The organism is Mammaliicoccus sp. P-M59, from assembly GCF_022386135.1.
Classification (GTDB): Bacteria; Bacillota; Bacilli; order Staphylococcales; family Staphylococcaceae; genus Mammaliicoccus; species Mammaliicoccus sciuri_A.
The window spans coordinates 1-57,671 of the sequence record NZ_JAJNJJ010000007.1; the positions used below are offsets into that span (position 1 = coordinate 1).

Genomic DNA, 57,671 nt, shown 5'->3' on the forward strand with positions numbered 1-57,671 from the left:
AAAGAGGTCACACCTGTTCCCATGCCGAACACAGAAGTTAAGCTCTTTAGCGCCGATGGTAGTTGGGCTTACGTTCCGCGAGAGTAGGACGTTGCCGGGCAAATATTTAATTTTATTATTCCACAGTAGCTCAGTGGTAGAGCTATCGGCTGTTAACCGATCGGTCGTAGGTTCGAGTCCTACCTGTGGAGCCATGGCCCCTTGGTCAAGCGGTTAAGACACCGCCCTTTCACGGCGGTAACACGGGTTCGAATCCCGTAGGGGTCATTATTTATGGAGAATTAGCTCAGCTGGGAGAGCATCTGCCTTACAAGCAGAGGGTCGGCGGTTCGAACCCGTCATTCTCCACCATTTAATTTAATAAGCTGGAGGGGTAGCGAAGTGGCTAAACGCGGCGGACTGTAAATCCGCTCCTTCGGGTTCGGCAGTTCGAATCTGCCCCCCTCCACCATTTTTGGGCTATAGCCAAGCGGTAAGGCAACGGACTTTGACTCCGTCACTCGCTGGTTCGAATCCAGCTAGCCCAGCCATTAAGAGCCATTAGCTCAGTTGGTAGAGCATCTGACTTTTAATCAGAGGGTCAGAGGTTCGAATCCTCTATGGCTCATAAGTAAGAGACATTAGTTAATCTAATGTCTCTTTTTTTATTGATGAAAATATGCATAAATTGATGTATATACGTATAAATATTTGGAATATATTAATATTATCCACAAACCCTTATATAGCTTGATGTAAGTGCTTACATATACTAGAATATAATAGTAATGCAAATTAAGGGGGATTTGAAATTATGAAAAAGAGCATTGAAATAATCGGTGCACCAACTGCTTTTGGTCAAAGAAAATTAGGCGTTAATTTCGGACCAGATGCTTTGAGATATGCTGGTTTGATTGAAAGAATAGAAAATATAGGTCACCATGTCATAGATAAAGGTAATGTAGAATCACCTAATATTGATATGAAAAAATATAAAAGCGAACAAGAAGGTTTAAGAAATTTAGATGAAGTGATTTCATTTTCAAATAACTTATATGAATCCGTAAATGAAACGATGAATAATGGTAACTTTCCTTTAATTCTAGGTGGAGATCATTCGTTATCAATAGGATCAATCGCTGGTATCAGTAAACATTATAATAATCTTGGTGTTATTTGGTATGATGCACATGGAGATTTAAATACATTAGATTCTTCACCGAGTGGGAATATTCATGGAATGCCATTAAGAGTCTTATTAGGTGAAGGTAATGAAGAATTAATGAATATCGGTGGATATAAAAATAAAGTAAAACCTGAAAATGTCGTTCTAATTGGTATGAGAGATTTAGATGATGGTGAAAAAGAATATATTAAAAAGTCAGGTATACGTACATATACAATGGCAGATATAGATAAACTTGGCATGAATCAAGTTATATCTGAAACGATAGACTACTTAAAGGATAAAACGGATGGTGTACATCTTTCATTGGATGTTGATGCATTAGATCCAGTCGAAACGCCGGGTACGGGCACAACAGTACCAGGAGGCGCAACATATAGAGAAAGTCATTTAGCTATGGAGTTACTCCATGAGTCAAATTTAATCGTATCTGCTGATTTAGTTGAAGTAAATCCTCTTATCGATGAATATAATAAAACGGCGCATCAAGCAATTGGATTAATGGGCTCATTCTTTGGAGAGAAATTATTATAATTGACAATCATGGATAAAATATACTTTAATAAAGAAGTCTCTTTAATAGAGGCTTTTTTTGTTTTATATATAATTAAATTAACAATATATCTCAAAAATTGTTATAATAATCACTAGGTAAATGAAACACGGAGGAGATACTATGCAGTTACCTGACATTTTTGGTGAATTAAGTGCCTTAAAAGTTATAACAGGTATACTTGATTTAATTATTGTATGGTATGTATTGTACTTAATTATAACGGTCGTTAAAGGTACAAAAGCGATACAACTATTAAAAGGTATATTTTTCATCATAATTGGTAGAACAGTAAGTAATTTTTTGAATTTGACGACTACTACGCTTTTATTTGATTTTGTATTGCAATGGGGATTTTTAGCAATCATTGTAATATTCCAACCAGAGTTTAGAAGAGCGTTGGAACAATTAGGGCGAGGAAGTCTATTTAAACGAGTAAATGTAGCGACATCAGCAGAACAAGAAAGGTTAACTGATAGTGTTGATAAAGCTGTTCAGTATATGGCCAAAAGAAGAATAGGTGCATTAATTGTATTCGAGAAAGAAACTGGTCTTCAAGACTACATAGAAACAGGGATACCTATTAATGCTGATATTTCTCAAGAATTACTCACAAATATTTTTATTCCAAATACACCATTACATGATGGTGCGATGATTATACGTGAACAAAAAATTGCTACAGCAGCAAGTTATTTGCCGTTATCTGACAGTCAAAAAATTTCTAAAAGTTTAGGAACGCGTCATAGAGCAGCTGTAGGGATTTCAGAAGTATCAGATGCATTTACAGTTGTAGTATCAGAAGAAACAGGTTCAATATCTGTAACAATTGATGGTCGATTAAGAAAAGAAATATCAAGTGAAGCCTTTAGAGAATTACTAGTTGAGCATTGGTTTGGTTCTGTTCAAAACAGAAAGGATGTGAAGTAGATGCTAGAATCTAAATGGGGTTTACGTTTTGTAGCTTTAATTTTAGCGCTACTCATGTTCTTATCTGTGAATAATGTGTTCGGTAGCTTGTTTTCAGAAAATGCTTTGAAAAGTTCAGATCATGTAATAGAAGATGTGCCGGTAGATACAATCTATAATACAAAAGAATTATATTTATCTGGCGCACCTAAAACTGTGGATGTAAAAGTTTCTGGTCCACAATCAACAATATTACAGGCTGAAAAATTATTGAATTTTAAAGTGGAATTGGATTTGAAAAACAAATCTGTAGGGCAATATAAAGAAAACTTTAAAATCAAAGGACTTAGTGATGAACTTAAAGCGACAGTTGTGCCTAAAAGCGCAAATGTAACGTTACAAGACAAAGTTTCTAAAAAATATCCAATCGAAGCTGAGATTAATCAAAATAGAATTGCTTCTGGATATGAGCTAGTTGGAGAAACTGTTAATCCATCTCAAGTAACGATTACAGGTGGACAAGAAGAACTTAATAAAATTGCTTATGTTAAAGCTACATTAGATGAAACGAAGCAATTAACAGATGATACGACTGAAAAAGCGGGTATTAGTGTACTTGATAGCAATTTAAATAAACTAGACGTACAGATTAGACCAGATACTGTTAACGTCAATATTAAAGTTGCAAGATCTAGTAAAACTGTGACATTAAATCCTGTGAAAAAAGGTAGTGTATCAAAAAATATAAATATTGATGATATTACTTTAGATAAATCCGAAGTTAAAATATATGGTTCAAGAAATGTACTTGATGGTATAGGATCAATAGATGTACCTGTCGATGTTTCTAATGTTGATGGAAATACAACTAAAAAAGTTGATCTTAGCTTGCCTGATGGTGTGGACGAAGCAGAATTCAAAGATGTTGAAGCAAAAATAGAAACTTCTAAAAACTAACGGAATTAAAGGAGAATTATAATGGGCAAATATTTTGGTACAGATGGTGTTAGAGGTGTAGCAAATTCTGAATTAACACCAGAAATCGCATTTAGATTAGGTAGATTTGGCGGCTATGTATTATCGAAGAAACATGGTAGTGAAAATCCTAAAGTATTAGTAGGTAGAGATACGCGTGTTTCTGGGGAAATGTTAGAAGCAGCTTTAATCGCAGGTCTTTCATCAATTGGTGCAGAAGTGATGAGGTTAGGTGTTATTTCAACACCAGGTGTAGCTTATTTAACGAGAGAAGTAGATGCAGATTTAGGTGTTATGATCAGTGCGTCACACAATCCAGTAGCTGACAATGGTATTAAATTCTTTGGTCCAGATGGTTTCAAATTAACAGATGATGAAGAATTAGAAATTGAAAAGTTATTAGATTCTACAGAAGACAATTTACCAAGACCTACAGGTAACCAATTAAATCATATTTCGGATTACTTTGAAGGTGCTCAAAAATATATAAGCTATATTAAATCAACTGTTGATGGAGATTTAGATGGATTGAAAATTGTCCTAGATGGTGCACATGGTGCTACTTATTCTCTTGCACCGTATTTATTCGGTGATTTAGAAGCAACGAGCGAAACAATCGGTTGTAAGCCAGATGGTTATAACATTAACTTAAATGTGGGTTCTACACACCCAGAAGAATTAGCAAAAGCTGTTATTGAACATGGTGCAGACCTTGGTTTAGCTTTTGATGGTGATGGGGATAGAATCATTGCTGTAGATGATAAAGGGCAAATTGTTGATGGTGACCAAATCATGTATGTGTTAGCTGAAGATATGGCACAAAATGGTGAATTAAAAGATAACATGGTTGTTTCAACAGTAATGAGTAATTTAGGTTTCTATAAAGCGCTAGAAGAAAAAGGTATTAAATCTAACAAAACAAAAGTTGGAGATAGATATGTTGTAGAAGAAATGCGTCGTGGTTCTTACAGCCTTGGTGGAGAACAATCAGGTCATATCGTGATGATGGATTATAATACGACTGGTGATGGTTTACTTACTGGTGCGCACCTTGCAAGTATCGTTAAAAGATCAGGTAAAAGTTTAAGTGACTTAACAAGCAATATGAAAAAATATCCACAAAAATTAGTAAACGTAAGAGTTTCTGATAAATATGGTGTTGAAGAAAACGCTAAAGTTTCTGAAATCATGACTAAAGTTGAAGTTGAAATGAATGGCGAAGGTCGTATATTAGTAAGACCATCAGGAACTGAACCACTAGTTCGTGTAATGGTTGAAGCTAAAACAGAAGAAGATGCTGAAAGATTTGTTAACAGTATTGCAGAAGTAGTAGAACAAGAAATGGGAATTGAATAATAATATTATAAATCTGAGACAACTGTTGTCTCAGATTTTTTATTTTAAAATTTAACAAGTGTAATTATATAGAAAATAATGATAATTGCACGGAATATAGTATAATAATTGCACAACATACTATTTCATTGTAGAATGAAGAGAGCTTGCATAAGGAGGATTGTGAGGTTTATCGAAATAAGGAAACTTATAGCGCCTGAACAAAGCGCATACACGATTGTAGAGGCATGTATAATCAGATACATGCTGAATGAGTGTTATGACCTTTGTTGACGAGGAGGATAGTTATCGAATTTTCGGCGGATGCTATCCCGGATGTGGCCCATTCGAAGTTCAATGTTTAAAGCATATAGGTGACTGTATGTCCAAAGACGTTGAAATAGCCATAAATTGAACAGAGTATTGAAAGCGACTAGACTAAAAATTTTAAAGTCTGACCGCTTATTTAAAATTGGAGGAATTTTGATTATGTGTGGAATAGTAGGATATATAGGTACAGCAAATGCTAAAGAATTATTACTTAGAGGTTTAGAAAAATTAGAATATAGAGGTTATGATTCAGCTGGTATTGCTGTAAGAAATGAAGAAGAAATTAAAGTATTTAAAGAAAAAGGAAGAATTGCTGAATTACGTAAAGCAGCTTCTGATGACTTTGATGGAAATATTGGTATTGGACATACACGTTGGGCAACTCACGGTGTGCCAAACTATGAGAACGCTCACCCTCATCAATCAACATCAGGTCGTTTCACATTAGTACACAACGGTGTTATTGAAAACTATGAACAACTTAAAAATGAATTTTTATCAGGTATCACTTTTAAATCAGATACTGATACTGAAGTTATTGTTGAATTAATTGAACACTTCTCAAACGAAGGGTTAACTACAGAAGATGCTTTCAATAAAGTATTATCATTATTACATGGTTCATATGCATTAGGTTTATTAGATGAACAAGATGCTGACACAATCTATGTGGCTAAAAACAAATCACCATTATTAGTTGGTATCGGTGATGGATTTAATGTAATTGCTTCAGATGCAATTGCTATGTTAGCTGTAACAGATACTTATAAAGAATTAGTCGACAATGAAATTGTTATCGTAAAACGCGATGAAGTAATCATCAAAGACCAAGAAGGTAATGTAATCGAAAGAGATAGCTATAAAGCTGAAATCGATGCTTCAGACGTTGAAAAAGGTACTTACGATCACTACATGTTAAAAGAAATTCACGAACAACCAGGTGTTATGCGTAACATTATTCAAAACTACCAAGATGAAGAGGGTAACCTTAAAATCGATAAAGAAATTATTGAAGATGTTGCACAAGCAGATAGAATTTATATCGTTGCATGTGGTACAAGTTACCATGCTGGTTTAGTAGGTAAAGAATACATTGAAAAATGGGCAGGCGTTCCTACTGAAGTACATGTAGCTTCAGAGTTCGTTTACAACATGCCTTTATTATCTGAAAAACCTTTATTCATCTTTATTTCACAATCAGGTGAAACAGCAGATAGCCGTGCAGTATTAGTAGAAGCTAAACGTTTAGGTCACAAAGCATTAACAATTACAAATGTACCAGGATCAACTTTATCTCGTGAAGCGGATCATACATTAATTTTACACGCTGGACCTGAAATCGCTGTTGCATCAACAAAAGCATACACAGCACAAATCGCAGTATTAGCAATTCTTTCTCAAGTAGTTGCGAATGCACATAACAAAAATACTGGTGTAGATATTATTCCTGAATTAGCGAAAGTAACAACTGCAATCACTGCAATTGTTGACGATGCGCCTAAAATGGAACAAATCGCTAAAGATTTCTTAGAAACAACACGTAACGCATTCTTTATTGGACGTACAATGGATTACTACGTAGGTCTTGAAGGTGCATTGAAACTTAAAGAAATTTCTTATATCCAAGCAGAAGGATTTGCTGGAGGAGAATTAAAACACGGTACAATTGCATTAATTGAAGAAGGTACACCAATCATTGCATTAGCTACACAAGAAAAAGTTAACTTATCAATTCGTGGTAACGTTAAAGAAGTTGTAGCACGTGGTGCTAATCCATGTATTATTTCTATGGAAGGTTTAGAACACGATCAAGATACGTATGTAATACCACACGTTCATGAAATGTTATCACCACTTGTATCAGTAATCACATTACAATTAATCGCTTACTACGCTGCATTACACAGAGGTTGTGACGTAGATAAACCACGTAACTTAGCTAAATCAGTTACAGTTGAATAGAATGATATTGAACACCTGAGCTACTCGCTTAGGTGTTTTTTTATGTAAATTTTGAATATATTATATACGGATAGGCGTGTATGATGGCTATAGTAACAAAAGTCGAGAGAATTGTAACTAAGGAGGTCCATAGTAACAAAAGTCTGGGAAAGTGTAACTAAGGCAGGCCATAGTAACAAAAGTCGAGAGAATTGTAACTAAGGACGCCCATAGTAACAAAAGTTTGGGGAAATGTAACTAAGGCGTTCCATAGTAACAAAAGTCCGGAGAATTGTAATTAAGGCAGCCCATATTTACAAATGACTAAGAAAATGTAACTCACGACAATACTCTTGATAATTCTTACTTTCTTTATTCAACATCTCATTATAAATTTTTGAGCTTTTACATTGAAAAATATACTATAGGGGGGTATAGTATTAATTAAAGAGAGGACGTGATTGTATGAGTGAGTATTTACATGAACATACGGTAACACCTAGAACGAAAGAGGAAAAAGATAAAGTGATCAATAGACTTAAACGTATTGAGGGTCAAGTGCGTGGTATTCAAAGTATGGTTGAGGAAGATAGATATTGTGTGGATATATTAGTACAAATTAGTGCGATACAGTCTGCTTTAAAAAATGTTGGATTTGCGGTAACGGAAAGACATATTAAACATTGTGTGACGGATGCTATTCAGAATGGTGAAGGCGAAGAAACGATTGATGAATTAATGAGTGTGCTTAAACAATTTTCTAAGTAAGGAGGTTAACGAAATGAGTGAATCTAAACATGTTACTGTTGGGGTAACGGGTATGACATGTGCAGCATGTTCCAATCGTATTGAAAAAGTGTTAAACAGAATGGATGGCGTTGATGCTCAAGTAAATTTATCGACTGAGAAAGCATCCATCACTTTCAATAATGACGCTACAAATTTATCGGATGTAACTAATAAAATTGAAAATCTCGGATACGGTGTCTTAACAGAAAAGGCTGAATTAGATGTCTATGGTATGACGTGTGCAGCATGTTCTAATCGTATCGAGAAAGTACTCAATCGACAAGAAGGCATTACACAAGCGACAGTTAATTTAACGACTGAGCAAGCTAATGTTGAATACAATCCTGAAATTATAGATGTTAAAAGTATCATTAATAAAATTAAAAATTTAGGCTATGACGCTGCTACTAAAAGTGATGTGCAAAATCAAACAACGCATAAAGAACAAGAAGTACAGAAAATGAAAACTAAACTGATTATTTCTGCTATTTTATCGTTACCGCTTTTATTAACAATGTTTGTGCATTTATTTAATATGCCTATGCCACATATCTTAATGAATCCTTGGTTTCAATTTATATTAGCAACACCTGTTCAATTTATCATTGGCTGGCAGTTCTATGTTGGCGCTTATAAGAACTTGAAAAATGGTGGCGCTAATATGGATGTATTGGTGGCATTAGGAACAAGTGCAGCATATTTTTATAGTTTATATGAAGCTATCAAAACAATTGGTAATCCATCTTATATGCCGCATTTATATTTTGAAACAAGTGCAGTGTTAATTACTTTAATCTTGTTTGGTAAATATTTAGAGAAACGCGCTAAAAGTCAAACAACGAATTCTTTATCATCTTTATTAAATTTACAAGCTAAAGAAGCAAGAGTTATTCGTGATAATAAAGAGCTCATGATACCTATTGATGAAGTCATTGTCGGAGATATTTTATACATCAAACCAGGTGAGAAGATACCGGTAGACGGTATTATTGAAAAAGGACGTACATCAATAGATGAATCTATGATTACAGGTGAATCTATTCCTGTTGAAAAAACAATAAATGAAGAAGTCATTGGTTCAACGATTAATAAGAATGGTTTAATACATGTAAAAGCAACAAAAGTAGGTAAAGATACAGCACTAGCTTCTATTGTTAAAATTGTAGAAGAAGCGCAAGGATCTAAAGCACCTATCCAAAGACTAGCAGATGTAATTTCTGGGTATTTCGTTCCGATTGTTGTTGGGATATCAATCTTAACATTTATTGTATGGATAACATTAGTGGATCCAGGTCAGTTTGAACGTGCATTAGTAGCAGCAATTGCTGTGATTGTCATTGCTTGTCCATGTGCGCTTGGATTAGCTACACCTACTTCCATTATGGTTGGTACGGGTAAAGCTGCAGAGAACGGCATATTATTTAAAGGCGGCGAACATTTAGAACGTACACACCAATTAGATACAATCGTGCTAGACAAGACTGGTACAATTACAAAAGGTAAACCTGAAGTTACGGATTATACTGGCGACCAAGAAACACTCAGTCTATTAGCAAGTGCAGAAAAAGGTTCAGAACACCCACTTGCTGAAGCAATTGTTGCATACGCTACAGAACAAGAAGTCGCATTAAATGATGTAGACGATTTTAATGCAATACCTGGATATGGTATTCAAGCAACTATACAGAATAAAGAAATATTAGTGGGTAATCGAAAATTAATGGCAAGACATGGCATTGAAACGACATCATTTGAACAAGACATGTCTAATTTAGAACAAGAAGGTAAAACAGCTATGTTAGTTGCTGTTGATCGTACATTTAAAGGTATTGTTGCAGTTGCGGATACGATTAAAGAAAGTGCACCAGAAGCGATTAAAATGCTTCAAGATGAAGGCTTAGAAGTCGTGATGCTTACTGGTGATAACGAAAGAACAGCTCAAGCTATCGCAAATCAAGTAGGTATTCAAAAAGTCATTTCTGAAGTATTACCAAATGAAAAAGCTGATAAAATTAAAGAAATTCAAAGTACTGGCAAAAAGGTTGCAATGGTTGGCGATGGTGTTAATGATGCACCAGCATTGGCAATATCAGATATTGGTATCGCAATTGGAACTGGTACTGAAGTTGCGATTGAAGCGGCAGATGTAACAATTCTTGGTGGAGAATTATTACTCATCCCTAAAGCAATTAAAATAAGTCATGCAACAATTAAAAATATTAAACAAAACTTATTCTGGGCATTCGGTTATAATACGGCAGGTATACCAATTGCAGCAATAGGTATCTTAGCGCCTTGGGTTGCAGGTGCAGCAATGGCATTAAGCTCTGTAAGTGTCGTAACAAATGCATTAAGATTAAAAAAAGTTAAATTATAAATACTCATTCACACTCATATATAAATGGGTGTGAATTTTTTTATGAATCATTTTAAGGTAAAATAAAAAGTAATGACAATGCATATAAATAAAAATTGTCATGTTCATACTTAAGTCTTACACTTATTCAGCGTTATATATTATATAATTAAGTTTCATCATTATGTTTTATTTATTATTATTGAGAGTTTTTATTTACAAAGTAATAAAATGAGAAAGATATCAACTTAAAGGAGTAAATTAATGGAGAGTTGGATTACAAGTGTAATGGAACAATTTGGCTATTTTGGTATTGCCTTATTGATATTATTGGAAAATGTTTTCCCACCCATACCATCAGAGGTTATTTTAACATTTGGAGGTTTCATGACAACGAAGTCAGATTTAACAGTCTTAGGTGTAGTCGTTGCATCTACAATAGGTTCTGTAGGCGGTGCTGTCATATTATATTGGATTGGTCGTATTCTAAATGTTGAAAGAATCGAAAGAATTATCGAGAAATGGGGTAAATATCTTAGGTTAACGAAAGAAGATGTAAGAAAAGCAGATGCTTGGTTCGATAAATATGGACCATGGACTGTATTCTTCTGTAGATTTATTCCACTTATTCGGAGTTTAATATCCGTTCCAGCTGGTATGAGCGGTATGAATCAATGGTTATTTTTAGTATTAACGACAATCGGTACATTGATATGGAATTTAGTATTAGTACTGGTAGGTGCTAAAGTAGGAGATAATTGGCATCAAATCGTTAATTATATGGATGTTTATTCTCACTTTATGTACGCAGTCATTGCAATTGGTATAATTGTATTTATCATTTGGTTTATTAGAAAGAAGAAAGTTTCATAACTTAAACAATGAAGGTGATACAATGATAACTTTATGTGAGCAGTTAAATGATAGACATTATGAATTATTAGCTTTAGCAGATGAAAATCAACATGCTGTTAATGATTATGCTACTAGAGGTCAAGTATATGTTTATCAACAAAATCATCAAGATATCGGAATTGCAGTTGGGTTATTAACGAGACCCAATACATATGAGTTAGTTAATTTAGCAGTTGATCCTCAATTTCAAAATCAAGGTATAGGGAAATTATTAATTGACCATATAATTAATGAAGCGAGAAATTTGCATTGTCATACAATAACTGTTGGAACAGGTAACTCAGGTATTGGGCAATTGAAACTTTATCAACAAGCTGGATTTAGAATGAAATCAATAGATATTGATTATTTTGTAAAGTATTACGAAGAACCTATCTTTGAAAATGGTATTCAATGCAAAGATATGGTGAGATTAGAGATGGAATTGTAATAATATAGCCTATACGGATTCAATTTTAAATTGTACCGTATAGGTTTTTTTACTTTTTGAAACAAAGTAGTATACTTTTTATAGTATATAAAGTATACTATAGTTAATTAATAAATAAGAAGAGGTGCAAGTTATGTTTCATGGTAGAGATGCAAATTTAGTAAAAGGCATTACATTAAATGTTAAAGATTTAGAAAAAATGACAGTATTTTATGACAGTATTTTAGGATTAAATATAAAAAGTAAAGATGACAAACAAACAGTATTTGAGATTGGTAACTCAGGTCATACTATTACATTAAATTTATTAGTAGATGGTAGAGAACCAAGTATGAGAGAAGCTGGATTATTCCATCTAGCAATATTATTACCAACTACTGCTGATTTAGCTGACTTTTTATTACATGCTTCAAGATTAAATGTAAGACTGGGTGCTGGGGATCATATCGTGTCAGAAGCATTGTATTTAAATGATCCAGAAGGAAATGGTATAGAAATTTATAGAGATAGAGATCCAGAAACTTGGGTATGGAATGATGGTAACGTTAATATGGATACACTTGAAGTAGACGCAGAAGCATTAGTCCAACATGCTTCAACTGAAGGTTGGAATGGTATGCCTGAAGGTGCTAAGATTGGCCACTTACATATAAAAACAAGCAACATCAATGAAAGCAAAGATTTTTATATTGATACATTAGGATTAAAAATTGTTGTAGGTAATTTCCCTAATGCATTATTCATGTCAACAAAAGATTATCATCACCATATTGCGATTAATACTTGGCAATCAAATAAAAAACGTGAAGATTTAGACAATAGTTACGGACTTGCTAATATCGATATGCAAATTCCGAACAGAGCATCTGAAGTATTGATTTCACCAGATGGATTAAGATTCGATATTAATCCAGAATAATCATCATAAAATTAAGCCTTCCTATCCTATCGTCTTTAATATAAGAGTTGTTTCATGTACAATAAGTGAATATTCTAAATTCTTATATTAAAGGGGATGTAAGTATGCTTCTTGATTTGAAACATATTAATTGGATTAGAGAAGGCAAATACATATTAAAAGATATTTCTTGGGAAATAGTAGATGGAGAACATTGGGTCTTGTACGGATTAAATGGTGCTGGTAAATCTACTATTCTCGATATTATTAACGCATATACAGCTCCATCATCTGGTGAATTTGAAATACTAGATATGAAACAAGGAAGACCAGGTTATTCTGCTGATGCTATTAGAAGGCAAATAGGTTACGTTTCGTCATCTTTATTTAAGAAAATGAGACAACAGGACAATGCTTATACAACTGTTATTAGTGGTGCTTATGCGTCAATAGGTGTTTATGAAGAACCTACTGAAGAAATTAAAGAAAAAGCGAAACATATTTGTGAAACGCTAGGTATTACACATTATATAAATAGAAGGTTTGAAACGCTATCTCAAGGAGAACAAACGCGCGTATTAATAGGTAGAGCGTTAATGTCAGAACCGAGGTTGCTTATTCTTGATGAACCAACAAATGGATTAGACTTTGTAGCGCGTGAAGATCTGTTAGAAAGAATTGAGTATATCGGTCAAGATAGTAATGGACCAACGATTATTTATGTGACACATCATTTAGAAGAAGTCTTACCAATCTTTAAAAACATACTTTTATTGAAAAATGGAGAAGTATTCCAATCAGGTGATATTCATTCGCTATTAAATAGTGATAATATGAGTAACTTATTTGGCATTGATGTGGATGTAACATTTAAAAATAATAGACCAATTTTATCTAAAAAGTAATATAAATTTTAAAAAATTGCCTTTATGTTGTGAGCATGAAATAATAGACATTGATAAATGATATGGAGGATTCAACATGACGACTCAAGCAGTTTTTTTAGATATGGACGGGACAATTTTAAATGAAGACAACAGAGTAACGAATCATACAAATGATGTTATTCAAGAAGTTAGACAAAAAGGCATTAAAGTATTTATTGCGACAGGAAGAGCATATGATGAAATTCCATATTTAGTACCTGAGAATTTTGAAGTTGATGGTATTTTATCTTCAAATGGTGCAGTAGGATATATTAATGGAGAAGAAATATTTAAACACCAACTACCTATGGAAACAGTGCGTAAACTTGTTGATTTAGCAGAACAACATCAAATTTATTACGAGTTATTTCCATACTATAAAAATCGTATCGCCTTAAAACGTGATAAAACGTTATTACTTTCTGAAATCCAAACAGATGAATTGGGAGATGTAGAACGTAATGAATGGAAATCTCGACAAGAAGCTTTAAGTGAGAAAATCAATTGGGTTGATGAAATACCAGAAGATGCTTATTCTAAGTTTTATTTCTTCAAAAAATACGAGTCAGAAATTAAAAAATGGGAAGAACTTATCGTACCTATGAAAGAAGAATTAGATATTTCAATCTCTCATTCAACAACTTGTAATTTAGAAACAATGCCAACGGGTGTTAATAAAGCAACAGCTATTCAAGCGACTTTAGACTATTTAGGTATCGCAGCGGATACTGAAACTTTTGCGATTGGTGATAGTGATAACGATAGACAAATGCTCGAATTTGTAGATAATCCAATTGTTATGAAAAATGCACCTGATCATATTAAAGCGTTAGGTAATGAAGTTACGAGACGTACAAATGTAGAAAATGGCGTAGCTGACTTCTTAAGCCAAAAGTTTTTAATTAATTAAATCAATATATGAAACCATGTCCGATATAAGGTGACATGGTTTTATTTTGTGAATAAAAAAGTTGTTGGCAATATATTTTGTGTGATTGGTTTATATACATTTGGATATAATATAATGAATGATGTTTTTAGGGGTGATGAAATGATTAAAACAGTAGTATATGACTTATATGGCACGCTTTTTGATATCGATAGTGTGAGAGAAAAATGTGAAAAGTTATTCCCGGGAAATGGGGATAGAATAGCTAAAGCATGGCGATATAAACTAATTGAGTATACGCATGTGAGACAATTAGTGGATGAATATAAACCATTTAGTAAAGTGATACGTGATTCACTAGAGTACGTACTCAGTAGAAATGATTTTGATTACTCATTGAAAGAAATTAATGAATGTATGGCAGCATATAATCAATTAACGCCATTTCCAGAAGTTATGCATACATTAAAAGAACTATCAGAAGTTGATCAAATCATATTTAGTAATGGTAATAAAGACATGATAGAACAAGTATTAGATAATTCAAATATTACAAATTACTTTAAGTTTATCTTGTCTCTTGAAGCGTTTGGGGTGTATAAACCAGATTCTAATGGATACGCTTTGCTAGAAGAAAATATTCCATATAATAAAGATGAAGTACTATTTGTATCATCAAATAAATGGGATATTGTTGGTGCACAAAAGTTTGGATTTCAAACGGCATGGGTTAATCGTAACTTTAGTGATTTTGAATATATAGAGGTTAAACCCGACTTTGAATTACAATCTTTATATAGTATTAAAGATTTATTATAAAAAAAGCGCTCAATCTTTTGAATGTAGATTGAGCGCTTAATATGTTATCAATTAGGATTACTGGTTATTTGGAGGGTAAAGTGCATTTTTATTTTTGTGATAGAAGTTCATTACACTTCCGTAAATGAAGTATGAAACAGCAAACATAAAGATAAAGTACACAATATATCCAAGTACCGCGAATATAACTTGTAATACTGCTGGCATAAATGAAACAACAACTGCAACTACGATACCAATAATAGCTAAAACAATATATGCAACAACAACATAGAGTAAGTTGCTGAATAATAATTTCCAAGCATTATTAGGACCTTTACTTGTTATATTCCAACCAATTGAGAATTTAGTGAAAGTTGGTAACGATCTTTGATCAATATGAACAAGTACTGTGTTCATAATAAATATCACTATATAATATAATGGAATAAACACTGCGAATAGAACTAAAATCATAAATAACATGATAATTACAAATGATATAGACATTGCGCCGAAAGCTTCACTTGAACCGCTTGGTTGCATAATAGCCATAGATGTTCCGAATATTGCAACGAATATTAGTTCAACAACTAATACGACAATATAAATCGCTATGTACATTGCAACACTAATCACACCTATAATAACTGTAAGTTTTAATGTTTTTACATAGTTTCCTTTTCGTAAGAACATAAATAAATCACTAAAGTTTGGCCCAATACCTAAGTCTGTATCTTTGTAGTATTTAATCATGCCATAAGCTAAAGGAATTAAAACAAAGATATATAAACCAAGTGTTAATAAAAAGCCGAGTACCATAGTGACAAAGAATATCGCTAGTCCTCCGCCAGAAGGTTCACCTGAAAAGTCTTGTGATGAAGCGAGTGAGACACCACCAATTAAGAATAATACACCCGGTATTAACATTATGAGAACCATAACGATTGATGCTAAAATAGAAAATAGAATAGTTTTTAAATGGAATCCCTGTCCATTTCTAAAGTAATCTAATTGGAACTTGAACATATGATTCACCTCTTGTCTTTTTGTATCATTAGGGTACCATAAAAAACTATGTAAATGTCATTTAATTGTCAAAAACTTTCTTGCATTTGCGAATTTTTCAAAAAAGTTATAAGCACTTTATTTGATATCGTACGTTTTAACTCATATATTTGAGGTACATTAGTTATAGGAGTGAGCTATGAAAAAGTTATTCCGCTTCATCGTTTACCTTGCAACGTGGGTCGCTATTATTACCATGGTTATGCTTTTTAAAAGCCAAGGTGGATTCGATTTATTGAATCATTATGTTGAAGACGTAAAGAAGCAGATGAAAGAAAAAGAAGTAGCGATTCGTACGGAACAAATTAAAAAGAATGATAAAACAGATGACCGTTCACTTGGTAATTACTATCAAGAAGGTCAATGTACATTTTATGTATTTGAAAAAAGATTGAAAATTGATAAAAAAATTAGTTCATCATGGGGTGACGCTAAACATTGGGATGACCGTGCAAAAGAAGAAGGCTATAAAGTGAACGGACAACCTAGTGAAGGCTCAATCTTACAAACAGATTATGGTGAACTAGGACACGTCGCAATTGTTGAAGAAGTAAAAAATGATGGTTCAATTGTTGTTTCTGATATGAACTATAAAAAGCCATATGAAGTGACTTCAAGGTTAATCACGCCAGATAGATTACACAACTATCGTTTTATACATGAAAAAATTTAAAGGAGTGTTTTATAATGAAGATTTTCGTAATAGGTGCTAATGGACAAATAGGAAGACATTTAGTTAAAGATTTAGTAGCAGAAGGCAATGAAGTTGTTGCAGGTATTAGAAAAAACAGTCAAGCAAGTTTCTTTGAAGACTTAGGTGCAACAACAGCACCACTAGATCTTGAATATGACGATATCAATGACATTTCTGAAAAAATAAAAGATGCAGATAAAGTTGTGTTTACAGCAGGTTCAGGTGGACATACCGGTGCAGACCAAACAATTATTATTGACTTAGACGGCGCAGTTAAATCTATTGAAGCAAGTAAAATAGCAGGTACGAAACATTTTGTACTCGTGTCTTCATTTGATACAAGAAGATCAGCTTTTGAAGGAGATTTAAAACCTTACACAATAGCTAAACACTATGCAGATGAACATTTAAGAAATGCTAATATACCATATACAATCGTTCACCCTGGTGCATTAACAAATGATGATGCTATAGGAACAGTTACATTAGCTGAAGAAGTAGAACGTGGTAAAATACCTCGTAAAGATGTAGCGACTGTCTTGGTTGAAGTATTAAACAATGATGAGAAAATTGGTCAAGAATTCCAAGTCGTTTCAGGAGATGTTGAAATTAAAGAAGCGGTTGATCAATTTAATCAATAATCATGAAGGAGTCTTATGATGGTTAAATTCGCAATTTTGACAGATATACATGGAAATATCGATGCATTAAACGCGGTACTTTCAGATATCGATAATCGAACGGATATAGATCACATTTATAACTTAGGTGATAATATTGGTGTTGGCCATTGTACAAACGAAGTTCTTGAAGCAGTTACAAGCAGAAAAGATATGACATACATTGCAGGTAATCATGACGAAGCGATTATGTCAGTCGTTAACAACGAACCATATCCAGAAAGTTTGAAAAGTAAGTTCTATGAACATCATCAATGGATAGTAGAATATTTAGACAGTAAATATTATACCTTTTTAAATGACCTTAAACGTGAAGTTACAAAAGAAATAGACGGTTTAAAATTTTATTTCACACATTATCGAATACTCGAAGAAAATATGGATAAGCATATTAGTGAAGATCCATTTGAACCAATTGTAGATCCTTCGTTAGAACATGTACACGGATTATTTAACGGCGTAGATGCAGATTTTGTTACATTCGGACATAATCACGTGTTACATCACTTTGATGATATAGAAACAATATATTTTAATCCAGGATCAGTAGGATTAAATAATGGTGCATACGCCGTGTATGGCATTGTAGAAGTTAAAGATGGTGCCATAAACGTAGAAAGAGTCAAAGTACCTTATGATAATCAACCATTCTTAGAAGGATTCGATGATAAAAAAGTACCAGGCAAACAATTAATTTTTGAATCATTCATATAGAAGAAAACAGCCACAACATTGACGTTGTGGCTGATTTTTTTAATGTACGTGTTCTGTTTGTTCCATGCAACAGAGTAGGGAACTGTCATGCTGATGATCTGGTGTTTCTAATTGGATTGTTGCGTGATGTATAGATTTATGAATAAGTTTATGATTGATTTCTTCTATTATACTGTCGCATTCCTCCACAGTCTTATCTTTATCTACGACTGCGTGGCAACTTAATGCTGTTAAATCACTTGTAATGGACCATATATGCAAATCATGTACTTCTATTATATCTGGGTGCGACTTGATTGTTTCTGAGATTTCATGAACATCGATATTTGATGGTGTGCCTTCCATCAATACATTTAATGCAGACTTCGTAACACCATATCCGCTTCTAATAATTAATAGTGCCACAATAACACTTGCTATCGGGTCAGCTAATTTCCAACCGAATGCAATCATAATGAGTGCTGCTACGATTGCGCCAACTGAACCTAATAAATCTCCGAGTACATGAATGAAAGCACCACGCATATTTAAGTTGTCTTTCGTATCAGACCCTTTAAACATTAACCAAGCTATGAAAATATTAACAAGTAAACCGATTGTACTTATGATTAACATGCCTGTGGAAGCGACTTCTGGTGGATCTATAAATCTAGAAATAGCTTCATAAAAGATATATATACTAATAGCAATTAACAAGACACCATTAATTAAAGCTGCTAAAATTTCAAATCTCTTGTAGCCATATGTCTTATTCTTATTGGCAACACGTTCACCAAATTTAAATGCCATTAATGCTATAAAGAGTGAAATGGCGTCACTAAGCATATGTCCAGCATCTGATAGTAAAGCTAAACTATTTGTAATATATCCACCAATCACTTCAACTATCATAAATACAGCAATGATAATAAATGAAATGAGTAGTACCTTTTTATTGTTTGTATGAACATGGTTGTGGTCATGTCCATGATGTTCATGTCCCATGAAAACACCTCCTAAATTGTTAATGTTTGGCATGCTCGATGGCTTGTTTTAATAATAAGATAACGTGATCATCATCGATTGAGTAATAAATACTTTTACCTTCACGTTCAAATTTAACAAGTCTAAGATTCTTTAAAAATCTTAATTGGTGCGATACGGAAGATTGACTGAGTGAAAGTGTTTCAGCTATACAACCTACAGAATGTCTTCCGGTACATAATAAATGTAATATCTTTACGCGAGTTGGATCGCTTAATGCTTTAAAAGTTTGTGATACAAGTAATAGTGTTTCATCATCTAAAATAGTATTTGTAGTCATATTATTCTCCTAACATATGAATATATGTTCATATGTTAATCTTATTAAAATTTATGTTATCTGTCAAATCATTATAAATTGACAAAATAGCTATAATTGTGAGATGTTCACTTAAAGTAAATTTTTTGGAGGATACTATGGTGAAAATACATGGCTTAACTGTAGATAATGAATCTAGATGCGAACATTATCAAACGCCGCTTGATATCATCGCGATTAAATTTAAATGTTGTGATAAATTCTATCCTTGTTACAAGTGCCATAATGAATGTGAAAAGCATGACATTAAGAGATGGGATCAATCTGAATTTGATGAACATGCGATCCTATGTGGCGTTTGTAAAGAAACGATGTCCATCAATGATTATATGTTAAAAGAGGTATGCCCAAATTGTGATGCTCGCTTTAATCACCGATGCAAGTATCATCATCATTTATATTTTAAAATTTAAGTTGGTTTTCTATTTTAAAGGTAATTTATTACAAAACATGTTATAATATTTTTGACTTTAAAAATTTAACATTGAAATGAATGTGAATGTTGCATAGAGAGAAAAGGAGGACATTGAATGAAGGATTTGATTAAAGGTCATATATTAAGTGGCGAATTTGATACTGCATATAGATTGATGTCCGAAGTGGATTTCTTAGAATTTGAAGAACACTTTATTTCAGCAGCTCACGAAGAAGAAAGTACGATGTTTTATACATTTATATTAGACTGTATTAAGAAGGAAGAAACGAGTGAACTTCATGACTTAGCATTCTTGTTACACGTTTATCCATATAGTGAACATGATGGCGCATTTCATTCAGCTTATTATCATGCTGAAAGATCAATGATTTTAACAGATCATAAAGAAGTTAAGAGTTTATTACAAATGCTTCTATTACATGCTATACCGGAACCTTTACTTTCTGACAAACAAGCTTTTGATATAAGTAAGCAAATACTTAAGATAGACCCTGAAAATAAAGTTGCTAGAAATATAATGAAAGAAACAGCTAAGAGAATGGACCAAGTTGTGGTAGATTTTTCACAACTATCCAAATCTCAAAATGCATAAACCTAGTCTTTTGACTAGGTTTATTTTTTATGTCATTATAGACAAGTTACAAAATAAAATTTAGGAGAAAAAAATGGAGAATCAGTTTAAAAGAAAAATAATTATGATTGTCTTTTTAGTTGGTACATTTTTCATGATTTTAAATGAAACGCTCTTAAATATTGCATTAAAAGAATTAATGTCAGTATTTGATGTAGATGCACCAACTGTCCAATGGATGGCAACTGGTTTCATGTTAGTAATGGGTGTACTAACACCATTGTCTGCAGTTGTAAATCAATGGTTTACAACGAGACGGTTATTTTTAGGGTTAGTAACAATATTTTCTATCGGGACTTTAACTGCCGGGTTAGCCGTTAACTTCCCAATGTTATTAGTAGGTAGAATGATTCAAGCAGCTGGAACGGGACTTATGATTCCAACTGTCATGAATGCAATGCTCATGCTATACAATGAGAGCGAACGCGGGAAAATTATGGGTCAATTCGGATTAGTCATTATGTTTGCACCTGCATTAGGACCAACATTATCTGGTGTTATTGTTGATTATTTAGGATGGAGATGGTTATTTTTAATCGTTATCCCATTCATGCTATTTACATTTATATTCGCATATAGATATTTACAAAATGTTGGTGAAATTACGAGACCGAAAATTGATGTCTTCTCAATCATTTTATCAACAATTGGTATTGCAACTATTATATATAGTGTTTCATCGGTAAGTACTACTGAAGGTGGCTTCTCAAGTCCTTCAATTTACATCACGCTTATCATTGGTGTTATTGCGATGATACTATTTGTCTTTAGACAACTTAAATTAGAAGAACCTTTATTAGATTTGAAAGTATTTAAATACCATAACTATACAAAGGGTGTTATTATTTTCGTTGTTGTAATTATGACAATGTTTGCTTCTGAAATTGTGATGCCTATGTACTTGCAAGGTCCAATGGGATTCAGTGCTAAAGTTGCTGGATTGATCTTATTACCAGGTGCTTTATTAAATGGTTTCTTATCACCATTTATGGGTGCCATATTTGATAAAGTTGGTCCAAGAAAGCTTGTTGTACCAGGGTTAATTGTGCTGTTATGTGTCTCAATATTTTATTCAACCATTCATCCAGGTATTTCAGTATGGATATTTGTTATTGTATATATTATTTTAATGATTAGTATTTCTGCAGTATTGATGCCGGCAAATACAAATGCATTGAACGCTTTACCAAAAGAAATGTATCCACACGGTACAGCTGTATCCAATATGTTACAGCCAATAGGTGGCGCATTAGGGATTGCGATTTTTGTAAGTATTATGAACGGTGGACAAAGAGCAGCATTAGAAGGTATTAAGAACCCTACAGTAGACCAAATCAATCATGCTATGACGCAAGGTATTCATCAGTCATACTGGTTTGGTATTGTATTACTCGCTTTAGTAATCATTGTCGGATTGACAGTTACAAGAGCGAATTATAGTCAATCAATTAAAGAAAATTCATAAATATATATGAAAAAGAGCAGGACTTTTATAGTCTTGCTCTTAATTTTTGGAATACTTTCGTGAATAGTGGGTATACATCATTATGTTGAACAAAATTATGAGGAGGAAAGTTTGTGTCAAATTTGAAAGAAGCAACAAAAATAGGGTTTGCTTATGTTGGGGTCGTTGTAGGTGCAGGGTTCTCGACAGGGCAAGAGGTAATGAAATTCTTTACCCACTATGGTTTATACGGGTATATAGGAGTTATTATATCTGGTATAATGTTGGCGTTTTTTGGTAGACAAGTAGCTAAGATTGGTACGGCACTCGATGCAGATGATCATAGCTCAACGATTAACTATTTATTTGGTAAAGCAGGTATCGTTATAGATTATGTATTAATATTTTTCTTATTTGGTATATCAGTAACGATGATAGCTGGTGCTGGATCAGCATTTAATGAAAGTTTTGGGGTGCCAACTTGGTTAGGTGCTTTAATTATGTGTATTTTTATTTATATCACGCTTTTATTAGACTTCGATAAAATAGTAAAAGCACTAGGTGTCGTCACACCATTTTTAATCATTGTCATATTAATAATAGCAGGTTACTTTTTTGTAAATGGTCAAGTAGGAATTTCTGAAATTAACGATACGGTTGAATCACCAAGTCTTTTCTGGGGAATTGTTCAAGGATTTATTTATGGTGGTTTAGCGTTCTCAGTAGGATTTAGTACATTAGTTGCCATTGGTGGCGATGCTGATAAACGTCGTATTTCAGGATTAGGTGGCATTATCGGTGGTGTGATATATTTAATATTATTAGCACTTATCAATGCTGGATTATTAGTTGAATATCCTAATATTAAAGATATTGAGATACCAACGTTAGAACTCGCTAGAACAATTTCACCTATTATTGGATTTGCATTATCAGTAATTATGCTTATGGTTATGTACAACACGATTTTAGGACTTATGTACTCATTTACAGCAAGGTTTACTGTACCATTTTCTAAAAAATACGTTGTATTACTGACGATATCTATGGTAATCGCTTATGGCTTAAGCTTTGTAGGTTTCTCATCACTGATTGATAAATTATATCCAGCTATGGGTGTAATAGGTTTAGTGATTTGTGCTGCCATTGTTGTTAAATATATTAGTCGTAAAAGTGATAACAAAAAACATATCGCATAAAATAATTGAATATGTTAAACTATCTTCTTACATGAGGAAGTGAACATATGAAAAGAAAAAAACGACGATTGTTTATTTTGATTGTAGCGATCATCGTTGTTGTAAGTGGATTTTACGGTTATAACCAATATCAGGAACATAAAGAAAGGGAAGCACAATTACAAGCTCAAAGAGCCAATCAATTATTACTAAACAATAAGAAAGTAAAATTGATACGTGATGTATCTTATGGTCATAGTGCACCAAATAGTCAAATGGATATTATTATGCCTTCAAGAATGAAAAAAGGTGAGAAACTGCCAGTCATATTTTGGACGCATGGTGGTGGTTTTATAGCGGGAGACAAAAGACATAAGAATCCATACTTAGCACAAATTGCTGAAAAAGGATATATCATCGTAAATGTAAATTATGCTTTAGCACCTGATTACCAATATCCGACACCAATACAACAATTAGATCAAGCAACTAAATATACATTAAAACATAGAAATAAATTTAATATCGACTATAAACAAATTATATATGGCGGAGATTCTGCAGGTGCACAAATTGCCAGTCAATATGTGGCTTTACAAACAAATGATAAATTGCAACAGCAAATGCGTATGAAGCCAAGTATTAAAAAAGATTATTTAAAAGCTGCCATTCTTTTTGGTGGGTTATATAATATGCAAACAGTGAGATCTACAGAATTTCCAAGAATTGATTTATTTATGACAAGTTATACTGGTACTAAAGAATGGGAAAAGAACTTTGCGAGAATTAATCAACTATCTACCGTTGATCAAGTGACAAAAGAGTATCCACCTACATTTTTAACAGTGGGAGATGCTGACCCATTCGATCCACAAAATAGAGAGTTTGATGAAGTCCTTAAAAAGCAAGGTGTTCAAACGACTACAACATTCTTTGATGGTACGCACGGCTTACGTCATCAATATCAATTCCATATGAACTTGAAAGAATCTAAGAAGAATTATAATAACGTCATGATGTTTCTAGGGGCTAATACGAAACAGTCTCCATATGAAAACAATGCGAATCAAGATTCTGAAACAGTGATTAAAAAAGATAAATAATAAAAAAGGCAAACTACGCGAAATACGTGATGAGTTTGCCTTTTTTTATAATAATTTTGCCATCATAAATTCATCGTAATATTTATCATTAAAATACAATGTTTGTTCTTTCTTTCCTTCTACTTTAAAACCGAATTTCTCGTATAATCGGTATGCTGGTTCGTTCTCCGTAACGACTGTTAACTCTAGTCTATGCAGTTGTCTTCTCACTGCCCAAGCTTCGGTTTCTTGAAGTAGTTTAAATCCAATTCCTTTATTTCTAAATGTCGGAAGTAGACCCATAGCAATTTTTGCGGCATGACGATTTCGATTTGTTTTGCCACCTTGGATCGTTACATAACCAATTAATGTATCATTTAATTCTGCAACAATGATTGTAGAGTTACTTGTCGTAATCATTTCTTCTAGAAATAAAGTTTGGTTTTGTATAGATATTTGATGTTCTCCTGGATTAAAGAGTAAATATTCGGATTGATTAATCACACTATCTAACAATTTATTAAAGTTTTCAACATCATTTATTCGAATTTCGCGTATGATTTCTTTCATAAAATGTCTCCTATTTCTATTTATAAATTACAATCAGTGGTATATTTATGGTAATTAAACAATAAGTTATAAATAGTATAACACATATGTAAAGTCCGAATATAAAGGAGTGCTTAAAATGAAAGCGAATGTACTCATTTCAGGTGGATCAGGGTATATAGGCAAGCATTTAATCAGTACGTTAAAAGATGTCGGCAATCTATATACGATTACAAAGTATAAATCAGATATGATGATAGATGATGAAGTTACATGGAGAAAATGCGATATTTTTGTACTTAAAGATATGATTGAAGCTTTAAAAGATATCGATATTGCAATTTATTATTTAGATCCAAACAAGAAATCAGCGAAGTTAACTCAAAGTACTGCACGTAATTTAAATATTATCGCGAGTCATAATATGGCAAAAGCATGTAAAGTCAATAATGTTAAAAAAATTATATACATTAAAGGTTCGCCTTTTGATATAGAAACGATGGAAATATTAAGTTCAACGGGAATTGAAGTTCAAGTGACAGAACAATCTATTAAGCGACCAGCTGTATCGATAGAATTACAGAAGTCTAAAATAGATGATGTTAGAAGTGTTGATAGAATGCCCATTCCTTATAAATGGGATTTAGAAGATGTTGTGAAATACTATTTCCAATGGTTACAAGAAACAAGTGGCACGTTAGTGAGAACAGAATTAATTGGAGATATTTATTATGTTTATTTTCAACATCGCAGTAAACCATTGTTAAAATTAAAAAGAGTGCATCCAAATATTGACGAAGATATTATACAGTTCAAAGTTATCGGCGGTTCACTTACTGTAGATTTATATGAAGATAATGGCATGTTAGAATTTAGAAAGTTAAGATTAACAAATGAATTTATGGTTCATTTATTTAATTACGTACCGAGATTACCTTGGAGTATATATTATTTATCACAAGCTCCTATTCATAATGTAACGATGAAGGGGTTTGAAGTTGATTGTAGAATTAAAGATTTTCAACTACGCAGTATAGCAGGCGAAGTTAAAAAATATACAAAGTAGAGGGATAGTATGGAATTACTAATAATTGAAGATGATGAAACTTTATTTAATGCTATGAAGCAACAACTAGAGAAATGGGATTGGTCAGTACATGGCATAAATGATTTTGGTGCCGTGTTTGAAGAATATAAAGCATTGCAACCAGACATGGTCATTATAGATATTCAGTTACCTCAATATGATGGGTTCTATTGGTGCCGTGCGATTAGAAAACAGTCTAATATACCGATTGTATTCTTATTATCAAGGGACCACCCAATGGACCAAGTTATGAGTATGGAACTAGGTGCGGATGACTTTATACAGAAACCATTTCACACAGAAGTGCTAGTTGCCAAACTTCAAGCAATATATAGAAGGGTTTATCAATATAATAAAGATGAGCCTAGAATTAAGTTATGGCATAAAGCACGCGTTGATTATGGTAAACATATAATTGAAAAGAATGATATTGAAATTTCGTTAACTAAAAATGAAATGTTTATTTTAGAAATTCTGTTGAATCATAAGAATGAAATCGTGAGTAGAGATACGATTATTACTGCTTTATGGGATGATGAACAATTTGTGAGTGACAATACATTAACTGTTAATGTCAATCGCCTAAGAAAGAAACTTACTGAAATTGGATTCAATGATTTAATTGAAACTAAAGTAGGTAAAGGCTATATTGCGCACGAGCCGGAGGGATAAAATGATCAAATCGTTTCTGAAAGAAAAATGGATTTGGATATTACTGTTTATAGTCATGCAAGCTACTATACTGCTTACGAGCTGGTTAGATATAGCCTTTTCTTTTAAAAGCGCTTTGTACTTAATCGGTATAAATTTGATTATTTTTATCGTGTTTATATGGTTGATTTACACGCGCGAAACAAGATTTTATAGCGCATTAAAAAATGATATCCCGATTAAAGAAATTGAACATAAAGAATTGAATCAATCAACATATGAAAAAATCGTTTTTGATTATATTCAACTTTATGATGAGCGTACGAGACGTACCATTCACAACCAAAATAAAGAAATACAAGCGACTAAAAATGATTTGTTGGATTGGATACATGAAGTTAAAACACCCATCACAGCAATGAAATTATTATTAGACCAAATTGAAGAACAAGATTTAAAAAAGAATTTATTATATGAGTGGAGCAGAATCGACTACTTACTGGATCAGCAACTTTATATTAGACGTTTAAGTTCTAAAAGTAATGATTTTTATTTTGGACATTATGCTTTAAAAGAGATGGTTATAAAAGAAATTCAACATGCACGTAATATTAGCATGGCTAAAGGCATAGGGTATGATATACAAATTGAAGATGAAAAAGTTTATACAGATGAGAAATGGTGTCGTACAGTCATTAGACAACTTATAAGTAATGCTCTGAAATATACGGAGAATAAAGATATTATCATTTCAACTTATGAACAGCATGGTCAAACATACTTGAAAATTCAAGATTTTGGGAGAGGTATAAAAGCGCGCGACTTACCACGTATTTTTGAAAGAGGCTTTACTTCAACGACAAATAGACGTGAGTCAACAGCCACAGGAATGGGGCTTTATTTAGTTAAAGAAATTACTGAAGGACTAAGTATTAAAGTCAATGTGAAATCTACTTATGGTGAAGGAACGACAGTATTGCTTATTTTCCCACAACCAAATGATTTAACAACGGTAGAACATTCAAGTGACAAAAATGTCACTTCAAACATGAAAATGTACGATGAATCAAAGGAAGAATTGTAAAAAAGGCTATAAGATGGAATCATAAACAAATTACAAAGGAGTTTTGAATATGAGTATATTAAAAACTGAACAACTCGTTAAAGTTTATGGTTCTAAAAAAAATCAACAAGAAGTGTTGAAACAAATAGATATGACTGTTGAAAAAGGTGAATTCATTAGTATTATGGGGCCATCTGGGTCAGGAAAGACGACACTGTTAAATGTATTAAGTTCCATTGATTATGCGACAACAGGGCAAATTGAAATTAATGGTCATCAATTACAGAACATGAACAACAGACAAATGTCTAATTTCAGAAAAAAAGAGCTAGGCTTTATATTCCAAGAATATAATTTGCTTAATACGCTTACGGTGCAAGAAAATATCATGTTACCTTTAACCATTCAAAAAATTTCTAAAAAAGAAGCGCAAGTAAGATTTGAAGAAATTAGTAAGGCGTTAGGTATTTTAGATATACAAAATAAATATCCTAGTGAAATTTCTGGTGGTCAAAAGCAAAGAACATCAGCTGCAAGAGCATTTATAGCACAACCATCTATTATATTTGCTGATGAGCCAACAGGTGCATTAGATTCTAAATCTGCTTCAGATTTACTGAATAAATTAAATCAAATGAATCAAATGACGCAATCAACAATCGTTATGGTTACACACGATTCATCAGCAGCAAGTTATTCGAACAGAGTCATATTCTTGAAAGATGGTAAGATCTACTCTGAACTTTATAAAGGAGACGATGATAGAGAGACATTTTACAAAGAAATCATCAAAACACAAAGTGTGTTAGGTGGTGTTGTAAATGAGCTTTAATCAAATTGTTATTAAGAATTTAAGACGAAACATTCGACATTATAGTATGTATGTCTTTTCAATAACGATGAGTGTCATGCTCTTTTTCGGATTTGTCACGTTAAGGTTCTCTGAAGATTTAAATAGTGTTCAATCAGGTATAAGAGTTGGCGCAGCTATTAAAGTAGGTGTAACAATACTGACGATTATCATCGTTATATTTCTACTTTATGCCAACAAACTCTTTATTAAGAGAAGATCGAGAGAAATGGGATTGTACCAATTAATCGGTATGACAAAGCGAGAAGTCTTTAAAATATTTGCTTTAGAAAACTTTGTATTATTTACATTAACAGCTGTGATTGGTTCTATTTTAGGATTTTTCTCTTCTAAAATATTATTGATGATTTTATATAAAATCATCGGCGTCCAACAAGAAGCACATTTGAATTTTAGTATAGAAGCTTTCTTTCAAACGATTGTACTTATGATTGCGATTTATATCATTATCGCTTTTCAAAATGCAATATTTATAAATAGAAAGACAATTTTAGCACTTATGCATGAATACAATGCTACAGATACTAAAATTAAGAAAATTAAACTATATGAATTGATTTTTGGTGCAATTGGCATCGTCATGATTATAAGTGGTTATTATTTATCAAGTGTCATGTTCGATAATCTTAGCGATGCAGGGATGGCAACGTTATATATAAGAATGCTTACCATTTTATTCTTAACAATAGTGGGTGCTTACTTGCTCTTTAGATGTTCAATCTCATTAATATTTAATACCATTCGTAAATATAAAAAAGGCATGCTGAGTGTAACAGACGTTGTTTCAACTTCATCTATTATGCACAAAATGAAAACAAATGCTTTATCGCTCACAATTATCGCAATAGTGTCAGCTATGTCAGTCGGCCTATTAGCATTGAGTTACGTTCAATATTACAACGCCGAAGAAACAGCAAGAAGTACATCACCAGATGATTATATTTTTGTAAATAAAGATGCAAATCAACAATTTAAAAAAGCATTAGATGCTGAGCATATTCAATATAAAGAACGTAATTACAACGTGACACGTTATATTATTGATGATAGAAAAGTGCTTGAAGGTGCTAATGAAACTAGAGGAGTAGAACCCAATTCACCGTCAACAGTAGCTAAAGCATCTGAATTTAAAGGTATAAAATTGAAAGACGATGAAGTAGCAGTTGTAGGATTCAATGATCTTCTTGATAGAGTCACTAATGTAAATGATGAAGAAAAAATGTCTTACAAAATGGGTAATCAAACACATCATCTTAAAGTGAAATCTATTAGTAAAGAAAATTATTTATCTTCAATGGTTTCTTATAATGCACCTGTTTATGTTGTGTCAGATCATACATTCGACCAAATGAAAAAACATGAAGCTAGAAATGATGACATGAATCAGCAATTTGGTGTGAACTTAACAAATGATAAAGATGTTAAGAAAGCAGAACAAATCTTTGGAAAAGTACAAAGTAAAACCGAGTCATCTATGTCATATCATGAAATTTACAATGACTCTAAAAGTAGCCTAGGTGTTATGCTGTTTATTCTTGGATTCTTAGGTATCGCATTCTTACTATCTACTGGATGTATCATTTACATTAAGCAGATTGATGAAACGGAAGATGAAACATCAAACTACAATATCTTAAGAAAGTTAGGCTATACATCTAAAGATATGTCTAAAGGTATTGCACTAAAAATTGGCTTTAACTTTGCATTACCATTAATCATTGGATTATGTCACGGATATTTCGCGGCTAAATCAGCTTGGTTCTTTATGGGACAATCATTCTATACACCAGTGCTGATCGTTATGTCACTTTATTCATTAATCTATATTCTGTTTGCCTTCTTAGCATACATCCACTCTAAACGCGTGATTCAAAGAGTGCTTTAAAAATTAAATATTTAAAATAAAGGCTAGTGCTTGTCATTAGCCTTTTTTTGTGTTATAAAATACCAATGTGAACTTTGTGTTTACGAAAAGTTTACAGACAAGATAAATTTTCAAAAATAAATTAATAAACTGTGGTCGAATTCATTTTGAAAGAGTACAATGAAAGAGTAATTACATAAATTATGATGTAAATTTTGGGAGGATTACTAATGTTTAATAAGAAGAAGGATAAGTTTGGTATTCAGTTAGAAGCTATAGCTGAGAATTTAAGTCGCGCATCAGTTGAATTTGGAGAAATGGATTTTGATTCAGATTTCGACTTAAAAGCTTATTCAGATAAAATTAAAGCCTATGAGTCTAATGGTGATGATCTTATGCACCAAATGATTACTGATTTAAATCAAACTTTCATTACACCGATTGAAAGAGAAGACATTTTAGAATTATGTGATGCATTAGATGATGTATTAGATGAAATGGAAGAAACTTCAGCAATGTTTGAAATGTACTCTATCAGTTATTCAGATGAATACATGGCAGAATTCGTGAAAAATATACAAGCAGCAATTAAAGAAATTGAAATCGCTGTAACGTTAGTAGCTGAGAAGAAATTCTCACACATTCGTGTACATTCTATCAACATTAAAGAATATGAAACGAATTGTGATGGTATTTTAAGACAATCAATTAAATATATTTTCAACAGTGAAACAGATCCAGTAACATTAATAAAAATTAAAGATATTTATGAATCTCTTGAAGATGTAGCAGATAAATGTCAATTAGTAGCAAACAAATTAGAACAAATTATTATGAAAAATAGCTAAGGAGTTTTAAAAAATGGATAGTTTACTCATTATTACCGTAGCTATTGTTGTGTGTGCGTTACTTTTTGACTTTATTAATGGTTTCCATGATACAGCCAATGCAATCGCTACAGCAGTATCTACAAAAGCACTTAAACCACGACATGCAATTATTTTAGCAGCGGTTATGAACTTTGTCGGGGCATTAATGGCAACAGGTGTAGCACAAACAATTGCTAAAGATATTGTCGATCCGTTTAAGTTAGAAAATGGTTCAGTCGTTATTTTAGCAGCATTGATTTCTGCTATAGCGTGGAATCTTATTACTTGGTATTTCGGGATTCCAAGTTCATCTTCACATGCATTAATAGGGTCAATTGCAGGTGCAGCTATTGCTTCTGCAGGATTTGGAATATTACATTACCAAGGATTTTCAAAAATTATATTAGCTTTAATTGCATCTCCAATTTTAGCTTTTATCGTTGGTTTCATAGTATATTCTATTTTCAAAGTCGTATTTAAAAATAATAATTTAACAAGAACAAATAGAAACTTTAGATTTATCCAAATTGGTACAGCAGCTTTACAAGCATTCTCACATGGTACAAACGATGCTCAAAAAGCAATGGGTATCATTACAATGGCACTTATTTCAGCTAATATGCAATCTACAACAGATATTGAATTATGGGTTAAAATAAGTTGTGCTACTGCAATGGGACTTGGAACTGCAGTAGGTGGATGGAAAATTATCAAAACAGTTGGTGGAAACATTATGAAAATCCGTCCAGCTAACGGTGTAGCAGCTGACTTATCATCAGCATTCGTTATTTTCGGTGCTACATTCATTCACTTACCAGTATCAACAACACACGTAGTATCTTCATCTATTTTAGGTGTAGGTTCATCACAACGTGTTAAAGGTGTTAAATGGACAACAGCACAAAGAATGATTATTACTTGGATTATAACTTTACCAGTATCAATTATCCTTTCTTTCATCATTTATCATATTTGTGCTTTATTCGTATAATCAATCATCAAAACATCCAACTTATTAACGTTGGATGTTTTTTTGTATGGGAAAATTGAGAAGGGGTAGGAGAAATTTAGTGATAGGTGAATTTTTTGTGGGGAGATGTTCTGAGTTAGGGACAGAATTCTGAGAAATGTCCGTAAGAAGTGTCGTTAGGGACAGAATTCTGAGAAATGTCTCTAAGAAGCGTTGTTAGGGACAGAATTCCGAGAAATGTCCGTAAGAGGTGCTGTTAGGGACAGAATTCCGAGAAATGTCTCTAAGAGGTGTCGTTAGGGACATAATTCTGAGAAATGTCCGTAATGGGTGTCGTTAGGGACAGAATTCCGAGAAATGTCCGTAAATGAGTGCCCATCTAATTACCAGAATTCAGAATAATGGAAGTTAGAGCATTCTAATTACCACAATTCGAAATAATGGAAGTTACAGCATTCTAACTACCAGAATTCAGAATAATGGAAGTTACAGCGTTCTAATTACCAGAATTCGGAATAATGGAAGTTAGAGCATTCTAATTACCAGAATTCGAAATAATGATAATTAGCGCCCAGATAATAAAAACTACCAAACACTAATTTTCTGCATAGAAAAAACCAGTTCGTCTTCTGAACTGGTTTTTTTATTAATGAATATATGAATAGTTATATACTTGAGATGCTGGGACTGTTCTGTAATCTTTAACACCTGGAGGCGTATTATAGTTCATTTCTGAAATTAATAGACTTCCGTCTGCGTTAATAGATTCTACATATGATACGTGACCATATTGTCCAGCTGTAGATTGCATAATTGAACCTACTTCAGGAGTACCGTCTACTCGGAAACCGTCAGCTTGTGCTGCGCCAGCCCAATATTTAGCATCTCCCCAGTATGTGCTGATTGAACTACCAGCTTGTGCTCTGCGATCAAATACGTAATATGTACATTGACCCCAGTCATATAAGTTTTGGTCATTGAATGATTGATTGCCACCTGTTTGAGTAGGTTGTGTGTTATTTGAAGGAGTAGTTGTAGTATCACTACCGCTTCCACCAGCAATTTTTAAAGTTTGACCAGGATAGATAATATAACCTTGTAAATTATTTGATTTCATTAGTTGGTCAACTGTAACACCGTTTTGTTGTGCGATTACTGCTAATGAGTCACCGCTTTTAACTGTGTATGTAGATCCTGAAGTTGCTGTTTCTTGAGAACCGCTTCCTCCCGTAGAACTACTTCCGTTTACAGTAATGACTTGCCCTGGGAAAATCATATTTCCTGAAATATTGTTACTTGATTTCAGTTGATTAACAGATACACCATATTGGTCTGCAATCATCCATAAAGATTCACCATTTTTTACAGTATGTTGAGTTGAAGCTTCGGCGTCGTTATGAGCTGCTATAGCTGCAACACCAGAAACAGCTGTTACTGCGAATGCAAATTTTTTCAAAGGCTTATCCTCCTTAGGTATATATAATATATAAAAACAGAATACTAAAATGAACTTTCTTCTATACACGTAATGGTAACAAAAATAATATTGTATGTACCTGATGTAATCACTTTGTAATAAAAACACAATAATTAATTTTGGATTTTTTACATTGATTGAAGTGCGCTAAAACCGTTGTGAGCGTATCTATATGGAATATGGTAATTTATGTATGTATGATGAATGTTACAAATTATAGAAGACATGACGTTTGATATATAGAGAAATAGCATGTAAAATGTTGGTATTACGTTATAAAAAGGAATGATTAAAGATGAATTATGATAACCAATATGCATCTTATCAACATACAGATACTCATGGTTCAGCCATTAGAAAAACATGGCTATACTTCTTATATTATTGGGTAATCTTTGGAGTTGGGACATATGTAGGTCAATTCGTACCACCTGCATTACATTTACCAATTACAATTGGATTGTTTGTACTCATTATGATTTCATTATTTGTAAAATCGTCTAGAAAATTTGGCGGTTTAATTTCAAATATATATGCATTCTTTATCGGTGTGATTTCATATACGGCCTTTATGTATTATTTAGGCACATTAGGTACACAAGCGTTTTATGGCAATATTGCCTTAGCAATTGGTGCATTTGCTGCTTTTGGTATACTCGGTTACTTTATGATTGATGATGCCTCAGGTTTAGGTAAATATTTATTTGTAACATTAATCGCATTAATCTTCGCAAGCTTATTAGGTATATTCATCCATAATCCTATTTTCCATACAGTGTTATCTGTAATAGGTATTGGACTGTTTCTACTTTATACTGTGTATGATTTTAACCGTATGAAACTAGGGAACTTCTCTCCTAGAGAGATGGGCTTTAATTTGTTTATTAATTTACTCAACATCATCATGCACATTTTAAGACTCGCAAGTATTTTAAAAGATTAAACATAACAAGTCTGAGGCAATCATCGTGTCTCAGACATTTTTTGATTTGTAAACTTTGCCAGATGTAATCATTATTGTATAATAAGTATGTTAAATAACTCACTTGAAAGAGAGATGGAAATATGGGACGTAAATGGAATAATATTAAGGATAAAAAAGCCCAAAAAGACAAAAACACAAGTAGAATCTATGCTAAATTTGGTAGAGAAATATATGTAGCTGCTAAATCAGGTGAACCTGATCCAGAATCAAACCAAAATCTTAAATTTGTATTAGAAAAAGCTAAAACTTATTCTGTTCCTAAACATATTATAGATAGAGCAATTGAAAAAGCTAAAGGCGGATCAGAAGAAAACTTTGATGAATTAAGATATGAAGGTTTCGGTCCAAGTGGTTCAATGCTAATAGTTGATGCATTAACAAATAACGTAAACCGTACAGCAAGTGATGTACGTGCAGCTTTCGGTAAAAATGGCGGTAATATGGGTGTATCAGGCTCAGTTGCTTACATGTTCAACCATACAGCTGTATTCGCATTTAAAGGTAAATCTGCTGATGAAGTTTTCGAACTATTATTAGAAGAAGATTTAGATGTGAGAGATGTTATCGAAGAAGAAGATTTAACAATTGTATACGCAGAACCAGATCAATTTGCACAAGTTCAAAATGTGCTTAAAGCAAATGGCGTAGAAGATTTTGACGTTGCTGAACTTTCAATGTTAGCTCAATCAGAAGTAACATTATCAGAAGAAGACTTACAAACGTTTGAAAAATTAGTCGATGCAATTGAGGATTTAGAAGACGTGCAACAAGTATTCCACAATGTTGACTTGTAATGGAGTGTTTAGATGAATAAAGAGAAATGGATAAGCGCACTCAATTTAATACCACATCCTGAAGGTGGTTTCTATCATGAAACGATTAAATCAGAACATGCTTTAAATGATGGCAACGCGTTATATACAAGTATTTATTTTCTATTAGAAAAAAATAATATTTCGCATTTTCATAGAATAGAATCTGATGAGGTATGGTATTATCATGCAGGACAAACATTGACTGTGCATATGATTTATCCGGATGGACATTATGAAAAAGTTAAAGTCGGTCCAAATGTTGAAGAGGGAGATGTATTACAAGCGCTCGTACCAAAAGGCGTGATATTTGCTTCAACTGTTGAAGGTGACAATGACTATGCACTTGTAGGATGTATGTGTGCACCAGGATTCCAGTTTGAAAAATTTGAACTGTTTACACAGGCTCAATTAATTGAACAGTATCCACAGCATCAAGAAGTAATTGAAAAATATGCTTTCGAAACAATTTAAAGATTAATATAGAGAAATCCCAATCCGAATGAGTCGGATTGGGATTTTTTTGTGAAATTATAGTTCTATGAATAGGCGTCATCACAAGAGAATTAAATGTAAATTATGTAAAATATTGACTTTTCAGAAAACTTTGGTATTCTGATGTTAAATTTAGAAAAAATAGTAAAATATACTAGGGAAAAGCCAAAATTAGTGTTCTTATATGCATAGAATTTTGTTTTTTAGGAGTGGTTACATGGAAAAAATTCAAAATTTTAAAAAAACATTTAATAATGAATTATTATTTGAATTTCCAAATTTAACTTTAAATAAAAATGAAAAAATTGGTATAGTCGGTGACAATGGAGTCGGTAAAACAACATTATTAAATATATTAAGTGGAAAAGATGATAGTGATGAAGGAAATAGAAAATTAAGCGGCTATATATATCATTTAAATCAAATAGATTATAAATATAGAGATAGATCATTAGGGCAATCTAAAAAGAAACAAATATTTGAAAATGATATTTTTAGTGGTAAATATAATGCTTTATTATTAGACGAACCAACAAATCATTTAGATTATAAAGCAATTCAGAGTTTAATTGACAAAATAACCAAGTATGATGGTTTAGTAATTGTAATCAGTCATAATATTGAATTTATGAATGAAATATGTGAAAAAATTATTGAAATAGAAAATAAAAAGGTGAATATATATGAAGGTAACTATAGTAAATATAAAAAAATAAAAGAAGAAAGTAAGGATTTCATTAGTAATGAAAACAAAAAAAGAAATAATGAGATAGAAAAGTTGAAAAAAATATATGATTTTAAAAAGTCGATTGCAGAAAAAAGCCATAGAAAGAGTAAAGAAAAAAAGCATGATACTCATAGAAATGCTAAGGGATATTTGGGTGGTAAAGCTAAAAAAATGAGTAAGAATGCAGAAGCTGTAAAAAAAAGAATAGATTCGATAGAACTACTTGAGGAACATAAAAATAATCAAATTTCATTTGTAATTGATGAATCCAATAAAAAGTATAAGAAAGCGTTTAATTTTATAAACTGCAATTATAAAGATAAGAAAAATCAAATAGTGAAAGTAGACAACTTTTATATAGAGAGGGGAGATAAAGTAGTAATTTATGGGGCAAATGGTTCAGGGAAGACTACTCTACTCGAAAAATTATATAATAGAAATTCACTGATAAACGGAGATTTTAAGGTTGCAAATGATGAAGTATATTTTATACCTCAAGATTTATCTTTTACAAATGAATCTCAATCAATTGAAGAATATTTAAGTAAATATTATGTTGATGATGTAAAAATGAAAAATAATTTTTACAACCTTTTTTTTAATCATAATAAAATCAAGCAAAGTTTAAAAACACTTTCTGGAGGGGAAAAATTAAAAATACATTTGTTAAGAGTTATAAGTGGCAATGTAGGTATTTTATTATTAGATGAACCGACCAATAATTTGGATATTAATTCAGTTGAGTATTTAGAAAAAGCTTTGAAAGAATATAATGGTACTCTTTTATTTGTTTCTCATGATAGTCATTTTGCTAAAGAAATTGCAAATAAAGAAATAAAGATAGAGGATAATAAAGTCATGTATCAAAATAAAAGGTTAGAAAGTTCTTTGAATGATGAATTATTATCATTAGAGTTAAAGAAAAGTAATTTGATATTTACTATTGGAAGACTAAAAGATAAAGGAGAGAGCGTGAGTGATTTAGAAGAAAGATTAGTTGAAATTGAGAGAAAAATAAAAGAGAGGGGATAGCTTTCATAATCACTTTGAAAGTAGTAAATTTCCAGTCAAAATAAAGTTTTCAATTTAAATGAAACGCTATAGAGGAAATAGACACAAAAAACCACCCATTATAAGGGTGGTTTTTTGCGGAATTATAGTTCTCCGTATATTTCTTTAGCAGTTTCGATGACATAAGATAATTTACGCCATTGCTCATCTTCAGATAAGATGTTACCTTCTTCTGTTGAAGCGAAACCACATTGAGGGCTTAAGCATAATTGATCTTTTGAAACGTATTTTGTTGCTTCGTCTAAACGATCAAGAATATTTTGTTTGTCTTCAAGTTCACCAGTTTTTGATGTGAATAAACCTAATACAATATATGCATCGTTTCTATCAAAGTGTCTTAATGGTTCAAAGTCTCCTGAACGATTGTCATCGTATTCTAAGAAGAAACCTTGTAGCTTTTCAGTGAATAGTTCTTTCGCAATTGGTTCATAACCACCCGTAATTGCCCATGATGATTGATAGTTACCACGACAAATATGAGTTGTAATCAATAAGTCTTCTGGTAAATCAGCTAATGCATCATTGACAACTTTTGCTGCTAGTTTGATAGCTTCTGCTTTTTCTTCTTCAGAACGCTCTCTATTTTTAATTAATTGTTTTGTTGCTGCTAATCCAGCCCAATATACATCGTCAATTTGTAAATAGCGACAACCTAATTCATAGAATTTAAGAATAGATTGACGATAAGCTTCTGAAACATCTTTCGCATATTCATAAATATCTGGATAGATTTCATGGTTTAATATGTTTGGATGGAATAACTGGTTTGGGCTCGGTATAGATACTTTACTTACAGCTCTTCCGTTTACTTGCTTATGTAAATAATCAAAATGTGCGAAGTGAGGGTGATCTGGGTTGTATTGGACTTTTCCTACAACTCTTACGTCATGTTTTTTAGTCTCTACGCCATTAAATGTTAAACCAATTTCTGGTTCATAATCTTCTACGCCTGTTAAATTTTCTAAGAAATCAAAGTGCCAATATGAACGTCTGAATTCACCGTCTGTAATACTCTTCAGTCCGACTTCTAATTGTTTTTCAATAATCTTATCGATTTCTTGATCTTCAACTTTCTTTAAATCTTCTTGTGTAATCGTACCTTCTGAAAATTGTTGACGAGCTTTCTTTAAAGGCTCAGTTCTTAGTAAACTACCTACATGGTCGGCACGGAAAGGTCTTAATTGTTCTGTCAATTTACTTCACTCCTGTTTATATACTCTAAAAATTCTGAAAAATTCAATATTAATTAAAAATACCAAAGTAATACATCGATGTCAATTTAGTTTTGATATAATAAATAAAAAGGAGGGGATTAAACACTTGGCTAATAAAAAGAAAAATATCAAAAAGAAAAGTCAGTCTGTAAAAAGAAAAAAGAAAAATGATAAATCAAAGCGTAAAAATAAAAAGCAATATATTTATGGATTCCTTTTATTGATTATTGGAATTGTGATAGCTATGAGTATTTATCATGTGTTTAAACCTTTACCACATGGCGTTTCAAAAGTGAGTTCAGAAACAATGACAGACCATGTGGAACTATTAACAGATGTCACTTATAAAAACGGGAATAAGATGCAGTACAATCAAGAAATATTTGATAAAGTAAATGAGACGATTAAAGAAGCGGATGATTTTATTATTATGGATATGTTCTTATTTAATCATTATCAAACGGGAGACAAGACTTATCCAAAAATATCTCAACGTCTTACACAATCATTAATTGATAAGAAAAAAGAAAACCCAGATATGAGAATTATTGTGATTACAGACCCACTTAATTCATTCTACGGTTCATACACGCCAGATCATATTAAGGATTTAAAAGCCAATAATATAGATGTTTACTATACAAATCTTAATGAATTAAGAGATTCTAACCCGATTTATTCAGGCATGTATCGTACATTTTTCCAATGGTTTGGTAATAGTGAAAATGGTAAATTAAGTAATCCATTAAGCCCTGAAGCACCAGACGTTACAGTTAGAGGTTATTTAAATATTTTAAATATGAAAGCAAATCATAGAAAGACTTTAGTTACAGAAAAACATGGCATGATCTTATCTAGTAATCCACATGATCCTAGTGGCTATCATCAAAATGTTGGTGTTAGAGTATCAGGTCCAATTCAAAATGCAATTATTAAATCAGAAATTGCAGTTGCGAATATGAGTGGGGGTCGATACTCACCAAGTGATTTCAAAATTAAAAACAATAGCTGGAATGATAACGCCAAGTATAGTGTGCAATTAGCGACTGAAGGGAAAATTAAAGATCAAGTCATTCAAAATATTAAAAAAGCACAATCTAAAGACCATATTTCAATAGGTATGTTTTATCTTTCAGACAGAGATGTGATTGATGAATTAATTAAAGCTTCTAAAAGAAATGTGGATATCAAACTGATACTTGATATAAATAAAGAAGCATTTGGTAAAGAAAAGCCAGGCGTACCAAATAAGCCGGTTGCAAGTGAATTGATCAATCGCTCAAAAGGAAGCATTAAAGTAAGATGGGCTCGTTCAAATGGCGAACAATATCATTCTAAATATATGTTGTTTGAGCAAAATGAAAACAATCGTGCCACGATGATATTAGGTTCATCCAATTTAACAAGAAGAAATATTGGAGACTATAATTTAGAATCAGATATTATCATTAAAGGTAAACAAAATGATGCAGCCTTTAAAAAATTATCCAATAACTTTAAACAATCTTGGAATAATAGTGAACACGATATGACTGCACAATATGATGAATTCAAAGACGAAGCACTATGGAAAAAAGTATTATATAGAATTCAAGAAAGTACAGGTTTATCAAGCTTTTAACAGTATATAAAAAAGACATTCATCGTGAAGGTGAATGTCTTTTTTTGGATGAGACTGAATATTAGGGTGTACCGCACGAAGACTCGTAGATATCGTGCGCTAGGGTACAAAATAAGTGTGTACCGCACGAAGACTCGTAGATATCGTGCGCTAGGGTACAAAATAAGTGTGTACCGCACGAAGACTCGGAGATATCGTGCGCTAGGGCACAAAATAAGGGTATAACGCACGAAGACTCGGAGATATCGTGCGCTAGAGTACAAAATAAGTGTGTACCGCACGAAGACTCGGAGATATCGTGCGCTAGGGCACAAAATAAGGGTATAACGCACGAAGAGTCGGAGATATCGTGCGCTAGGGCACAAAATAAGGGTATAACGCACGAAGAGTCGGAGATATCGTGCGCTAGAGTACAAAATAAGGGTGTACCGCACGAAGACTGAGAGATATCGTGTCCTTATCTATTAATCTTAATAATATTCCGATACATAATATCTGCCATTTTTTCTGGTTTTTCTACACATCCGTTTTTTAGCCAACTATAAATGGTAGCGATTTGTCCGCCGACTGTATAGTCAAGGAAGAAATTGACGTCTTGAAGTGTACCTATTCGTGTAATCAATTTTTCAAATCTTAGTTTAATGAGTTTGATAAAGCTGATGATCAGTTCTTTTTCTGGGTGGACAACGAAGACGCTTGTGAAAAACCTCTGATGTCTTGATATGTAATAAAAGACATTCGTAAAGTACTGTTTAACATACTTTCTTCTTTTATCGGGGTTTTCAAGGATAGATTGTTCTATATTATCCATTAAAGTTTCATAGTTCGTCATATGAAATTGTTTGATTTCTTCATACGTTTCATATTTATCTTTAAAATGTGCGTAAAATGTTGAACGATTGATACCACATTCTGCACATAACATTTTTATTGTGATTTCATCAAAATGATAATGTTCTAATAAGTAAACCATATTACTTATGATTAGTTGTCTCGCATGTTTTTTCATAGGTCACCTCGAATAAATACATACCTAATATTTTAACAAAAAGCCGTTCAAAGATACATTCATATACCATTTAAATATGTAGATATTATGAATAATTATCTGATTTTTCCGCCATCTTAACCCGACAAACTTATTTAATTTGTTGGTTTAAATCATGATTCCAGAGCCGTATAATGAATAAATCATTGAAATTTGGAGGAAATAAAGTAATGAAAAAAATAGTGCTTGTAAATGTTATCACTATAATAATTTTAGTGGCTATCGGCCTAGTAGGATTCCATTATTATAGTGAAGCAACAGATTATGTAAAAACAGAAAATGCAAAAGTTGACGGTGAGCAAATCAAAATTGCTAGCCCAGTATCAGGTAACTTAACAAGCTTCGACGCTAAAGAAGGTAAAACTTATGACAAAGGCGACAAAATCGGAGAAGTAGCTGGTAAAGGTGAAGATGGACAGTCTCAAGAAATGGACATTAAAGCACCATCTAAAAGTACAATCGTAAAAACTTCTGCAACAGAAAACAGTTTAGTTCAAGCTGGATCACCAATCGCATATGCATATAACTTTGATGATTTATATGTAACAGCAAACATTGACGATACAGATGTAGAAGATGTTGAAAAAGGACAAGCTGTTGACGTGTATATCGACGGACAAGAAGCTAGTGTTAAAGGTAAAGTGTCTCAAGTTGGATTAGCAACTGCATCAAGTTTCTCATTGATGCCTTCATCAAATAGTAATGGAAACTATACAAAGGTGACACAAGTTGTTCCAGTGAAAATCACATTTGATTCTAAGCCATCAACAAATGTTGTTCCAGGAATGAATGTTGAAGTTCGAATCCACAAGAATTAAGGAGGGTGTATTATGACATCAACCTTTACGGTGGCTTATATAATTGTAGCAATCCTATTATGGATTGGAATTAATGCATTTGTTTTAAAACGCAAAAAAAGTAAATCAGTTTCTAAGCAAGTAACTGATGAAACAACAGAGAACAAAGAAACACAATTGAAATCAAAAGATGATAATATCAATCATCAACCAGAACGTTCACATATTGAAAAAATGGAAGCTGAACATAAGTCATCTGACTCAGAGATGAACGAAACGACTTCTAACAAAATGTCTTCTGAAGAGCATGATAAAGAATCAGGTGAATCACATGAGCATACTGAATTATCTGATCGTGGTATGGAATTAAACGAAGACGAACCAATTAATGAACAAATTAAGAAAAATCATGTCAATTTCGTATATGGCAAAGGTATTTCAAGAAACAAAATTTTAGTTGCGATGATGTTTGGTATGTTTATAGCTATTTTAAACCAAACATTATTAAATGTTGCTTTACCGGTTATTAACAATGAGTTCAGTATTTCAGCGTCTACAGGACAATGGTTAATGACAGGATTTATGTTAGTGAATGGTATCTTAATACCAATCAGTGCATTTCTAATAAGTAAATATTCATACAGAAGACTATTTCTTATAGCAATGACGTTGTTTACAGTTGGATCAATTATATGTGCTTTATCATTTAACTTCCCAATGATGATGACAGGTCGTGTTATCCAAGCAGTTGGTGCAGGTGTGTTAATGCCATTAGGTTCAAATGTATTTATGACAATATTCCCACCAGAAAAACGTGGTGCGGCAATGGGTACTTTAGGTATTGCATTTATTCTTGCACCAGCAATCGGACCGACATTATCAGGTTGGATCGTACAAAACTATCATTGGAATGTCATGTTCTATGGTATGTTTGCAATTGGTTTAGTTGCAATATTTATTAGTTTCTTCTGGTTTAGAATTTATCAAAAAACTTCTAATCCAAAACCAGACGTTCAAGGTATTATCTATAGTACTTTAGGATTTGGATTATTGCTTTATGGATTTAGTGAAGCGGGTAACGATGGTTGGACTTCATTAACAGTATTATTATCATTGATTATCGGTGTAATCTTCACAGCATTATTTGTTATTCGTGAAGTGAGAATGAAAAATCCAATGCTTGATATGTCAGCATTAAAATATTCAGGCTTTACATTGACTACGATCATTAACGTTATCGTAACAATGAGTTTATTCGGTGGTATGATCTTATTACCAATCTATCTACAGAATTTACGTGGTTTCACACCACTAGATTCAGGGTTATTACTATTACCAGGTTCACTTATAATGGGCTTCATGGGTCCTATAGCTGGTAAAATGTTAGACTCATTTGGTATTAAACCACTCGCTTTAATTGGTTTAACAATTATGACATTTGCTACTTGGGAATTGACACAGTTAAATATGGATACGCCATATACAACAATACTTGTTATTTATATTGTCCGTTCATTTGGTATGAGTTTCATCATGATGCCAATTATGACAGCAGGTATGAATTCATTACCACAACGATTAATTCCGCATGGTAATGCAATTAGTAATACGGTAAGACAATTAGCAGGGTCAATCGGTACAGCCATTCTTGTTACAGTAATGACTCAAAATACGACATCACATTTAGCAAATATGTCAGATAATATGGATTCAACAAATCCTATGATCCAAGAACAAATTAAAGCTTTGTCAGATTCTGTTGGCGGTCAAGAAGCAGGTACAACTGCACTATTTACTTACTTCAATAAACTTGCAACAGTTCAAGGTATTAACGATGCATTCTGGATTGCAACATTATTCAGTGTGATTGCTTTAATTTTAAGTTTATTCTTAAAAGGTAAATCTCATTATTTATCAAATGAATAGTAAGAACTCCTAGATATAAAAATATAATTTCATTTTGTATTTTTAAATTATATATTAATGTTTAATTGTTTAAACACTACAAGAAACAGTGAAGTTTCTTGTAGTGTTTTTTTAGAATAGTAATTTAATTTATGAAATTCTATATTGAATGCTTTGAATTAGACATGGTTTTTTATATAATGTAAAAAAGGAGTTGGTAACTTATGAAAGTTAAGTATATTGACAAACGTCATTGGCGACGTCTCCTTAATCGCGAATATAAAGAAGTTGTATTGGACACCAATCATTTTAAAGGGCTAGTTGGATTAGTAACAATGGTACAAGTAAAAGAGCCTTTACAAGTAAATGTGGTCGGCAGGGAAATTACAGTTGCGGATAATGGATATAAGTGGATGCAAATCTTACCTGAAAAGAAGCCATATAGTATCACTGTAATGTACGATAAACAGAATAAACCAGTACAATACTATTTTGATGTGAATTTGAGGAATATCACACAACTTGGCAATGCTAGAACATTAGATTTATGTCTTGATGTATTAGTGATACCGAAGTCGGGTGAATATGAACTTGTTGATGAAGATGATTTAGAAAGAATGCTCAAAGAGAAGAAAATATCCAAAGCCCAATTCCATAAGGCATATGTTACAGCTCATGAAATTATGTTTAAATTAGAGACGGATTTCAAAGGAATTGAAAAGAAAATCAGATATTGTTTTCACGAAATTATGAATGCGAAGTGATTGAACTACAATGTTATGGCATATTTCTATATAAAAACGAGGAATCCCTTTAAAGATGGAATTCCCCGTTTTTTTATTATAGGAAGATTAGCGCAAGTATGATTGCTAATGGACCTACGATGAAACAATATTTACTAAAGATACCTAATTGACCACGTTCCATAATACCTTGTAACCATTTTAGAGAGAAATAACTTGCTACAAGAGATGCAATAAATGCAAATACATATGAAATCATCAATGATGTATCGGGTGGAGTTTCAACAATATCTTTAATACCAAGTAAAGCTGTACCCAAACTTACAGGAATATATAGTAAGAATGAGAATTTAAATGCTGTTTTTTGGTTCATACCTACACCTAATGCACCAACAATCGTTGCACCACTTCTACTTAGTCCAGGTACTAACGCAACTGCTTGAAATAGACCGACGATAATAGCGTCTTTAAGAGACAAATCTTTTTCAAGTTTTTGACCACGTTTATTCTTAATAAACCACAATGCGATACCAGTGACGATAAGCATGATACCTACCATAATCACACTTTTAGTATCCCCGATAATATCTTTAAAGATTATACCTAGAACACCTGCAGGAATCGTTGCAATGACTAAGTACATCGCAAGTTGGAAATTTTTCTTAATCGATTCGGTACGGTCACCTTTAATATATTTAAGTGTATCAACAATAAGCGTGATAATATCTTTTCTAAATAAGATAAGCACGGCAATTAATGAAGCGGTATTCACAACAATTTCAAATGTTAAACCGTCCGTATGTAATCCTAAAAATTCTTGTGCCATCACAAGGTGTCCACTTGAAGAAACCGGAATTGGTTCAGTTATACCTTGAAGTAACCCAAGAAAAACATATTTAATAATTTCTATAATAAGCATGATATGATCCTTCCTATTTAATATACATGCTCAACTATAACGAATTATGAATCGACTTTCAATTTATGAAATAAAAAAATTTATATTTCGGTCTAAAGTTGTAGGCGTGGTCGTGTAGGCAAATCGTGTTATAATATAATGAAAGTAAGGAGTGTGTGTCAATTGAAAGTAGACGATTATAAGTTACTGGTAACATTAGAAGACGTAAAGACATTAAGGAAAGCAGCAGACATTCTCTATATATCTCAGCCGGCAGTGAGTCAAAGGTTAAAAACAATTGAAAACTTTTTCGGTATAGATATTTTTATAAGAACAAAGAAGCAATTGATAACAACAAATGAAGGTTCACTAGTGATTGAGCACGCTCGAAAAATGTTAAAAGAAGAACGTTTATTATTAGATAAAATCAGTTCTAAAATAGGCGAAGTAAATGGTAGCATTTCAATAGGTGTATCTTCATTAATCGGACAGACTATTCTCCCACAAGTATTAGGAGAATACACGCACTTATATCCTAATGTGGATATACAGTTACAAATCGGTTCAAGTGAACACATTAAACAATATCAGAATGACTTTCACATCATGGTTGTAAGAGGAAACGAAGTCATGAATGTTCAAAATGATCTCCTACTTAATGAACAGCATTACTTTATATATCCTAAAAATAGAAAACAAGATCTACACCTTTTACCAATGATCGAGTTTCAAGCAGAACCTATCTACTTAAAACAAATAGAAGAGTGGTATTCAGATTACTTACAACAAGAATATCATGCACTCATTAAAGTCGATCAAATCGCTACATGTAAAGCATTACTATTAAATGGTGTAGGTGTAACAGTCTTACCTGAACTCGTTATAGGTGATATCGATACAGATAAATTTGAAATCAAGAAATTGAATGTCATGCGTAAACCACTGACAAGGTCTACATATATATGTTATGAACATAACGTATTACAATTACCACAAGTGAAATCATTCATAGAAGTCTTAAAGAACTATATTAATCAGCTTGAAATAGGTAAAAAATAAGCAGAAAAGAAATCTTTACGGATTTCTTTTCTGCTTTCGTTATATTGATTTTTATGACAGACGTTTTCTCAACTTCATAAATATTTCGCGGGTTTCATCATTAATCGCGTCATGATTTAAAATATTGTCGATACGCTGTAGATTTTTACTATCTTTAAATCGTGTTTCGTTCAATTCATAAATCGATAGTTTAGGCTCAGTTTGCTCAATTAATCTCATATTGTCATTCTGTGAAACGTATCCTTCTTTTAATACTCTGAAGTAACAGCCTGTTCGATAACTATCAGCCATGCGTTTAACTAAATCTTTAATGCCATATCGTTGTGCAATTGTAGCGCAAGGTTGTCTTGGACATGAAACTTGAATAATCGCTTCACCAAGTTCGTAAGTGTCACCAATGTTTAAATCTTCTTCTGTTAAACCTGAAACGGTTATATTCTCTCCGAAAATTGCATACTTTGGTAACAAATCAATAATGTCATCCCAATATGCGTAGTTATCTTTGCTGTAAAAACAGAGTGCTTTTTCAGGTCCACCATGTCCTTTGTATTGCTGTTCGTCTTCAACAAAGCCTGTATGTGTTAAGTACATCTTATCTTTAAAAGGTTCTTTGAAAATGGCAGTCTTTTTTGATTTTTGATCGCTAAATGTGATATTGGCAATTTTTCCGACTGATATATAATCTACTTTGTAATTCACTAGAATGACTCCTTTTTACAATATTTAATAATGATTTTACCGGTTAATGTGAATTATAGCAATAAAGCATTGACGTAGCAGAGGATAAGCTTTAAAGTACAAGCATATAATAAAATATAGGAAGTTGTGAATTCATGTTTTTGAAATTATTTCAAATAAAAAATTATAAACTCTTTACAGCAAATATGGGTTTACTTGGTATGGCAGTTGCGATTACTGTTCCATTCCTAGTGTTGTATGCGACGCAACATTTAGGCATGACGAAAGGACAATATGGGTTGTTAATGGCGCTTGCAGCAGGGGCATCATTTACAGTGAACTCTATTGTTGCTAGATTTTCAGATAGTGGCAAAATTAATCGTAAATATCTTATCATTACCGCACTTATTATGGGTGCACTATGTTTCTCCATTTATTTCTACATACATACTATTTGGGTGTTCATTGCACTTTACGCAATGTTCCAAGGTTTAGCTGCACCAGCAATGCCTCAAATGTATGCCTCAGCACGTGAATCAATTAATGAATCAGCTTATAAAGATAGAAGTATATTTGCTAATACAGTTCTACGTTCTACATTTTCATTAGGATTTTTATTTGGTCCTTTAATTGGGACAGTATTGTTAAGTGCTTTTGGATATGATGGATTGTTTGGTGGAACGGTGGCACTATTTTTAACAGTTTTAGTATTATTAATTATATTTTATAAAGAACCGAAGAAAGTTATTAAAAATGCTATCGGTAATTTTACTGAAAAGAAAGCACCAAACTTAATGAAAGAACCGACATTATTAATACCATTTCTAGCATTCATTTTGTTACATGTCGGTCAGTGGATGTACACGCTGAATATGCCATTATATGTAACAGAATATCTTAAAGACAATGAATCACATGTCGGCTATTTAGCAAGTTTATGTGCGGGCTTAGAAGTTCCGTTTATGATTATACTTGGTATTATTGCAAGTAAGTTCAAAACAAAAACATTACTAATGGTTGGATCTATTTTTGGATTCGGTTATTACTTTAGCATCGGGGTGTTTGATAGTTTCGTCGCAATGTTGATAGGACAACTCGCATTAGCATTCTTCTTAGCTATTTTACTCGGTTTAGGTATTAGTTATTTTCAAGATATTTTACCAGAATTTCCAGGATACGCATCAACATTATTTGCCAATGCAATGGTAATCGGTCAGTTAGGTGGAAATTTATTAGGTGGTATTATGAGTGATCTCGTTGGACTAGGCAATGTATTCTTTGTTTCAAGTTTATCAATAGCAGTAGCATTTGTATTACTTATATTCACAGTAGAACATACGACACATAACGAAACTAAAGTAAGTTAGGAGATATAAAAATGACAGCAATAAGTTGGATATTAATTATCTTAATGTTTGTAATTGCATTTATAGGATTAGTGAAACCTATAATTCCATCCGTATTATTTATATGGGTAGGGTATTTCATTTATCACTTTGCAATTGATTCAAGCAAATTGTCTTGGGTATTTTGGGTAGTAATGATTGTATTTACAATATTTATGATCTTGTCAGATATCATTATGAATAGTTATTTCGTTAAGAAATTTGGAGGTTCTAAATTAGGAGAGACAATGGCAGCAGTCGGTGTCATCATCGGTTGTTTCGTATTTCCTCCATTTGGAATTATAATCGTTCCATTTGTATTAGTATTTGTAACAGAAATCATTCAAAAAGGTGATATCGCAGCTTCAACAAATGCAAGCGTAGGATCATTACTTGGTTTCTTAACAAGCTCAATAGCAAAAGCATTGATTATGGTAGTCATGATTATCTGGTTCTTTATTGATATTATAATTTAATATAGTAGGGAAGGCCTGGTACAGAATATAAGCTGTACTAGGCTTTTTTATTTGGAATGAGGAATATGGGGGAGTGGTGGTTTATTTTAGGTGTGGAGGTTTGTTGGGTATGGGGGGAGAAGGTGTGTTGGATATGGATGCAGAAAGATGTGAGTTAATGGTGGAATAAACTCACGACTTTAATGATGTACAGAATGTAAATTGTAATTATTTTCCTCAAATGATAATATAAGTTAAAAATAGCTAAATAGATAAAATAAATTATTTTTGAATCTGTTGAGGTGGAATATATGAAAGGCTTATTGATAATAGATGTACATAAAAAGTTTTTAAAAGGTGAGAATGGATGTGATACTAAAAATAAAATATTAGCTATAGGTGAACTATTTAAAAATGAAAATTTACCTATTTTCATAATAAAACATGATGATTGTGGAGAATTAGATAATGATATAAATAATTTAAGTGATATTCTTATTAAAAAAGATACACCTAGTGCATTTTTTAATACTCCTTTAAAAATCTTATTAGATGAATATAAAGTAACTGAATTAGTTATAGTCGGATTTAACATTGAATATTGTGTCCTTTTTACAGCAATTTCAGCTTTTGAATTAGGGCTTAAAGTTCATGTAGTTGAAGATGCATGCGGAACAGTAAATGATGAAAATACATATGATATGCCTGGATTAGACATTAATGATTTTATTGGGTCCATATTAAATTGGTCGAAAGTTATTGAAGTGCCTTATCTTGATGAATATTTGATTTATCATAAAAATTCTTAAACTAGTATAATACATAACATTGTATTGAATGAATATTAGGAATGCTAACAGAGATGTCCCAAGTCATGGCTTAACGTCTAACTTAAGCCAAGAGATAGCCTAAGTCATGGCTTAACGTCTAACTTAAGCCAAGAGATAGCCTAAGTCATGGCTTAACGTCTAACTTAAGCCAAGAGATCATCCAAGTCTTAGCTTAACTACTGAATAAAGCCAAGAGATGTCCCAAGTCTTAGCTTAACTACTAACTTAAGCCAAGAGATCGTCCAAGTCATAGCTTAACTACTAACTTAAGCCAAGAGATAGCCTAAGTCATAGCTTAACTACTGAATAAAGCCAAGAGATCGTCCAAGTCTTAGCTTAACTCCCGAATAAAGCCAAGAGATGCCGCAAGTCATGGCTTAATGTCTAAATTAAGCCAAGAGATAGCCCAAGTCATAGCTTAACTACTAACTTAAGCCAAGAGATCGTCCAAGTCATAGCTTAACTACTGAATAAAGCCAAGAGATGTCCCAAGTCATAGCTTAACTACTGAATAAAGCCAAGAGATCGTCCAAGTCATGGCTTAATGTATAACTTAAGCCAAGAGATCGTCCAAGTCATGGCTTAACGCCTAACTTAAGCCAAGAAATCCCCCAAGTCTTAGCTTAACTACTGAATAAAGCCAAGAGATCACCCAAGTCATGGCTTAATGCCTAAATTAAGCCAAGACATTCCCTACATATCACAATAAAACCCTCAGGGACAAATGAAACTGCGTCCCTGAGGGTTCCTCTTTTCTTACTATTTGCCTTCTTTCATATCTTGTTCGATTTGTTCTTTTGATTCGCCGCTTTCTTCTAAGACCATTTTACGGTCGTACATTTTGAAGAATGGGAAATATATTATGACTGATACGGCGATATTAAATAGTACAAGAACTATTGCTCGCCAATCGCCACCTGTTGCTAAATATGCACCGATTGGAGCTGGTAATGTCCATGGTGCCATTACGCTTGTGGCATTTACGAGTCCAAATAATGTTGCTAAGTAGGTTATGACGGTTAATACTAATGGAATGATAATAAATGGTATAACCATGATTGGATTTAATACAATTGGTAATCCAAATATTACTGGTTCATTAATATTAAATAATGATGGTATTGATACAGCTTTACCGAATTTCTTTAAGAACTGAGATTTTGCAAATAATAATATACAAATGACAAGTCCTAATGTAGCACCTGCGCCACCTATCCAAACAAACCATTGGAAAAATGTTTCTGGTGCTATATGCGGTAATGGTTCACCGGCAGCATGTGCTTCTGCATTTTTAGCTAAATAAACTTCCCATAGTGGACGCTCGATTGTCCCGACAATTGACATACCATGAATACCAAATGCCCAGAAGAAAGTTGTTAAGAATACAGGTACTAGTACACCAGGCAATGTATCACCTGCAAAGACGAGTGGACCTACGATTTTATCAACGAGTGTATGTAAATCAAGTTGGAATACTACTGTAATGATACTCATTGCACCGAGTACAAATACTACTGGGATTAAAGATTCAAATGAGCGACTTACTGATGGCGGTACTTGAGGTGGCATCTTGATCGTAATATTTTTATTTTTACATAATCGATATATTTCTACTGAGAATATCGCAACAAACATTGCAACAAATAGTCCGTGACCCCCTAAATTGGTCATTGGTAATACGAAACCTAATTTTTTATCCATAGTTGGTGCGATTGTTAATAAGAATGCAGCAGTGGACAGTTGTGCTGCTGACAATGGATCTAAGTCATAGGATTTGGCGAGATTGTAACCTATACCAAACACAATATACAAACTCATGATAAACATCGTCATTCTATATGGAATTAAAATTTGCTCAGCATGTTCTGTTGCCCACTGAGTAATTGCCCACGACTCTGGTAACGGTGGTGTCGCAAATATTAGGAAGAATGAGCCGAATATAATAAATGGAAGTGCTGAAATAACCCCGTCACGAATGGCGAGTAAATGACGCTGGTTAGAAAGCTTGGTCATTGGACCTGAAAGTTTGCCTTCTATCCATGTCGCAAAGTTATTCATAAAAAAATCCCCCTTCGTTTGTAAGCGCTTCAATTTTGTTATAGTATAAACTAAATAGATAAAATATTCAAAATTATAAAAAAAGAAATATATTGTGAATGGAAGTGAAGTTTGATGAAACGGTTAGGAATTTCTTTATATCCAGGAAAATCAAATGAAAATGAAGATATTCAATATATCGAAAAAGCCCATCAATACGGTTTTACGAGAATATTTACAAATTTATTGCAACTTACCGATGAAAATAAAGCGACATTGTTACCAGTCATTGAAAAAACAATTCGTTATGCTAAAAATTTAAACTTTGAAATTTTTATAGATGTGGCACCTCGCACATTCAAAGTACTCGGCATCGAACCAAATGATTTATCTTTTTTCAATGATCTAGGTGTAGACGGTATAAGACTTGATGAAGGGGTAGGTGCGAAAGAAACAAGTGATATGACTTATAATCCTTATGGCATAAAGATTGAACTGAATATGAGTGTGATGAATCATTATATTGATAATGTGATGGATTTTGAGCCGAATCGCGCTTGTTTAGTAGGATGTCATAATTTTTATCCGCATCGATATGCAGGGATATCCGAAGCATTCTTTTTAGAAGGTAGTAAAAAATTTAAAAAATATGGTTTAAGAACTGCAGCATTTGTTTCAAGTAAAGTAGCTGACTTTGGTCCGTGGCCTGTTACAGAAGGTTTGCCAACTTTAGAAGATCATAGAGGTTTACCAGTAACGACCCAAGCACAGCATTTATGGGCAACTGGATTGATAGATGATGTCATTATTAGCAATTGTTACCCTTCGGAAGCGGAATTAGAGATTTTGAGTCATTTGATAAATGAACCTATTACATTTGATGCAAAATTATTTGATGAAATATCTGACTTAGAGAAGAAAATTGCAATCGAAGAGCCTCATTTTTATAGAGGTGATGTGAGTGAGTACATGATTCGTTCAACACAAAGTCGTGTGAAGTATAAAAATGAATCATTTCCAGCACATCATACAGTTGCCATTAAACGTGGTGACATATTAATAGACAATGAAGAATATGGTCAATATAAAGGTGAATTACAAATTGCATTAAAGCCGATGCTCAATACTGGGAAAGTCAATGTTATTGGCAGAATTGAGCCACATGATTTACCACTGCTCAACTATTTAAAACCTTGGGCACATTTTAAATTTAATATAAAGGAGAAAGATTAACATGAAAAAAATATTATTAGTTTGCTCAGCGGGTATGTCTACAAGTATGTTAGTTAAAAAAATGCAAGATACTGCAAATAAAGAAGGTAAAGAATACGAAGTAGAGGCATTAGCCTTATCAGAAGCAGAAACAAAAGTTGATGAAGTAGATGTTATTCTACTAGGACCACAAGTAAGATTTCAAAAAGCACAAGTAGAAAAAGTAGCGAATGGTAAAGTACCAGTAGACGTTATTGATATGCAACAATATGGCATGATGGATGGAGAAGGTGTATTGAAACATGCCGAAAGCTTAATGGAATAAGGTGAGAATATGGAAAAATATGAACAAATTGCTTTTCAAATTATTACAAATGTAGGAATGGCAAAAAGTAATTATATGCAAGCAATTCAAGAAGCAAAAGAAGGCAATTTTGAAACAGCTGAGAACTTAGTTTCTGAAGGCAATCAATTTTTAGTTGAAGGACATAAAGTGCATAAGGATCTGATCCAAGCAGAAGCTTCAGGTGAGCCGGTTCCTTTAAATTTGTTATTGTCTCATGCTGAAGATCAACTTATTTCTACTGAAGTCATTAAAGAAATGGCTAAAGAACTGATTTATGTACATCAAAATTATGTGAAAAAGCAATAAAAATAAGGAGATAAACAATGTCGAATAGAATTCTAGCAATTACTGGACCAACTTCAGGAATAGGAAAATCAACCGTTATTGAATTAGCACACGATTATGACATTATTATTTTGTTATGTAGAAATGTTGAAAAAGGTAATGACTTAAAAAAGCTTTTAGAAGCGGAACATCAACATATTACAGTAGATGTTATTAAGTGTAATTTATCAGATTTAGCAAATGTTATGAAAGCTGCGACACTTGTTTTAGAACGATATCCTTATGTCGACTGTCTCATCAATAATGCAGGCGTCATGTCATTAACAAGACAAAAAACTGTAGATGGTTACGAATTAATGTTTGGTACGAACTATTTAGGACACTTTATGTTAACGCATATTTTATTTGGTTCAATTATGAATAGCCATGACAAACAAATTATTATCGTATCATCTGGCGCATATTTATTTGCACATCTTGGAAGACGAAACTTTAAGTATCCATTAAGGTTTAATCCGATTAAGTCTTATGGAAGATCTAAACTTGCGACTTTATATTTTATGCAAGAATTACATGAGAAATTTTCAAAAGATGGCTTACATGTTACGGCAGTACATCCAGGTGCGGTTTCAACTAATTTAGGAAAAACAAAATATAATCAAACATTTGGGAACTTAGTTTATAAAATATTTGATCCATTATTTATTTCTCCTAAAGAAGGTGCTAAGTCGACCATTAAAGTATCAAAAGATAAAAATTTGTATAAAGGTGAATATGTTCAAGAAGGAAAGATTACAAAACTTAAATCACATGGCCTTAATTACTATGATCGCAAAAGATTAATTCGTGAGACGTTAGCATCATTACAACTAGACCAATTCATGTATTGGGAAAAATAATAAATGAATACGTTTACATCTAAATGTAATGATGTAATTTATTGTTTTCTTTTAAATTAAATTTTATAATAGTTGATATTGTAAGAATATTTCCAAAATTAATCAAAGGATGAGGCACATGAGTAAGCATTATATTTTATTGGCTGATTGTAAAGATGAAATTGGCATTACATCATTAATATCCACTATTATAAAAGATACAAATTCAAATATATTTCATTTAGATCACTATACAGACATACAAGAAGAAGAAAATCATTTATATTTACGTATAGAATTTGATAAAAACGATGAAGTTAAATCACTTTTAGAGAATGAACTGACAAATAGAAAGATTAATTTTCAAATCTTTGATGCTGAAGAAAAAGTGAAAACAGCGTTACTTGTGTCTAAAGAAGACCATGCGTTAAGTGAAATTATGTTACGAGCGAATCGACAAGAATTTCCAATCGAAATCAGTTGTGTCATCAGCAATCACGAGAATAATCGCAAATTTGTGGAGGATATGGGCATTCCTTTTCATCATGTTAGCGTAACAAAAGAAACAAAGCGTGAAAGTGAAGATGAAATTACAAGCATTTGTGAAAGCTACAATGTTGATTTACTTGTACTTGCGAAATACATGCAAATATTATCACCAGTATTTGTTGAAAGACATCACTTGAAAATTATTAACATTCACCATTCATTCTTACCGTCATTTATTGGTGCGAACCCTTATAAACAAGCCTATACAAGAGGTGTTAAATTAATTGGGGCGACGAGTCATTATGTGACTGAAGATTTAGATGCAGGACCAATTATTGAGCAGGATGTTGTAAGAGTTAATCATAGATATACTGCACAAGATATGAAACATACAGGTAGGCATGTTGAATCTCAAGTATTAGCGAGAGCGGTGCAATGGCATTGTGAACATAAAGTTATCGTAAATGGTAATAAGACAGTAGTATTTTCATAATTTATTTTTAGTAGTGAGTATATTTGCTCACTGCTTTTTTAGTTGTATAATATGAAATAAAGTAAAGCGAAAAATGGTGTGAAAAAGATGATTAAAACTTATTATGTCAATTTAAAAGATGAAATAAAAGAAACTAATTCACCTAAAGATATTTCAGAAGAGAAAAAATGGATATGGGTGGATTTAAATGAACCAACTAAAGAAGAATCCGAAATATTAGTTGATTATTTTAATTTTCATCCTTTGTCAGTAGAAGACGCAACGCAAGTTCAACAAAGACCGAAGTTTAAACAATATGATGATTATCAATTTATTGTATTCCATGCATTGGATTTAAAGACTTTAGAATCTGAAGAAGTGGATATCTTTATTGGTGATGATTTTATCGTGACATTCCATAGAGAACGTTATGAAGAAATCGATACAATCAAAAGAAAGTTATTTAATGAAACGATCGAAATAAATGAACCTAAAGATATACTATTACATATTCTAGATGATATAGTAGATAACTATTTTCCGTTTATTTATGATATTGAAGACAAAGTATTTAATTTCGAAGATCGTCATAATTTAGATATTACAACAAAGACGTTAATCGATGATACATTTGATTTAAGAGAAGAATTATTGATTATTAAAAGAACTGTTCAACCAATGAAGGATTTAGTATATAGAATGCGTGAGGGTAAAGTGTTGCATCTTAATGAACAACAATTTCTATATATTACGCATATTAATGACCACCTTATGAAACAAATGGAAATGGTAGATTCGTCACGAGAAATGACGAGTGATATACGAGATAATTATATTTCTTTGAACTCATTCAAGATGAACAATATAATGAAAATATTAACCATTTATTCTGTTGTGTTTATGCCTTTAACTTTAATTGCAGGTATTTACGGGATGAACTTTACGAATATGCCAGAACTCGAATGGCATGATGGGTATTATATTGTTCTCGTTATTATGGCCGTTATAGCAATTATTATGTTAATCGTCTTCAAGAAGAAGAGATGGTTCTAATGAACGTATGCGTTATGATTTAGAGTATGATTTGTGAAAATAAATAAAATGGGAAAGAGTGTGATATAAGTGAAACTTCTAGGTGCGATTGAAGCGGGTGGAACGAAATTTGTATGTGCAGTTGGTGATGAAGATTTAAATGTAATTGAACGCATCTCTATACCAACAACTGAGCCGTCAGAAACATTACCTAAAGTTATAGAATTTTTTAAACAACATCAAATTAGTAGTATAGGTATAGGATCATTTGGACCGATAGATATCAATAAAGATTCTGATACATATGGATATATCACT

At 32.5% G+C, this 57,671-nt stretch carries 57 protein-coding genes, 6 tRNA genes and 1 rRNA gene (1 of these 64 running past the window's edge); 54 read left to right on the top strand and 10 right to left on the bottom strand.

Features of this window, described 5'->3' with window-relative positions; genetic code table 11:
• From rrf to LQ617_RS11180, 20 genes are all read left to right on the top strand, one after another.
• Nucleotides 1-100, top strand: a 5S ribosomal RNA gene (rrf, locus tag LQ617_RS11085); the annotation flags it as partial.
• A gap of 19 nt (nucleotides 101-119) precedes the next feature.
• Nucleotides 120-194, top strand: a tRNA-Asn gene (locus LQ617_RS11090).
• 1 nt (nucleotide 195) lies between these two features.
• Nucleotides 196-267, top strand: a tRNA-Glu gene (locus tag LQ617_RS11095).
• 8 nt (nucleotides 268-275) lie between these two features.
• Nucleotides 276-351 (top strand) — tRNA-Val (locus tag LQ617_RS11100).
• A gap of 16 nt (nucleotides 352-367) precedes the next feature.
• A tRNA-Tyr gene (locus LQ617_RS11105) sits at nucleotides 368-451 on the top strand.
• Between the two features lie 4 nt (nucleotides 452-455).
• Nucleotides 456-530: transfer RNA gene (locus LQ617_RS11110), tRNA-Gln, on the top strand.
• Nucleotides 531-534: 4 nt separating this feature from the next.
• Nucleotides 535-607 (top strand) — tRNA-Lys (locus LQ617_RS11115).
• A gap of 186 nt (nucleotides 608-793) precedes the next feature.
• Nucleotides 794-1,699, top strand: coding sequence for an arginase (gene rocF, locus LQ617_RS11120; RefSeq protein WP_037590050.1), 906 nt, complete (start codon nucleotides 794-796; stop codon nucleotides 1,697-1,699).
• 142 nt (nucleotides 1,700-1,841) lie between these two features.
• Nucleotides 1,842-2,648 carry a diadenylate cyclase CdaA gene (gene cdaA, locus LQ617_RS11125; protein ID WP_025907437.1) on the top strand — a complete coding sequence of 269 codons (807 nt, stop codon included), beginning with the start codon at nucleotides 1,842-1,844 and terminating at the stop codon, nucleotides 2,646-2,648.
• Nucleotides 2,649-3,584 carry a CdaR family protein gene (locus tag LQ617_RS11130; RefSeq protein ID WP_037590047.1) on the top strand — a complete coding sequence of 312 codons (936 nt, stop codon included), beginning with the start codon at nucleotides 2,649-2,651 and terminating at the stop codon, nucleotides 3,582-3,584. It begins immediately after the preceding gene.
• Nucleotides 3,585-3,605: 21 nt separating this feature from the next.
• Nucleotides 3,606-4,958, top strand: coding sequence for a phosphoglucosamine mutase (gene glmM / locus LQ617_RS11135; RefSeq protein ID WP_037590045.1), 1,353 nt, complete (start codon nucleotides 3,606-3,608; stop codon nucleotides 4,956-4,958).
• Nucleotides 4,959-5,426: 468 nt separating this feature from the next.
• The gene (gene glmS / locus LQ617_RS11140) at nucleotides 5,427-7,229 is read left to right on the top strand and encodes a glutamine--fructose-6-phosphate transaminase (isomerizing) (RefSeq protein WP_191836079.1); all 1,803 of its coding nucleotides are present in this window, start codon (nucleotides 5,427-5,429) and stop codon (nucleotides 7,227-7,229) included.
• 444 nt (nucleotides 7,230-7,673) lie between these two features.
• Nucleotides 7,674-7,976 carry a metal-sensing transcriptional repressor gene (locus LQ617_RS11145; RefSeq protein ID WP_025907429.1) on the top strand — a complete coding sequence of 101 codons (303 nt, stop codon included), beginning with the start codon at nucleotides 7,674-7,676 and terminating at the stop codon, nucleotides 7,974-7,976.
• A 13-nt stretch (nucleotides 7,977-7,989) separates the two neighbouring features.
• On the top strand, nucleotides 7,990-10,374 hold the full coding sequence (locus LQ617_RS11150; RefSeq protein WP_239740428.1) for a heavy metal translocating P-type ATPase: 2,385 nt from the start codon (nucleotides 7,990-7,992) through the stop codon (nucleotides 10,372-10,374).
• A gap of 243 nt (nucleotides 10,375-10,617) precedes the next feature.
• The gene (locus LQ617_RS11155) at nucleotides 10,618-11,226 is read left to right on the top strand and encodes a DedA family protein (protein WP_048541291.1); all 609 of its coding nucleotides are present in this window, start codon (nucleotides 10,618-10,620) and stop codon (nucleotides 11,224-11,226) included.
• A 22-nt stretch (nucleotides 11,227-11,248) separates the two neighbouring features.
• Nucleotides 11,249-11,698 (top strand): GNAT family N-acetyltransferase, encoded by a 450-nt coding sequence (locus LQ617_RS11160; RefSeq protein ID WP_191836081.1) that lies wholly within the window; start codon nucleotides 11,249-11,251, stop codon nucleotides 11,696-11,698.
• 133 nt (nucleotides 11,699-11,831) lie between these two features.
• Entirely contained in the window at nucleotides 11,832-12,617 is a 786-nt protein-coding gene (locus LQ617_RS11165; RefSeq protein WP_239740429.1) for a VOC family protein, read from the top strand.
• Between the two features lie 104 nt (nucleotides 12,618-12,721).
• Nucleotides 12,722-13,501, top strand: coding sequence for an ABC transporter ATP-binding protein (locus LQ617_RS11170; RefSeq protein WP_159316322.1), 780 nt, complete (start codon nucleotides 12,722-12,724; stop codon nucleotides 13,499-13,501).
• Between the two features lie 76 nt (nucleotides 13,502-13,577).
• Nucleotides 13,578-14,432 (top strand): Cof-type HAD-IIB family hydrolase, encoded by an 855-nt coding sequence (locus LQ617_RS11175; protein ID WP_239740430.1) that lies wholly within the window; start codon nucleotides 13,578-13,580, stop codon nucleotides 14,430-14,432.
• 141 nt (nucleotides 14,433-14,573) lie between these two features.
• Nucleotides 14,574-15,230 (top strand): haloacid dehalogenase type II, encoded by a 657-nt coding sequence (locus LQ617_RS11180; RefSeq protein WP_239740431.1) that lies wholly within the window; start codon nucleotides 14,574-14,576, stop codon nucleotides 15,228-15,230.
• A gap of 57 nt (nucleotides 15,231-15,287) precedes the next feature.
• On the opposite strand, the gene LQ617_RS11185 is transcribed toward LQ617_RS11180, so the two are convergent.
• Nucleotides 15,288-16,238, bottom strand: coding sequence for a hypothetical protein (locus LQ617_RS11185; RefSeq protein ID WP_037590029.1), 951 nt, complete (start codon nucleotides 16,236-16,238; stop codon nucleotides 15,288-15,290).
• Between the two features lie 178 nt (nucleotides 16,239-16,416).
• Here LQ617_RS11185 and LQ617_RS11190 point away from each other — a divergent pair, with 178 nt between their 5' ends.
• From LQ617_RS11190 to LQ617_RS11200, 3 genes are read left to right on the top strand one after another with little or no spacing between them, the layout of a single operon-like run.
• Nucleotides 16,417-16,950: a CHAP domain-containing protein gene (locus tag LQ617_RS11190; RefSeq protein ID WP_037590028.1), complete on the top strand. Its 534-nt coding sequence runs from the start codon at nucleotides 16,417-16,419 to the stop codon at nucleotides 16,948-16,950.
• Between the two features lie 14 nt (nucleotides 16,951-16,964).
• Nucleotides 16,965-17,612, top strand: a complete 648-nt coding sequence (locus LQ617_RS11195) for an SDR family oxidoreductase (protein WP_037590026.1) — start codon at nucleotides 16,965-16,967, stop codon at nucleotides 17,610-17,612.
• Between the two features lie 18 nt (nucleotides 17,613-17,630).
• A complete protein-coding gene (locus LQ617_RS11200; protein ID WP_239740432.1) occupies nucleotides 17,631-18,365 on the top strand; it encodes a metallophosphoesterase family protein in 735 nt (244 codons plus the stop codon).
• Nucleotides 18,366-18,404: 39 nt separating this feature from the next.
• Here LQ617_RS11200 and LQ617_RS11205 read toward each other — a convergent pair whose 3' ends face one another.
• On the bottom strand, nucleotides 18,405-19,349 hold the full coding sequence (locus LQ617_RS11205) for a cation diffusion facilitator family transporter (RefSeq protein WP_239740433.1): 945 nt from the start codon (nucleotides 19,347-19,349) through the stop codon (nucleotides 18,405-18,407).
• A gap of 19 nt (nucleotides 19,350-19,368) precedes the next feature.
• A complete protein-coding gene (locus LQ617_RS11210; protein WP_025907403.1) occupies nucleotides 19,369-19,668 on the bottom strand; it encodes an ArsR/SmtB family transcription factor in 300 nt (99 codons plus the stop codon).
• A 137-nt stretch (nucleotides 19,669-19,805) separates the two neighbouring features.
• Between LQ617_RS11210 and LQ617_RS11215 the strand changes: the two genes are divergently transcribed.
• The 5 genes from LQ617_RS11215 to LQ617_RS11235 all read left to right on the top strand — a co-directional run bounded on the left by LQ617_RS11215 (nucleotide 19,806) and on the right by LQ617_RS11235 (nucleotide 24,499).
• Nucleotides 19,806-20,120, top strand: a complete 315-nt coding sequence (locus LQ617_RS11215; RefSeq protein ID WP_025907402.1) for a CHY zinc finger protein — start codon at nucleotides 19,806-19,808, stop codon at nucleotides 20,118-20,120.
• 117 nt (nucleotides 20,121-20,237) lie between these two features.
• A complete protein-coding gene (locus LQ617_RS11220; RefSeq protein WP_037590018.1) occupies nucleotides 20,238-20,735 on the top strand; it encodes a hypothetical protein in 498 nt (165 codons plus the stop codon).
• 73 nt (nucleotides 20,736-20,808) lie between these two features.
• On the top strand, nucleotides 20,809-22,239 hold the full coding sequence (locus tag LQ617_RS11225) for an MDR family MFS transporter (protein ID WP_037590016.1): 1,431 nt from the start codon (nucleotides 20,809-20,811) through the stop codon (nucleotides 22,237-22,239).
• A gap of 113 nt (nucleotides 22,240-22,352) precedes the next feature.
• Nucleotides 22,353-23,417, top strand: coding sequence for a YkvI family membrane protein (locus tag LQ617_RS11230; RefSeq protein ID WP_037590015.1), 1,065 nt, complete (start codon nucleotides 22,353-22,355; stop codon nucleotides 23,415-23,417).
• Nucleotides 23,418-23,464: 47 nt separating this feature from the next.
• The gene (locus tag LQ617_RS11235) at nucleotides 23,465-24,499 is read left to right on the top strand and encodes an alpha/beta hydrolase (protein ID WP_239740434.1); all 1,035 of its coding nucleotides are present in this window, start codon (nucleotides 23,465-23,467) and stop codon (nucleotides 24,497-24,499) included.
• Nucleotides 24,500-24,544: 45 nt separating this feature from the next.
• Here the strand turns inward: LQ617_RS11235 and LQ617_RS11240 are convergent, their stop codons facing one another.
• On the bottom strand, nucleotides 24,545-25,048 hold the full coding sequence (locus LQ617_RS11240) for a GNAT family N-acetyltransferase (protein ID WP_025907393.1): 504 nt from the start codon (nucleotides 25,046-25,048) through the stop codon (nucleotides 24,545-24,547).
• 118 nt (nucleotides 25,049-25,166) lie between these two features.
• Between LQ617_RS11240 and LQ617_RS11245 the strand changes: the two genes are divergently transcribed.
• The 7 genes from LQ617_RS11245 to LQ617_RS11275 all read left to right on the top strand — a co-directional run bounded on the left by LQ617_RS11245 (nucleotide 25,167) and on the right by LQ617_RS11275 (nucleotide 32,423).
• A complete protein-coding gene (locus tag LQ617_RS11245; protein ID WP_126477702.1) occupies nucleotides 25,167-26,093 on the top strand; it encodes an NAD-dependent epimerase/dehydratase family protein in 927 nt (308 codons plus the stop codon).
• A gap of 9 nt (nucleotides 26,094-26,102) precedes the next feature.
• Nucleotides 26,103-26,786: a response regulator transcription factor gene (locus tag LQ617_RS11250; protein ID WP_239740435.1), complete on the top strand. Its 684-nt coding sequence runs from the start codon at nucleotides 26,103-26,105 to the stop codon at nucleotides 26,784-26,786.
• Between the two features lies 1 nt (nucleotide 26,787).
• A complete protein-coding gene (locus tag LQ617_RS11255) occupies nucleotides 26,788-27,849 on the top strand; it encodes a sensor histidine kinase (RefSeq protein WP_126477704.1) in 1,062 nt (353 codons plus the stop codon).
• 49 nt (nucleotides 27,850-27,898) lie between these two features.
• Nucleotides 27,899-28,660: an ABC transporter ATP-binding protein gene (locus tag LQ617_RS11260; RefSeq protein ID WP_025907385.1), complete on the top strand. Its 762-nt coding sequence runs from the start codon at nucleotides 27,899-27,901 to the stop codon at nucleotides 28,658-28,660.
• Complete coding sequence (locus tag LQ617_RS11265) at nucleotides 28,650-30,584, top strand: ABC transporter permease (protein WP_239740436.1); 1,935 nt, start codon at nucleotides 28,650-28,652, stop codon at nucleotides 30,582-30,584. The genes LQ617_RS11260 and LQ617_RS11265 overlap by 11 nt, the downstream gene beginning before the upstream one ends.
• A gap of 209 nt (nucleotides 30,585-30,793) precedes the next feature.
• Nucleotides 30,794-31,411 (top strand): DUF47 domain-containing protein, encoded by a 618-nt coding sequence (locus LQ617_RS11270; protein WP_037590003.1) that lies wholly within the window; start codon nucleotides 30,794-30,796, stop codon nucleotides 31,409-31,411.
• A gap of 13 nt (nucleotides 31,412-31,424) precedes the next feature.
• On the top strand, nucleotides 31,425-32,423 hold the full coding sequence (locus LQ617_RS11275; protein ID WP_037590001.1) for an inorganic phosphate transporter: 999 nt from the start codon (nucleotides 31,425-31,427) through the stop codon (nucleotides 32,421-32,423).
• A gap of 625 nt (nucleotides 32,424-33,048) precedes the next feature.
• On the opposite strand, the gene LQ617_RS11280 is transcribed toward LQ617_RS11275, so the two are convergent.
• Nucleotides 33,049-33,858 carry a LysM peptidoglycan-binding domain-containing protein gene (locus LQ617_RS11280; RefSeq protein ID WP_037589999.1) on the bottom strand — a complete coding sequence of 270 codons (810 nt, stop codon included), beginning with the start codon at nucleotides 33,856-33,858 and terminating at the stop codon, nucleotides 33,049-33,051.
• 316 nt (nucleotides 33,859-34,174) lie between these two features.
• Between LQ617_RS11280 and LQ617_RS11285 the strand changes: the two genes are divergently transcribed.
• The 4 genes from LQ617_RS11285 to LQ617_RS11300 all read left to right on the top strand — a co-directional run bounded on the left by LQ617_RS11285 (nucleotide 34,175) and on the right by LQ617_RS11300 (nucleotide 37,930).
• Nucleotides 34,175-34,822, top strand: a complete 648-nt coding sequence (locus LQ617_RS11285; protein WP_037589997.1) for a Bax inhibitor-1/YccA family protein — start codon at nucleotides 34,175-34,177, stop codon at nucleotides 34,820-34,822.
• Nucleotides 34,823-34,944: 122 nt separating this feature from the next.
• Nucleotides 34,945-35,658 (top strand): YebC/PmpR family DNA-binding transcriptional regulator, encoded by a 714-nt coding sequence (locus LQ617_RS11290; protein ID WP_048541255.1) that lies wholly within the window; start codon nucleotides 34,945-34,947, stop codon nucleotides 35,656-35,658.
• A gap of 12 nt (nucleotides 35,659-35,670) precedes the next feature.
• The gene (locus LQ617_RS11295) at nucleotides 35,671-36,150 is read left to right on the top strand and encodes a cupin domain-containing protein (protein ID WP_025907371.1); all 480 of its coding nucleotides are present in this window, start codon (nucleotides 35,671-35,673) and stop codon (nucleotides 36,148-36,150) included.
• Between the two features lie 238 nt (nucleotides 36,151-36,388).
• Complete coding sequence (locus LQ617_RS11300) at nucleotides 36,389-37,930, top strand: ATP-binding cassette domain-containing protein (protein WP_185805831.1); 1,542 nt, start codon at nucleotides 36,389-36,391, stop codon at nucleotides 37,928-37,930.
• Nucleotides 37,931-38,052: 122 nt separating this feature from the next.
• Here LQ617_RS11300 and LQ617_RS11305 read toward each other — a convergent pair whose 3' ends face one another.
• Nucleotides 38,053-39,162 carry a 5-methyltetrahydropteroyltriglutamate--homocysteine S-methyltransferase gene (locus LQ617_RS11305; protein ID WP_037589994.1) on the bottom strand — a complete coding sequence of 370 codons (1,110 nt, stop codon included), beginning with the start codon at nucleotides 39,160-39,162 and terminating at the stop codon, nucleotides 38,053-38,055.
• A 127-nt stretch (nucleotides 39,163-39,289) separates the two neighbouring features.
• Between LQ617_RS11305 and LQ617_RS11310 the strand changes: the two genes are divergently transcribed.
• Nucleotides 39,290-40,804 (top strand): phospholipase D family protein, encoded by a 1,515-nt coding sequence (locus LQ617_RS11310; RefSeq protein ID WP_239740437.1) that lies wholly within the window; start codon nucleotides 39,290-39,292, stop codon nucleotides 40,802-40,804.
• A 457-nt stretch (nucleotides 40,805-41,261) separates the two neighbouring features.
• Here the strand turns inward: LQ617_RS11310 and LQ617_RS11315 are convergent, their stop codons facing one another.
• Nucleotides 41,262-41,813 carry a TetR/AcrR family transcriptional regulator gene (locus LQ617_RS11315; protein WP_025907366.1) on the bottom strand — a complete coding sequence of 184 codons (552 nt, stop codon included), beginning with the start codon at nucleotides 41,811-41,813 and terminating at the stop codon, nucleotides 41,262-41,264.
• Between the two features lie 209 nt (nucleotides 41,814-42,022).
• On the opposite strand from LQ617_RS11315, the gene LQ617_RS11320 reads away from it, so the two are divergent.
• The 3 genes from LQ617_RS11320 (at nucleotide 42,023) to LQ617_RS11330 (ending at nucleotide 45,318) form a co-directional block, all read left to right on the top strand.
• Nucleotides 42,023-42,670, top strand: coding sequence for an HlyD family secretion protein (locus LQ617_RS11320; protein ID WP_037589989.1), 648 nt, complete (start codon nucleotides 42,023-42,025; stop codon nucleotides 42,668-42,670).
• Nucleotides 42,671-42,682: 12 nt separating this feature from the next.
• Nucleotides 42,683-44,575 (top strand): DHA2 family efflux MFS transporter permease subunit, encoded by a 1,893-nt coding sequence (locus LQ617_RS11325; protein ID WP_239740438.1) that lies wholly within the window; start codon nucleotides 42,683-42,685, stop codon nucleotides 44,573-44,575.
• 203 nt (nucleotides 44,576-44,778) lie between these two features.
• A complete protein-coding gene (locus LQ617_RS11330) occupies nucleotides 44,779-45,318 on the top strand; it encodes a ribonuclease FAU-1 family protein (protein ID WP_025907360.1) in 540 nt (179 codons plus the stop codon).
• Nucleotides 45,319-45,394: 76 nt separating this feature from the next.
• Here the strand turns inward: LQ617_RS11330 and LQ617_RS11335 are convergent, their stop codons facing one another.
• Nucleotides 45,395-46,216, bottom strand: coding sequence for an undecaprenyl-diphosphate phosphatase (locus tag LQ617_RS11335; RefSeq protein WP_037589984.1), 822 nt, complete (start codon nucleotides 46,214-46,216; stop codon nucleotides 45,395-45,397).
• A 162-nt stretch (nucleotides 46,217-46,378) separates the two neighbouring features.
• Between LQ617_RS11335 and LQ617_RS11340 the strand changes: the two genes are divergently transcribed.
• Nucleotides 46,379-47,254 (top strand): LysR family transcriptional regulator, encoded by an 876-nt coding sequence (locus LQ617_RS11340; RefSeq protein WP_025907355.1) that lies wholly within the window; start codon nucleotides 46,379-46,381, stop codon nucleotides 47,252-47,254.
• Between the two features lie 51 nt (nucleotides 47,255-47,305).
• Here the strand turns inward: LQ617_RS11340 and LQ617_RS11345 are convergent, their stop codons facing one another.
• Nucleotides 47,306-47,953 (bottom strand): MOSC domain-containing protein, encoded by a 648-nt coding sequence (locus LQ617_RS11345; RefSeq protein ID WP_196308151.1) that lies wholly within the window; start codon nucleotides 47,951-47,953, stop codon nucleotides 47,306-47,308.
• 134 nt (nucleotides 47,954-48,087) lie between these two features.
• Between LQ617_RS11345 and LQ617_RS11350 the strand changes: the two genes are divergently transcribed.
• The 3 genes from LQ617_RS11350 (at nucleotide 48,088) to LQ617_RS11360 (ending at nucleotide 50,581) form a co-directional block, all read left to right on the top strand.
• Complete coding sequence (locus LQ617_RS11350; protein WP_025907351.1) at nucleotides 48,088-49,299, top strand: sugar efflux transporter; 1,212 nt, start codon at nucleotides 48,088-48,090, stop codon at nucleotides 49,297-49,299.
• A gap of 11 nt (nucleotides 49,300-49,310) precedes the next feature.
• Nucleotides 49,311-49,793, top strand: a complete 483-nt coding sequence (locus LQ617_RS11355) for a DUF456 domain-containing protein (protein ID WP_239740439.1) — start codon at nucleotides 49,311-49,313, stop codon at nucleotides 49,791-49,793.
• 290 nt (nucleotides 49,794-50,083) lie between these two features.
• Nucleotides 50,084-50,581, top strand: a complete 498-nt coding sequence (locus LQ617_RS11360) for a cysteine hydrolase family protein (protein WP_204258904.1) — start codon at nucleotides 50,084-50,086, stop codon at nucleotides 50,579-50,581.
• A 780-nt stretch (nucleotides 50,582-51,361) separates the two neighbouring features.
• Here the strand turns inward: LQ617_RS11360 and LQ617_RS11365 are convergent.
• A complete protein-coding gene (locus LQ617_RS11365) occupies nucleotides 51,362-52,660 on the bottom strand; it encodes a PTS sugar transporter subunit IIC (RefSeq protein WP_037589976.1) in 1,299 nt (432 codons plus the stop codon).
• Between the two features lie 114 nt (nucleotides 52,661-52,774).
• Between LQ617_RS11365 and LQ617_RS11370 the strand changes: the two genes are divergently transcribed.
• The 7 genes from LQ617_RS11370 to LQ617_RS11400 all read left to right on the top strand — a co-directional run.
• Nucleotides 52,775-53,872 carry a DUF871 domain-containing protein gene (locus tag LQ617_RS11370; RefSeq protein WP_239740440.1) on the top strand — a complete coding sequence of 366 codons (1,098 nt, stop codon included), beginning with the start codon at nucleotides 52,775-52,777 and terminating at the stop codon, nucleotides 53,870-53,872.
• Nucleotide 53,873: 1 nt separating this feature from the next.
• Nucleotides 53,874-54,176, top strand: coding sequence for a PTS sugar transporter subunit IIB (locus LQ617_RS11375; RefSeq protein WP_103361981.1), 303 nt, complete (start codon nucleotides 53,874-53,876; stop codon nucleotides 54,174-54,176).
• A gap of 9 nt (nucleotides 54,177-54,185) precedes the next feature.
• Nucleotides 54,186-54,503, top strand: coding sequence for a PTS sugar transporter subunit IIA (locus LQ617_RS11380; RefSeq protein ID WP_025904329.1), 318 nt, complete (start codon nucleotides 54,186-54,188; stop codon nucleotides 54,501-54,503).
• A 17-nt stretch (nucleotides 54,504-54,520) separates the two neighbouring features.
• Nucleotides 54,521-55,381 carry an SDR family NAD(P)-dependent oxidoreductase gene (locus LQ617_RS11385; RefSeq protein WP_159315484.1) on the top strand — a complete coding sequence of 287 codons (861 nt, stop codon included), beginning with the start codon at nucleotides 54,521-54,523 and terminating at the stop codon, nucleotides 55,379-55,381.
• A gap of 118 nt (nucleotides 55,382-55,499) precedes the next feature.
• Complete coding sequence (gene purU, locus LQ617_RS11390) at nucleotides 55,500-56,342, top strand: formyltetrahydrofolate deformylase (protein WP_037589969.1); 843 nt, start codon at nucleotides 55,500-55,502, stop codon at nucleotides 56,340-56,342.
• 87 nt (nucleotides 56,343-56,429) lie between these two features.
• Entirely contained in the window at nucleotides 56,430-57,374 is a 945-nt protein-coding gene (gene corA, locus LQ617_RS11395; RefSeq protein WP_239740441.1) for a magnesium/cobalt transporter CorA, read from the top strand.
• A 69-nt stretch (nucleotides 57,375-57,443) separates the two neighbouring features.
• A protein-coding gene (locus tag LQ617_RS11400; RefSeq protein WP_239740442.1) for an ROK family protein crosses the window boundary here: on the top strand, nucleotides 57,444-57,671 show its start. 642 nt of this gene lie beyond the right edge of the window; 228 of the gene's 870 nt are visible here — the first part of the coding sequence; it begins with the start codon at nucleotides 57,444-57,446; its stop codon lies off the right edge, out of view.

What these genes read in the sequence shown, in the direction of transcription:
- LQ617_RS11210 (WP_025907403.1), bottom strand. Translation starts at nt 19,668, where the DNA reads ATGACTACAAATACTATTTTAGATGATGAAACACTATTACTTGTATCA.
- LQ617_RS11180 (WP_239740431.1), top strand. Translation starts at nt 14,574, where the DNA reads ATGATTAAAACAGTAGTATATGACTTATATGGCACGCTTTTTGATATC.
- LQ617_RS11325 (WP_239740438.1), top strand. Translation starts at nt 42,683, where the DNA reads ATGACATCAACCTTTACGGTGGCTTATATAATTGTAGCAATCCTATTA.
- LQ617_RS11335 (WP_037589984.1), bottom strand. Translation starts at nt 46,216, where the DNA reads ATGCTTATTATAGAAATTATTAAATATGTTTTTCTTGGGTTACTTCAA.
- LQ617_RS11385 (WP_159315484.1), top strand. Translation starts at nt 54,521, where the DNA reads ATGTCGAATAGAATTCTAGCAATTACTGGACCAACTTCAGGAATAGGA.
- corA (WP_239740441.1), top strand. Translation starts at nt 56,430, where the DNA reads ATGATTAAAACTTATTATGTCAATTTAAAAGATGAAATAAAAGAAACT.
- LQ617_RS11265 (WP_239740436.1), top strand. Translation starts at nt 28,650, where the DNA reads ATGAGCTTTAATCAAATTGTTATTAAGAATTTAAGACGAAACATTCGA.
- LQ617_RS11215 (WP_025907402.1), top strand. Translation starts at nt 19,806, where the DNA reads ATGGTGAAAATACATGGCTTAACTGTAGATAATGAATCTAGATGCGAA.
- LQ617_RS11175 (WP_239740430.1), top strand. Translation starts at nt 13,578, where the DNA reads ATGACGACTCAAGCAGTTTTTTTAGATATGGACGGGACAATTTTAAAT.
- LQ617_RS11320 (WP_037589989.1), top strand. Translation starts at nt 42,023, where the DNA reads ATGAAAAAAATAGTGCTTGTAAATGTTATCACTATAATAATTTTAGTG.
- glmM (WP_037590045.1), top strand. Translation starts at nt 3,606, where the DNA reads ATGGGCAAATATTTTGGTACAGATGGTGTTAGAGGTGTAGCAAATTCT.
- LQ617_RS11220 (WP_037590018.1), top strand. Translation starts at nt 20,238, where the DNA reads ATGAAGGATTTGATTAAAGGTCATATATTAAGTGGCGAATTTGATACT.
- glmS (WP_191836079.1), top strand. Translation starts at nt 5,427, where the DNA reads ATGTGTGGAATAGTAGGATATATAGGTACAGCAAATGCTAAAGAATTA.
- LQ617_RS11145 (WP_025907429.1), top strand. Translation starts at nt 7,674, where the DNA reads ATGAGTGAGTATTTACATGAACATACGGTAACACCTAGAACGAAAGAG.
- LQ617_RS11370 (WP_239740440.1), top strand. Translation starts at nt 52,775, where the DNA reads ATGAAACGGTTAGGAATTTCTTTATATCCAGGAAAATCAAATGAAAAT.
- LQ617_RS11130 (WP_037590047.1), top strand. Translation starts at nt 2,649, where the DNA reads ATGCTAGAATCTAAATGGGGTTTACGTTTTGTAGCTTTAATTTTAGCG.
- LQ617_RS11185 (WP_037590029.1), bottom strand. Translation starts at nt 16,238, where the DNA reads ATGTTCAAGTTCCAATTAGATTACTTTAGAAATGGACAGGGATTCCAT.
- cdaA (WP_025907437.1), top strand. Translation starts at nt 1,842, where the DNA reads ATGCAGTTACCTGACATTTTTGGTGAATTAAGTGCCTTAAAAGTTATA.
- LQ617_RS11360 (WP_204258904.1), top strand. Translation starts at nt 50,084, where the DNA reads ATGAAAGGCTTATTGATAATAGATGTACATAAAAAGTTTTTAAAAGGT.
- LQ617_RS11260 (WP_025907385.1), top strand. Translation starts at nt 27,899, where the DNA reads ATGAGTATATTAAAAACTGAACAACTCGTTAAAGTTTATGGTTCTAAA.
- LQ617_RS11270 (WP_037590003.1), top strand. Translation starts at nt 30,794, where the DNA reads ATGTTTAATAAGAAGAAGGATAAGTTTGGTATTCAGTTAGAAGCTATA.
- LQ617_RS11285 (WP_037589997.1), top strand. Translation starts at nt 34,175, where the DNA reads ATGAATTATGATAACCAATATGCATCTTATCAACATACAGATACTCAT.
- LQ617_RS11235 (WP_239740434.1), top strand. Translation starts at nt 23,465, where the DNA reads ATGAAAAGAAAAAAACGACGATTGTTTATTTTGATTGTAGCGATCATC.
- LQ617_RS11155 (WP_048541291.1), top strand. Translation starts at nt 10,618, where the DNA reads ATGGAGAGTTGGATTACAAGTGTAATGGAACAATTTGGCTATTTTGGT.
- LQ617_RS11250 (WP_239740435.1), top strand. Translation starts at nt 26,103, where the DNA reads ATGGAATTACTAATAATTGAAGATGATGAAACTTTATTTAATGCTATG.
- LQ617_RS11170 (WP_159316322.1), top strand. Translation starts at nt 12,722, where the DNA reads ATGCTTCTTGATTTGAAACATATTAATTGGATTAGAGAAGGCAAATAC.
- LQ617_RS11330 (WP_025907360.1), top strand. Translation starts at nt 44,779, where the DNA reads ATGAAAGTTAAGTATATTGACAAACGTCATTGGCGACGTCTCCTTAAT.
- LQ617_RS11195 (WP_037590026.1), top strand. Translation starts at nt 16,965, where the DNA reads ATGAAGATTTTCGTAATAGGTGCTAATGGACAAATAGGAAGACATTTA.
- LQ617_RS11295 (WP_025907371.1), top strand. Translation starts at nt 35,671, where the DNA reads ATGAATAAAGAGAAATGGATAAGCGCACTCAATTTAATACCACATCCT.
- LQ617_RS11160 (WP_191836081.1), top strand. Translation starts at nt 11,249, where the DNA reads ATGATAACTTTATGTGAGCAGTTAAATGATAGACATTATGAATTATTA.
- LQ617_RS11380 (WP_025904329.1), top strand. Translation starts at nt 54,186, where the DNA reads ATGGAAAAATATGAACAAATTGCTTTTCAAATTATTACAAATGTAGGA.
- LQ617_RS11365 (WP_037589976.1), bottom strand. Translation starts at nt 52,660, where the DNA reads ATGAATAACTTTGCGACATGGATAGAAGGCAAACTTTCAGGTCCAATG.
- LQ617_RS11240 (WP_025907393.1), bottom strand. Translation starts at nt 25,048, where the DNA reads ATGAAAGAAATCATACGCGAAATTCGAATAAATGATGTTGAAAACTTT.
- LQ617_RS11150 (WP_239740428.1), top strand. Translation starts at nt 7,990, where the DNA reads ATGAGTGAATCTAAACATGTTACTGTTGGGGTAACGGGTATGACATGT.
- LQ617_RS11375 (WP_103361981.1), top strand. Translation starts at nt 53,874, where the DNA reads ATGAAAAAAATATTATTAGTTTGCTCAGCGGGTATGTCTACAAGTATG.
- LQ617_RS11350 (WP_025907351.1), top strand. Translation starts at nt 48,088, where the DNA reads ATGTTTTTGAAATTATTTCAAATAAAAAATTATAAACTCTTTACAGCA.
- LQ617_RS11255 (WP_126477704.1), top strand. Translation starts at nt 26,788, where the DNA reads ATGATCAAATCGTTTCTGAAAGAAAAATGGATTTGGATATTACTGTTT.
- LQ617_RS11245 (WP_126477702.1), top strand. Translation starts at nt 25,167, where the DNA reads ATGAAAGCGAATGTACTCATTTCAGGTGGATCAGGGTATATAGGCAAG.
- LQ617_RS11190 (WP_037590028.1), top strand. Translation starts at nt 16,417, where the DNA reads ATGAAAAAGTTATTCCGCTTCATCGTTTACCTTGCAACGTGGGTCGCT.
- LQ617_RS11300 (WP_185805831.1), top strand. Translation starts at nt 36,389, where the DNA reads ATGGAAAAAATTCAAAATTTTAAAAAAACATTTAATAATGAATTATTA.
- LQ617_RS11205 (WP_239740433.1), bottom strand. Translation starts at nt 19,349, where the DNA reads ATGGGACATGAACATCATGGACATGACCACAACCATGTTCATACAAAC.
- LQ617_RS11275 (WP_037590001.1), top strand. Translation starts at nt 31,425, where the DNA reads ATGGATAGTTTACTCATTATTACCGTAGCTATTGTTGTGTGTGCGTTA.
- LQ617_RS11200 (WP_239740432.1), top strand. Translation starts at nt 17,631, where the DNA reads ATGGTTAAATTCGCAATTTTGACAGATATACATGGAAATATCGATGCA.
- purU (WP_037589969.1), top strand. Translation starts at nt 55,500, where the DNA reads ATGAGTAAGCATTATATTTTATTGGCTGATTGTAAAGATGAAATTGGC.
- LQ617_RS11355 (WP_239740439.1), top strand. Translation starts at nt 49,311, where the DNA reads ATGACAGCAATAAGTTGGATATTAATTATCTTAATGTTTGTAATTGCA.
- LQ617_RS11315 (WP_025907366.1), bottom strand. Translation starts at nt 41,813, where the DNA reads ATGAAAAAACATGCGAGACAACTAATCATAAGTAATATGGTTTACTTA.
- LQ617_RS11165 (WP_239740429.1), top strand. Translation starts at nt 11,832, where the DNA reads ATGTTTCATGGTAGAGATGCAAATTTAGTAAAAGGCATTACATTAAAT.
- rocF (WP_037590050.1), top strand. Translation starts at nt 794, where the DNA reads ATGAAAAAGAGCATTGAAATAATCGGTGCACCAACTGCTTTTGGTCAA.
- LQ617_RS11225 (WP_037590016.1), top strand. Translation starts at nt 20,809, where the DNA reads ATGGAGAATCAGTTTAAAAGAAAAATAATTATGATTGTCTTTTTAGTT.
- LQ617_RS11290 (WP_048541255.1), top strand. Translation starts at nt 34,945, where the DNA reads ATGGGACGTAAATGGAATAATATTAAGGATAAAAAAGCCCAAAAAGAC.